The 57,671-nt window shown below is 33.9% G+C and carries 58 protein-coding genes (1 of these 58 running past the window's edge); 50 read left to right on the forward strand and 8 right to left on the reverse strand.

The genetic code is table 11. The features are described from left to right. The 28 genes from BHU68_RS05425 to fcl all read left to right on the forward strand — a co-directional run. Positions 1–284, forward strand: a 284-nt coding sequence (locus tag BHU68_RS05425) for a MarR family EPS-associated transcriptional regulator (RefSeq protein ID WP_069473696.1), incomplete at its 5' end; no start/stop codon positions are given. A 203-nt stretch (positions 285–487) separates the two neighbouring features. After that, positions 488–1,483 carry a UDP-N-acetylglucosamine 4,6-dehydratase (inverting) gene (gene pseB, locus BHU68_RS05430; protein ID WP_069473697.1) on the forward strand — a complete coding sequence of 332 codons (996 nt, stop codon included), beginning with the start codon at positions 488–490 and terminating at the stop codon, positions 1,481–1,483. After that, positions 1,480–2,601 carry a UDP-4-amino-4,6-dideoxy-N-acetyl-beta-L-altrosamine transaminase gene (gene pseC, locus BHU68_RS05435; RefSeq protein WP_069473698.1) on the forward strand — a complete coding sequence of 374 codons (1,122 nt, stop codon included), beginning with the start codon at positions 1,480–1,482 and terminating at the stop codon, positions 2,599–2,601. Before pseB ends, pseC begins: the two co-directional genes overlap by 4 nt. Next, entirely contained in the window at positions 2,598–3,296 is a 699-nt protein-coding gene (gene pseF, locus BHU68_RS05440) for a pseudaminic acid cytidylyltransferase (protein ID WP_069473699.1), read from the forward strand. Before pseC ends, pseF begins: the two co-directional genes overlap by 4 nt. A 166-nt stretch (positions 3,297–3,462) precedes the next feature. Continuing rightward, complete coding sequence (locus BHU68_RS16285) at positions 3,463–3,600, forward strand: hypothetical protein (protein WP_253182184.1); 138 nt, start codon at positions 3,463–3,465, stop codon at positions 3,598–3,600. Between the two features lie 225 nt (positions 3,601–3,825). Next, positions 3,826–4,110, forward strand: a complete 285-nt coding sequence (locus BHU68_RS05445) for a UPF0175 family protein (protein WP_069473700.1) — start codon at positions 3,826–3,828, stop codon at positions 4,108–4,110. Then, positions 4,107–4,586, forward strand: a complete 480-nt coding sequence (locus BHU68_RS05450) for a DUF3368 domain-containing protein (protein WP_069473701.1) — start codon at positions 4,107–4,109, stop codon at positions 4,584–4,586. The genes BHU68_RS05445 and BHU68_RS05450 overlap by 4 nt, the downstream gene beginning before the upstream one ends. A 5-nt stretch (positions 4,587–4,591) precedes the next feature. After that, positions 4,592–6,088: a UDP-2,4-diacetamido-2,4,6-trideoxy-beta-L-altropyranose hydrolase gene (pseG, locus tag BHU68_RS05455; protein WP_069473702.1), complete on the forward strand. Its 1,497-nt coding sequence runs from the start codon at positions 4,592–4,594 to the stop codon at positions 6,086–6,088. A gap of 17 nt (positions 6,089–6,105) precedes the next feature. Then, a complete protein-coding gene (locus BHU68_RS05460) occupies positions 6,106–6,690 on the forward strand; it encodes a formyltransferase family protein (RefSeq protein WP_083235042.1) in 585 nt (194 codons plus the stop codon). Positions 6,691–6,713: 23 nt separating this feature from the next. Further along, entirely contained in the window at positions 6,714–6,971 is a 258-nt protein-coding gene (locus BHU68_RS05465) for an acyl carrier protein (RefSeq protein ID WP_069473704.1), read from the forward strand. A gap of 5 nt (positions 6,972–6,976) precedes the next feature. Then, complete coding sequence (locus BHU68_RS05470) at positions 6,977–8,368, forward strand: AMP-binding protein (protein WP_069473705.1); 1,392 nt, start codon at positions 6,977–6,979, stop codon at positions 8,366–8,368. Positions 8,369–8,370: 2 nt separating this feature from the next. Continuing rightward, positions 8,371–9,108 (forward strand): SDR family NAD(P)-dependent oxidoreductase, encoded by a 738-nt coding sequence (locus BHU68_RS05475; protein WP_216115501.1) that lies wholly within the window; start codon positions 8,371–8,373, stop codon positions 9,106–9,108. A gap of 31 nt (positions 9,109–9,139) precedes the next feature. Beyond that, on the forward strand, positions 9,140–10,186 hold the full coding sequence (gene pseI / locus BHU68_RS05480) for a pseudaminic acid synthase (RefSeq protein ID WP_069473706.1): 1,047 nt from the start codon (positions 9,140–9,142) through the stop codon (positions 10,184–10,186). A 22-nt stretch (positions 10,187–10,208) separates the two neighbouring features. Then, positions 10,209–11,039: a GNAT family N-acetyltransferase gene (locus BHU68_RS05485; protein ID WP_069473707.1), complete on the forward strand. Its 831-nt coding sequence runs from the start codon at positions 10,209–10,211 to the stop codon at positions 11,037–11,039. A gap of 98 nt (positions 11,040–11,137) precedes the next feature. Further along, complete coding sequence (locus tag BHU68_RS05490) at positions 11,138–11,701, forward strand: hypothetical protein (RefSeq protein ID WP_216115502.1); 564 nt, start codon at positions 11,138–11,140, stop codon at positions 11,699–11,701. Between the two features lie 13 nt (positions 11,702–11,714). Further along, complete coding sequence (locus BHU68_RS05495) at positions 11,715–11,918, forward strand: type II toxin-antitoxin system VapB family antitoxin (RefSeq protein WP_069473709.1); 204 nt, start codon at positions 11,715–11,717, stop codon at positions 11,916–11,918. Next, positions 11,905–12,300, forward strand: coding sequence for a type II toxin-antitoxin system VapC family toxin (gene vapC, locus BHU68_RS05500; RefSeq protein ID WP_069473710.1), 396 nt, complete (start codon positions 11,905–11,907; stop codon positions 12,298–12,300). The genes BHU68_RS05495 and vapC overlap by 14 nt, the downstream gene beginning before the upstream one ends. 4 nt (positions 12,301–12,304) lie before the next feature. Beyond that, positions 12,305–12,994 carry a PIG-L deacetylase family protein gene (locus tag BHU68_RS05505; RefSeq protein ID WP_069473711.1) on the forward strand — a complete coding sequence of 230 codons (690 nt, stop codon included), beginning with the start codon at positions 12,305–12,307 and terminating at the stop codon, positions 12,992–12,994. Beyond that, entirely contained in the window at positions 12,991–14,034 is a 1,044-nt protein-coding gene (gene pseI, locus BHU68_RS05510) for a pseudaminic acid synthase (RefSeq protein WP_069473712.1), read from the forward strand. Before BHU68_RS05505 ends, pseI (BHU68_RS05510) begins: the two co-directional genes overlap by 4 nt. Beyond that, complete coding sequence (locus BHU68_RS05515) at positions 14,035–15,297, forward strand: lipid II flippase MurJ (protein WP_069473713.1); 1,263 nt, start codon at positions 14,035–14,037, stop codon at positions 15,295–15,297. After that, positions 15,284–16,678 (forward strand): capsular polysaccharide export protein, LipB/KpsS family, encoded by a 1,395-nt coding sequence (locus BHU68_RS05520; protein ID WP_069473714.1) that lies wholly within the window; start codon positions 15,284–15,286, stop codon positions 16,676–16,678. Before BHU68_RS05515 ends, BHU68_RS05520 begins: the two co-directional genes overlap by 14 nt. Before the next feature lie 6 nt (positions 16,679–16,684). Further along, the gene (locus tag BHU68_RS05525) at positions 16,685–17,959 is read left to right on the forward strand and encodes an O-antigen ligase family protein (RefSeq protein ID WP_069473715.1); all 1,275 of its coding nucleotides are present in this window, start codon (positions 16,685–16,687) and stop codon (positions 17,957–17,959) included. Next, positions 17,937–18,716 carry a class I SAM-dependent methyltransferase gene (locus tag BHU68_RS05530; protein WP_069473716.1) on the forward strand — a complete coding sequence of 260 codons (780 nt, stop codon included), beginning with the start codon at positions 17,937–17,939 and terminating at the stop codon, positions 18,714–18,716. The genes BHU68_RS05525 and BHU68_RS05530 overlap by 23 nt, the downstream gene beginning before the upstream one ends. Further along, positions 18,709–19,809 (forward strand): glycosyltransferase family 4 protein, encoded by a 1,101-nt coding sequence (locus BHU68_RS05535; protein WP_069473717.1) that lies wholly within the window; start codon positions 18,709–18,711, stop codon positions 19,807–19,809. The genes BHU68_RS05530 and BHU68_RS05535 overlap by 8 nt, the downstream gene beginning before the upstream one ends. Next, a complete protein-coding gene (locus BHU68_RS05540) occupies positions 19,806–20,510 on the forward strand; it encodes a methyltransferase domain-containing protein (protein ID WP_069473718.1) in 705 nt (234 codons plus the stop codon). Before BHU68_RS05535 ends, BHU68_RS05540 begins: the two co-directional genes overlap by 4 nt. A gap of 32 nt (positions 20,511–20,542) precedes the next feature. Beyond that, on the forward strand, positions 20,543–21,292 hold the full coding sequence (locus BHU68_RS05545; RefSeq protein WP_069470589.1) for a WecB/TagA/CpsF family glycosyltransferase: 750 nt from the start codon (positions 20,543–20,545) through the stop codon (positions 21,290–21,292). Beyond that, the gene (gene gmd / locus BHU68_RS05550; RefSeq protein WP_069470590.1) at positions 21,271–22,362 is read left to right on the forward strand and encodes a GDP-mannose 4,6-dehydratase; all 1,092 of its coding nucleotides are present in this window, start codon (positions 21,271–21,273) and stop codon (positions 22,360–22,362) included. The genes BHU68_RS05545 and gmd overlap by 22 nt, the downstream gene beginning before the upstream one ends. Continuing rightward, positions 22,355–23,293 (forward strand): GDP-L-fucose synthase, encoded by a 939-nt coding sequence (gene fcl / locus BHU68_RS05555; protein WP_069470591.1) that lies wholly within the window; start codon positions 22,355–22,357, stop codon positions 23,291–23,293. Before gmd ends, fcl begins: the two co-directional genes overlap by 8 nt. A 150-nt stretch (positions 23,294–23,443) precedes the next feature. On the opposite strand, the gene BHU68_RS05560 is transcribed toward fcl, so the two are convergent. Further along, a complete protein-coding gene (locus BHU68_RS05560; protein ID WP_141700012.1) occupies positions 23,444–23,920 on the reverse strand; it encodes a hypothetical protein in 477 nt (158 codons plus the stop codon). Positions 23,921–24,315: 395 nt separating this feature from the next. On the opposite strand from BHU68_RS05560, the gene BHU68_RS05565 reads away from it, so the two are divergent. Together BHU68_RS05565 and BHU68_RS05570 are read left to right on the forward strand one after the other, a co-directional pair. Further along, entirely contained in the window at positions 24,316–24,924 is a 609-nt protein-coding gene (locus tag BHU68_RS05565) for a hypothetical protein (RefSeq protein ID WP_069470593.1), read from the forward strand. Between the two features lie 9 nt (positions 24,925–24,933). Further along, positions 24,934–26,508: an AAA-like domain-containing protein gene (locus BHU68_RS05570; RefSeq protein WP_069470594.1), complete on the forward strand. Its 1,575-nt coding sequence runs from the start codon at positions 24,934–24,936 to the stop codon at positions 26,506–26,508. A gap of 213 nt (positions 26,509–26,721) precedes the next feature. Here the strand turns inward: BHU68_RS05570 and BHU68_RS05575 are convergent, their stop codons facing one another. Further along, entirely contained in the window at positions 26,722–28,365 is a 1,644-nt protein-coding gene (locus BHU68_RS05575) for a tetratricopeptide repeat protein (RefSeq protein WP_141698818.1), read from the reverse strand. A 55-nt stretch (positions 28,366–28,420) separates the two neighbouring features. Between BHU68_RS05575 and BHU68_RS17145 the strand changes: the two genes are divergently transcribed. The 5 genes from BHU68_RS17145 to BHU68_RS05595 all read left to right on the forward strand — a co-directional run bounded on the left by BHU68_RS17145 (position 28,421) and on the right by BHU68_RS05595 (position 33,393). After that, positions 28,421–28,576 (forward strand): hypothetical protein, encoded by a 156-nt coding sequence (locus tag BHU68_RS17145; RefSeq protein ID WP_171899488.1) that lies wholly within the window; start codon positions 28,421–28,423, stop codon positions 28,574–28,576. A gap of 21 nt (positions 28,577–28,597) precedes the next feature. Beyond that, a complete protein-coding gene (gene purD, locus BHU68_RS05580; protein ID WP_069472760.1) occupies positions 28,598–29,914 on the forward strand; it encodes a phosphoribosylamine--glycine ligase in 1,317 nt (438 codons plus the stop codon). A 47-nt stretch (positions 29,915–29,961) separates the two neighbouring features. After that, a complete protein-coding gene (odhB, locus tag BHU68_RS05585; protein ID WP_069470597.1) occupies positions 29,962–31,104 on the forward strand; it encodes a 2-oxoglutarate dehydrogenase complex dihydrolipoyllysine-residue succinyltransferase in 1,143 nt (380 codons plus the stop codon). A gap of 13 nt (positions 31,105–31,117) precedes the next feature. Beyond that, positions 31,118–32,491 (forward strand): dihydrolipoyl dehydrogenase, encoded by a 1,374-nt coding sequence (gene lpdA, locus BHU68_RS05590; protein WP_069470598.1) that lies wholly within the window; start codon positions 31,118–31,120, stop codon positions 32,489–32,491. Between the two features lie 125 nt (positions 32,492–32,616). Next, positions 32,617–33,393 (forward strand): hypothetical protein, encoded by a 777-nt coding sequence (locus BHU68_RS05595; RefSeq protein WP_069470599.1) that lies wholly within the window; start codon positions 32,617–32,619, stop codon positions 33,391–33,393. A gap of 29 nt (positions 33,394–33,422) precedes the next feature. Here BHU68_RS05595 and BHU68_RS05600 read toward each other — a convergent pair whose 3' ends face one another. The 3 genes from BHU68_RS05600 to BHU68_RS05610 are packed head-to-tail and all read right to left on the reverse strand — an operon-like array spanning position 33,423 to position 36,563. Then, positions 33,423–34,154: a hypothetical protein gene (locus BHU68_RS05600; RefSeq protein WP_069470600.1), complete on the reverse strand. Its 732-nt coding sequence runs from the start codon at positions 34,152–34,154 to the stop codon at positions 33,423–33,425. Next, positions 34,151–35,503 (reverse strand): cysteine--tRNA ligase, encoded by a 1,353-nt coding sequence (gene cysS, locus BHU68_RS05605; protein ID WP_069470667.1) that lies wholly within the window; start codon positions 35,501–35,503, stop codon positions 34,151–34,153. The genes BHU68_RS05600 and cysS overlap by 4 nt, the downstream gene beginning before the upstream one ends. Continuing rightward, positions 35,487–36,563 (reverse strand): ribonuclease E/G, encoded by a 1,077-nt coding sequence (locus tag BHU68_RS05610; RefSeq protein ID WP_069470601.1) that lies wholly within the window; start codon positions 36,561–36,563, stop codon positions 35,487–35,489. The genes cysS and BHU68_RS05610 overlap by 17 nt, the downstream gene beginning before the upstream one ends. Positions 36,564–36,692: 129 nt before the next feature. Here BHU68_RS05610 and BHU68_RS05615 point away from each other — a divergent pair, with 129 nt between their 5' ends. From BHU68_RS05615 to BHU68_RS05670, 12 genes are all read left to right on the forward strand, one after another. Further along, a complete protein-coding gene (locus BHU68_RS05615) occupies positions 36,693–37,700 on the forward strand; it encodes a polysaccharide biosynthesis/export family protein (protein ID WP_141698817.1) in 1,008 nt (335 codons plus the stop codon). Next, entirely contained in the window at positions 37,700–39,745 is a 2,046-nt protein-coding gene (locus BHU68_RS05620; protein WP_069470603.1) for a GumC family protein, read from the forward strand. The genes BHU68_RS05615 and BHU68_RS05620 overlap by 1 nt, the downstream gene beginning before the upstream one ends. Then, positions 39,745–40,713 carry a glycosyltransferase gene (locus tag BHU68_RS05625; protein WP_083234153.1) on the forward strand — a complete coding sequence of 323 codons (969 nt, stop codon included), beginning with the start codon at positions 39,745–39,747 and terminating at the stop codon, positions 40,711–40,713. Before BHU68_RS05620 ends, BHU68_RS05625 begins: the two co-directional genes overlap by 1 nt. 75 nt (positions 40,714–40,788) lie before the next feature. Then, a complete protein-coding gene (rpmB, locus tag BHU68_RS05630; RefSeq protein WP_069470604.1) occupies positions 40,789–41,025 on the forward strand; it encodes a 50S ribosomal protein L28 in 237 nt (78 codons plus the stop codon). A gap of 40 nt (positions 41,026–41,065) precedes the next feature. Continuing rightward, complete coding sequence (gene pcnB / locus BHU68_RS05635; RefSeq protein WP_069470605.1) at positions 41,066–42,319, forward strand: polynucleotide adenylyltransferase PcnB; 1,254 nt, start codon at positions 41,066–41,068, stop codon at positions 42,317–42,319. Beyond that, complete coding sequence (gene folK, locus BHU68_RS05640; RefSeq protein ID WP_069470606.1) at positions 42,316–42,792, forward strand: 2-amino-4-hydroxy-6-hydroxymethyldihydropteridine diphosphokinase; 477 nt, start codon at positions 42,316–42,318, stop codon at positions 42,790–42,792. Before pcnB ends, folK begins: the two co-directional genes overlap by 4 nt. Then, positions 42,755–43,546, forward strand: coding sequence for a 3-methyl-2-oxobutanoate hydroxymethyltransferase (gene panB / locus BHU68_RS05645; RefSeq protein ID WP_069470607.1), 792 nt, complete (start codon positions 42,755–42,757; stop codon positions 43,544–43,546). Before folK ends, panB begins: the two co-directional genes overlap by 38 nt. A gap of 6 nt (positions 43,547–43,552) precedes the next feature. Then, positions 43,553–44,509 (forward strand): P1 family peptidase, encoded by a 957-nt coding sequence (locus tag BHU68_RS05650; protein WP_069470608.1) that lies wholly within the window; start codon positions 43,553–43,555, stop codon positions 44,507–44,509. After that, entirely contained in the window at positions 44,506–45,621 is a 1,116-nt protein-coding gene (locus BHU68_RS05655) for an ATP-grasp domain-containing protein (RefSeq protein ID WP_069470609.1), read from the forward strand. Before BHU68_RS05650 ends, BHU68_RS05655 begins: the two co-directional genes overlap by 4 nt. A gap of 596 nt (positions 45,622–46,217) precedes the next feature. Beyond that, positions 46,218–46,463 (forward strand): hypothetical protein, encoded by a 246-nt coding sequence (locus BHU68_RS05660; RefSeq protein ID WP_069470610.1) that lies wholly within the window; start codon positions 46,218–46,220, stop codon positions 46,461–46,463. A 15-nt stretch (positions 46,464–46,478) separates the two neighbouring features. After that, the gene (locus BHU68_RS05665) at positions 46,479–48,314 is read left to right on the forward strand and encodes a hypothetical protein (RefSeq protein WP_069470611.1); all 1,836 of its coding nucleotides are present in this window, start codon (positions 46,479–46,481) and stop codon (positions 48,312–48,314) included. A gap of 23 nt (positions 48,315–48,337) precedes the next feature. Continuing rightward, positions 48,338–48,775, forward strand: a complete 438-nt coding sequence (locus tag BHU68_RS05670; RefSeq protein ID WP_069470612.1) for a DsrE family protein — start codon at positions 48,338–48,340, stop codon at positions 48,773–48,775. Between the two features lie 40 nt (positions 48,776–48,815). Here the strand turns inward: BHU68_RS05670 and BHU68_RS05675 are convergent, their stop codons facing one another. Continuing rightward, positions 48,816–49,364: a helix-turn-helix domain-containing protein gene (locus tag BHU68_RS05675; protein ID WP_216092868.1), complete on the reverse strand. Its 549-nt coding sequence runs from the start codon at positions 49,362–49,364 to the stop codon at positions 48,816–48,818. 695 nt (positions 49,365–50,059) lie between these two features. Between BHU68_RS05675 and BHU68_RS05680 the strand changes: the two genes are divergently transcribed. After that, a complete protein-coding gene (locus tag BHU68_RS05680) occupies positions 50,060–50,293 on the forward strand; it encodes a hypothetical protein (RefSeq protein ID WP_069470613.1) in 234 nt (77 codons plus the stop codon). A 1,031-nt stretch (positions 50,294–51,324) separates the two neighbouring features. On the opposite strand, the gene BHU68_RS17155 is transcribed toward BHU68_RS05680, so the two are convergent. Next, on the reverse strand, positions 51,325–51,474 hold the full coding sequence (locus BHU68_RS17155) for a hypothetical protein (protein ID WP_171899612.1): 150 nt from the start codon (positions 51,472–51,474) through the stop codon (positions 51,325–51,327). After that, the gene (locus tag BHU68_RS05685) at positions 51,474–51,959 is read right to left on the reverse strand and encodes a DUF262 domain-containing protein (RefSeq protein WP_320409024.1); all 486 of its coding nucleotides are present in this window, start codon (positions 51,957–51,959) and stop codon (positions 51,474–51,476) included. Before BHU68_RS05685 ends, BHU68_RS17155 begins: the two co-directional genes overlap by 1 nt. A gap of 716 nt (positions 51,960–52,675) precedes the next feature. Between BHU68_RS05685 and BHU68_RS05690 the strand changes: the two genes are divergently transcribed. Both BHU68_RS05690 and gltB read left to right on the forward strand, forming a co-directional pair. Beyond that, a complete protein-coding gene (locus tag BHU68_RS05690) occupies positions 52,676–53,794 on the forward strand; it encodes a helix-turn-helix domain-containing protein (RefSeq protein ID WP_069470615.1) in 1,119 nt (372 codons plus the stop codon). A 78-nt stretch (positions 53,795–53,872) separates the two neighbouring features. Beyond that, a protein-coding gene (gene gltB, locus BHU68_RS05695) for a glutamate synthase large subunit (protein WP_069470616.1) crosses the window boundary here: on the forward strand, positions 53,873–57,671 show its 5' portion. Its footprint extends 668 nt past the window's final position; only the first 3,799 of its 4,467 coding nucleotides appear in the window; it begins with the start codon at positions 53,873–53,875; its stop codon lies beyond the right edge, outside the window.

A 57,671-nucleotide genomic window follows, 5' to 3' on the forward strand; every position in this document is an offset into this window, starting at 1 on the left:
CCTCTGAGCTAGAAATCAGTTTAGGCAAAGCCAATTATTGTTTAAAAGCTTTGATTGATAAAGGTTATTTAAAAATTAAAAAATTTAATAGTAGTAAACGTAAGGCATTATATATTTATCATTTAACACCTAAAGGTATTCAAGCTAAAGCTAATCTTACTGTACAATTTTTAAAATCTAAAATGGTAGAATATGATCAAATTAAAAAGGATATTAAAGAATTAGATCAAGAAGTTCAGCGGTTGCAAGAATTGGGACAGTTAAGTACAACTAATGTTAAATAACAACATGTCATTCCGACGTAAGCAGGAACTGTCATTCCGACGTAAGGAGGAATCTTAATAGTATCCAAGATTCCTCCTTACGTCGGAATGACAAAATAAAAAAAGTCCAAGGCATGAACAAATATTGTGATACAATACCAACATTAAGTACAATAAATACTCAGGAGTTCAAAGCGAAGCTTTGTTATTAATCAAAATAACTAATGTTTAACAATAAATCAATCTTAATAACCGGTGGCACAGGCTCTTTCGGCAAAAACTTTATCGCCACCTTATTTAAAAAATATAAGCCTAAACGTGTTGCAGTCTATTCAAGAGATGAATTGAAGCAATTTGAAATGCAGCAAACTTTTAATGCTCCTGAAATGCGTTACTTTATTGGTGATGTTAGGGATGCTGAACGTTTAAAAATGGCTATGCGTAATGTGGATTATGTGATTCATGCTGCCGCACTTAAGCAAGTGCCTGCGGCTGAATATAATCCAATGGAGTGTATTAAAACCAATATTCATGGTGCAGAAAATGTCATTCAGGCTGCTTTAGCCAATGATGTCGAAAAAGTCATTGCCCTTTCTACTGACAAAGCCGCTAATCCTATTAATTTATATGGTGCTACTAAACTGGCTTCTGATAAATTATTTGTAGCCGCTAATAATATTGCTGGTGGACATAAAACCCGTTTTGCGGTAGTACGCTATGGTAATGTAGTCGGATCACGCGGTTCAGTGGTACCGTTTTTTAAAAAACTTATTGCTGATGGAGCTAATGAGTTACCCATTACTGATCCCAGAATGACTCGTTTTTGGATTACTTTGGAAGATGGTATAGAGTTTGTGCTGAAGGATTTTCAGCGGATGCAAGGAGGAGAAATATTTGTACCTAAAATTCCTTCTATGCGTATTACTGATTTAGCAGAATCATTAACACCTGACATGCCTACTAAAATTATCGGTATACGTCCGGGTGAAAAATTACACGAAATTATGTGTCCGGCTGATGATTCCCATCTAACTTTGGAATTTGATGATCATTATGTCATCAGACCATCTATCATTTTTTCTTATAAAGTTAATTATGAAATTAACCCATTAGGTGAAACCGGTGTTCCCGTCGAACAAGGTTTTGAATATAATTCTGGTAATAATCCGCATTTTTTAACTGTAGAAGAGCTAAAACCATTAAATCATCAAGAAGTATGATTCCTTACGGTCGTCAAGATATTTCCCAAACAGATATTGATGCTGTTGTTGAAGTACTCCGCTCAGATTGGATTACTCAAGGACCTACAATTGCCCGTTTTGAACAGGCAGTGGCAAATTATTGTGGTAGCCAATATGCTGTTGCTGTTTGTAATGCTACTGCTGCTTTACATTTAGCTTGTCGTGCTATTGGCTTAGGGGTTGGAGATAGGCTTTGGACTTCACCTAATACTTTTGTAGCTTCTGCCAATTGCGGCTTATATTGTGGTGCTGAAGTTGACTTTGTCGATATTGATCCACAAACCTATAATATCAGTATAGATGCCTTACGCGCTAAACTGGAACAGGCTGAAAAAGTTGGAAAATTACCCAAGGTTTTAATACCAGTTCATTTTGCTGGGCAATCCTGTGAAATGGCAACAATTGCTGAGTTGGCTAAACAATATGGCTTTTATGTGATAGAAGATGCTTCACATGCTATAGGTGGTGAATATAAAGGTAAAAAAATTGGTAATTGTAGCTATTCAGACATGACAGTGTTTAGTTTCCATCCTGTTAAAATCATTACTACGGGTGAGGGTGGAATGGTAGTTACCAATAATCCAGAACTGTTTGAAAAAGTATCTTTACTGCGTACTCATGGCATTACTCGTACACCAAGCCAAGGTGCATGGTATTATCAACAAGTTGAGTTAGGGTATAATTATCGGATAACAGACATTCAAGCGGCATTAGGCTTAAGCCAGATGCAGCGGCTTGATAGTTTTATTAATCAGCGGCATGAATTGGTTCAGACTTATAATGACAGCTTAAAAGATTTACCCTTACAATTACCTTGGCAACATCCTGATAGTTATTCAGCATGGCATCTTTATGTAATTCGTTTGAATAAACGTAGTCAAGTCTTTGATAGTTTAAGAGAAGCTGGGATTGGAGTTAATGTGCATTATATTCCAGTGCATACACAACCTTATTATCAAGAAATGGGTTTTAAGATTGGTGATTTTCCAGAAGCTGAGAAATATTATGATCAAGTCATAAGTCTTCCAATTTATCCGTTATTAACTGAAACAGAACAACAAAAAGTCATCACATTTTTAAAAAAGGCATTATTGTGAAATTAGCAATTATTCCAGCACGAGGTGGTAGTAAACGCATTCCACATAAAAATATTCGTCCATTTGCTGGCAAACCTATTATTGCTTATTCAATACAAGCGGCTTTAGAATGCAAGTTATTTGATAAAGTCATTGTTTCCACCGATGATGAAAAGATTGCCAATGTTGCCCGTCAGTTTGGTGCAGAAACGCCTTTTTTACGTCCAACTAATTTGGCTGATGATTATACAGGTACAAATGCCGTTGTTAAACATGCTATTTCTTGGTTTATAGAACAAGGCGAAGAAGTGCAGTATGCTTGCTGCATTTATGCAACCGCACCATTTTTACAAACGCGCTATTTACAGCAAGGTTTTGAAAAATTAAACCACTCAGATAAAGCCTTTGCTTTTTCGGTAACAACATTTGCTTTTCCGATACAACGCGCAATTAAAATTAAAACAGATGGCACTGTTGAAGCATTTTTTCCAGAAAATACTGAAAAGCGTTCTCAAGACTTGGAAGAAGGCTATCATGATGCTGGACAATTTTATTGGGGAAAAGCAGAGTCTTTTTTGCAAGACATTGAAATGTTTTCTGAATCATCATTACCAGTGGTATTACCACGCTATTTGGTACAAGATATAGATACTTTAGAAGATTGGACACGGGCAGAGTTAATGTATCAGGCTTATTTAAATGATGTTAGGTACTAGAACTTCAATAAATATCGTCATTTGTCATTTCGACGATAGGAGAAATCTTTAGCATGAATAAGATTTCTCCTGTCGTCGGGATGACAAACAAAAAGGAAAATTAAATCTTGCCGAATATTACAATCCTACTCCGGTAAGCATTCCTTATCGTGGGCATCAAGACAGGTTGTTTAAACGTGACTTTGCCGGTGAAATAATTGAGAAATATCCAGATTTACAGCTAGTAGATTATGGCTTTGTTTATCATGGTGATGCAAATTTTCCTCAAGATGATACTACATGGTTTTTGCTGGAAAAACGCTAATTACTTACTATTTTGTCATTTCGATCCCGACAATAGGAGGGAACTTGAGAAATCTTGATGCTACTAAGATTAAGATTTCTCGCGTTGTTCGGAATGACAAGTTGTTCGGAATGACAATAACACTAGTAACCCAACATTTATGATAGACTATGTCAGCTATAGAATTTGAAACAGTGTAAACAGCTGCAATTCTTTAACCAATTACCCTAAAATAATGGTGAAAAAATGACAACTGTAGTATTACCTAATATAGAGGTAGATCATTCAATATTATTGAGTTTAAAGGAAACAAAAGAAGCTTTTACTAAGGATATGAAGTTTTATACATCTGTGATGTTGTATAAAAAGAATAAACTATCTCTTGGGAAGGCAGCCAACTTAGCTGATATGGATAAACTTGATTTTATAAATAGGTTAAAAGAGGAAAAAATCGCAATCTTTGATTATAATGATGAACAGTTGCAAGATATTTTTAATGGAGCTGACAGGATATTAAAAATAATAAAATGATTGTTGTATCAAACACAACCCCTATAATATCTTTATCTTCAATTAATCAAATTGAATTGTTGAAAAAATTATTTGGGAACGTGTATATTCCCCAAGCAGTATATGATGAAATAAAAAGTAAAACTTCATTTGGTTATAATGAAATTGATCAAGATTTTTTTAAAGTAGAGAAAATAAAAGATAGGTTAGCTGTAAATATTTTGCTTAATGATTTAGATTTAGGTGAGGCTGAAACCATTGTATTATCTAAAGAATTAGAAGCATCTATTATTTTAATTGATGAAAATATTGGATATGAGATTGCTAAATCTCAAAATTTAAATGTAGAAAGAACTTTATCATTACTTATTGCTGCTAAACAAAAAGGTTATATTTTGCAGGTAAAACCATTACTTGATGAAATGATTAATAAAAACAGATGGATTAGTAAAAAAATATACCGCAAAGTGCTAATGTTTTGTGATGAATTAGATTAAAAAACATGGAAATTCTAATCCGAACCGACGCATCCGAACAAATAGGCAGTGGTCATGTCATGCGTTGCCTAAGCCTAGCCAATGAATTAAGGCAAAAAGCGCGTGTATCTTTTATTTGCCAAGAGTTACCGGGCAATATGTGCGATTATATAGAACAACAAGGCTATCCAGTTCATAGCAATGCCATTTTAGCCGCTGAGAATAAATTGATAGATTGGCTTATTGTTGATCATTATTCCATAGACGCGCAGTGGGAAACAACTATGCGTCCCTATGTTAGAAAAATCATGGTAATTGATGATATGGCTAATCGAAAACATGATTGTGATTTGCTACTTGATCAAAATCTTTATGTGGATATGGAAAGCCGCTATCATGATTTAGTGCCACAGCATTGTAAACAATTGCTCGGTCCAAAATACGCATTATTGAGACCTGAATTTTTATCAGCACGTCAAACATTAAGAAAACGAGATGGCAGTATCAAGCGGATATTGATATTTCTGGGTGGCAGTGATCCAACAAATGAAACCACGAAAGCATTAGACGCGATAAAATTATTAAATTACCCTGATATTGCAGTGGATGTTGTTGTTGGTGCAAGTAATCCTCATAAGGAACAGATTAAACAGTTATGTGCCTCTTTGCCTAATAGCAGTTATTATTGTCAAGTCTCTAATATGGCAGAATTAATGGTTAAAGCAGATTTAGCGATTGGGGCTGGAGGAAGTACCAATTGGGAACGCTGTTGTTTGGGTTTACCAAGTTTAGTGATAACAATTGCAGAAAATCAAGAAGAATTAACTCAGACATTACATGAACAAACTTATCTTTGTTGGCTAGGAACAAAGGAAAAGGTTTCTGCTGAAACTATTTGGCAAAATTTATCTGATATTTTGAATGAACCAGAACGAGTATTATCCTTTATTGAAAGGGGAAAACAATTGGTTGATGGAAATGGAACGAAAAGAGTCAGTTCAATAATTGAAGAAACTCATATTTCTGAAGAATATAGATTGCGTAAGGCAACAGCTGAAGACTTATTAACTTATTATCATTGGGCAAATGATGAAGCAGTACGAAAAAATTCGTTTTCTCCAGAACCTATTGATTTAGAAACCCACAAATGTTGGTTTCAACAAAAGCTAAATAATCCTGATACATTGTTATATATTTTAGAAAAAAATGAAAATCCAGTTGGACAAATTCGTTTTGATGTAGAAGAAAAAATTGCACATATTGATTATTCAATTGATTCAAAATTTCGCCGTTTGGGACTTGGTAAACAGATATTACAACTTGGGATTAAAAAAAAATTATTGGATGAGTCAAGAGAAGTTTATTTTCAAGCTGTAGTAAAAACTGAAAATTTTGTTTCTAATCAAATATTTCAAAAAATAGGTTTTAATAAAGTGGCGGCAAAACAAACAAACAAACAAAGCAAGAACCCAGCCACAACCACTTATCAATTGAAATTATCTCCGATAAACAAAGCTGGATAAACAATTATTTACCCTCAATGATCGCGCAATTAGTAGAACTGGGGCATAAAGTGGCATGGAAGCATGAAGTCAAAGAAATAGATTCTGGAGACTTGGCATTTTTTCTTAGTTGTGGACAAATAGCCACTCCGAAAATTTTAAAAAAACACCACCACAATCTGGTAGTACATGAAAGCAATTTACCAGAAGGAAAAGGTTGGTCTCCATTAACATGGCAGATATTAGAAGGAAAAAATGAAATACCAATCTGCTTATTTGAAGCACAAGAAACAGTTGATAGTGGAAAAATTTATATTAAAGACACTTTAAAATTTAAAGGAGCTGAATTGGTAGATGAATTACGTCATGTACAAGCCATGATGACTATTGAAATGTGTCTCAAGTTTGTTAGGGAATATCCCGAAATCGTATTAAAAGGACAAAAACAAGAAGGTAAATCAAGCTATTATAAAAGAAGAAAGCCGCAAGATAGTCAACTTGATATGGATAAAACTATACGTGAGCAATTTAATTTATTAAGGGTGGTGGATAATGAAAAGTATCCGGCTTTTTTTGAGGTTGATGGTGAAAGGTTTATTTTTAAAATAGAAAAAAAAGCATAATTATTTGTGGAGATATTAATTTAATGAAACTACGTAAAATTATTACTGACTTATTCATGGAAAGCCTAGAAGCAAGAAATCAAAACTTAAAGAAAGAATTAACGGATGAAACCGTACTTTTAGAAAGTGGTCTTGATTCTTTAGGTTTTGCCATATTAGTGGCGCAATTGGAAGACAAATTAAACTATGACCCTTTTACTTTAATGGAAGAACCTGTATATCCTCGCACATTTGGGGACTTTGTCGCTGTTTATGAAAAATATAAAGATCATGCACGTTAAAAAATATGTTAGCCAATACTATTTACTCACTTGAACCACAACACAAATTATGGCATATTTCTGCTTCACGTATTATTTGTGCTGGTGAACTGACAAACTTTTTATTTGATTCATATAGTTACATCATAAAGTATCAGTCACAAAAAATTGCATTGTCAGTAAAAGACATGAAAACCCTTGCTTTGTTACTTGTTATGTTTGATGGTGTCTGTGAACAAATACTTTTATTACCACAAGGATTGTCAGAAGATCAAATTAAAAGTTTCTTTAAATTATCAGGAACAAAAATTTTCTTTAGTGATCAAGAAATTACTTTTGATACAAATGATGTAGGCAGTGTGATTTTTAATCCAGATATTTTTGGTAGTAAAAAAGAATCTAAAAAAGATTCTTCTGTTTCTCCTTATATAAACTTTACTGCCCATGATACTAATTGGATTATTCCAACTTCAGGAACTACTGGCACTCCTAAATTGGTTTCTCATAATTTAAACTCATTAACTAAAACCATTAATAGGGATATTAATAAAGGCAAACTCTATAACTGGGGATTACTATATGACTTGACTCGTTTTGCTGGATTACAGGTATTTTTGCAAAGTTTAATGGGAGGCTCTTTATTAATATTTACAGAGCCACTTGAAACCCTAGAAAAACGAATTTCCGTACTAGTGAAAGCTAAATGTTCTGCTTTATCCGCAACACCAACAATGTGGCGTAAAATCTTAATGTCTGAAAATGCAAAACAACTTGCTCTTAAACAAATTACACTTGGTGGTGAAATTGCAGACAATCAAATTTTATTAGCCTTAAAAGCAACATATCCCAAAGCGCGTCTCATTCATATTTACGCTTCAACAGAAGCTGGTGTTGGTTTTGTAGTCAATGACGGATTTGAAGGTTTTCCAGTTTCTTATCTTAATAATCCACCCAAAGGTATTGAACTAGTTGTGAACCAGCAAGGTTTTTTATTACTTCGTTCTAAACAAACCACACAACAATATCTTGATAAAGATCAAATTTTAAAAGAGAACGATGGATTTATAAATACTGGAGATTTAGTTAAAAAAGTAGGAGAGCGTTTTATTTTCTTAGGACGTGCTAATGGTGCCATTAATGTGGGTGGTAATAAAGTACAGCCTGAAGAAGTTGAAGAAGTGATACGATCTTATGAAGGTGTTAAGTTCGTATCTATTGGTGCTCGCAAAAATCCCATCACTGGTTCATTAGTTGAAGCCAAAATTGTAATTGATAAGAATATTAAAGATTCAACTGACTTTAAAAAATCTCTTAGGGAACACTGCCGACAATATCTTGAGCCTTATAAAATTCCCGGTATTATTAAGATCGTTGATGATATAGAAATTAATGCTATGGGTAAATTGCAAAGAAAATAATTATGATGAATAAAAATGTACTAGTAACAGGGGCTACTCGTGGTTTGGGTTTAGCTATTACTCGTCGTTTACAAATTGAGGGGTATCATGTCATTGCAACGGGAAGGAAACAAACCTCAGAATTAAAAGAATTAATTTTAAATAATGACAATGTTTCTGGAAAGGTAATATTTCATCCATTTGATTTGTCTAAGCTAAATGAAATTCATGAGTTCGTGAAATTTATAACAAAAGAGAACGGAGGGTTTTATGGCTTAATCAACAATGCGGCTTTAGGTTATGATGGTGTTTTAGCAACTATGCATGACTCACAAATTGCTGAAATTGTTAATGTTAATACTTTATCAGTTATTTTATTGACTAAATATCTGTGTCGTTCAATGTTGATTAATGGAAAAGGACGCATTATCAATATATCCTCTATTATAGGCTCAACAGGCTTTAATGGTTTATCTGTTTATGGCGCAACTAAATCAGCATTATTAGGTTTTACTAAATCATTATCTAGGGAACTCGGTAAAGCGAATATAACAGTTAACTCAATTGCGCCGGGTTATATGGAAACTGACATGACAAATTTACTTCAGGGTGACAAGTTGCTTGCGATTAAACGCCGAAGTCCAATGGGTAAATTAGTTGGTGTGGATGATGTGGCTGGCAGTGTTGTTTTTTTATTAGGTAAGGATGCTGCTATGATTACAGGAACAACGATTACCGTTGATGGTGGTAGTACCGCTTAGATACGATTTGTGTATAACTATGATAGAATCTATGAAAAATATAAAAATTGCGGACAAATTAATTGGTGTAGATCATAAGCCTTTTATAATAGCTGAAATGTCAGCAAATCATAATCAATCTTTGGAACGGGCACTAAAAATAGTTGATGAGGCTGCAAAATGTGGTGTTGATGCTGTAAAAATACAAACAGCTACTCCTGACGGTTTAACGCTTAATATTAATGAAGGAGAATTTGTTGTCAATGACGGAGGATTATGGAATAAAAATTCTTTGTATGAACTATACACTAAAGCTCACACGCCTTGGGAATGGCATGAACCCATTTTTAAAAGATGTCAAGAACATGGGATTATAGGTTTCAGTTCACCATTTGAATTGGAAGCTGTTGACTTTTTAGAAAGCTTAGATGTACCTTTGTACAAAATCGCTTCCTTTGAAATGGTGGATTTTCATCTTATTCGTAAAGTGGCAGCTACTGGGAAGCCAATGATTATTTCCACCGGCATGGCAACGGCTGCAGAGATTGATGAGACTGTTCATATAGCTCATGATGCCGGATGCAAAAATATTATTCTCCTAAAGTGTACAAGTACTTATCCAGCCACACCTAAAGACAGTAATGTTATTACGATTTCTCATATGAGAGAAATGACCCAATGTCAAGTTGGTTTATCAGATCATACTATGGGAATAGGGGCGGCGGTTGCAGCGGTTGCCTTTGGAGCAACTGTGATTGAAAAACATTTTACCTTAAAACGTGCTGATGGTGGTGTTGATTCGGCGTTTTCTTTAGAACCTAATGAATTAAAATCACTTGTCATTGAAACTGAAAGGGCATTTCATGCACTTGGAAAAGTAACCTATGGTAGTGTTAAATCAGAACAAAAATCTAAGTTATTTCGACGTTCTTTATATATTGTTCAAGATATGAAGGTAGGAGATGTGCTAACAAAAGAAAATTTGCGAATTATTCGTCCCGGTTTTGGATTATATCCCAAATATTATGATGTTTTATTAGGTAAAAAAGTATCAAAAAATATAAAATGTGGAACTCCGACCAATTGGGATATGATATAACTTTCAGAGAAATTAAACAATAATGATTTCAACCAAAATAGCCCAACCAGAAGACGCACAAAACATAGTTTCCCTCTTTACAGAAGAAAATAATGATTATCAATGGAATATAAAAAAATGGGAACACTATTATAAGTCTTATACAGAAGGAACACCCATTTCAATAGTGGCAGAAAAAAATAACCAAATTATTGGTCATTATGGCATACTGCCTATACAAATAGCCGATTATAAAGCTATGTTAGGATTACATGCCTATGTATCTAAGGAATATAGAGGGTTTGAAGTTATTTCAAAATTAATGTCTTTCACTTATGACTATTGTCAACAAGATAATATTGATATTGTTTGTGCATTTGCAAATGAAAACATGACATTGATTCAGTCTAAATTATTTAAGTGGAATCATATCGGCAACTTAATATTTTCAGACACTGACACTTTTGATAACAGAATATTAAAAAACAGACCTTTTCAATTTAATTATTCTAATGAATGGTACAAATGGCGTTTTGGTGTTGATACTGATGTTTATTTAAGTGAATATTCCAGCTTTGATAATCCGATTATTCAACTACTCAAATCAAATCAGGATTATTTTCAAGCTAAAGATTTTGATTTATCAAAATTTCAATTTTGGGATCCAAATCAATACTCAAGCGGAGCAGAAACGAAATTATATCAACCATTTTCAATAAAAATTTTGAATTCTAAAGTATCCAATTCCATTTTAGATATTAATCATTGGAAAATAGATATGGGTGATTCTGACACTTTTGTTTATTCTCCCTATCAAACAAAAACTAGGTATAATAAGATGAACCCCAAGCAAGCAGCAAAAGACGCGCCATAATCGCCTCTAGTCGCAACTGGCACCCAAAATTACAAAAACAAGTAGCAAATCGTATTAAAAGTGATATAATCTTTATTGGAGATAAACAAGATTTAACTGTGGAAAATTTAGAAACAATCGGAGCAAAGACGATTTTTTTTCCACATTGGTCATACATTATCCCAGCAGAAATCTATGAAAACTATGAATGTGTTATATTTCACATGACAGACTTGCCATTTGGACGCGGAGGTAGCCCCTTACAAAATTTGATTGAACGCGGTATTTATGAAACTAAAATTTCGGCTTTACGTTGTGTCAAAGAACTGGATGCTGGACCTATTTATATGAAAAGACCATTATCTCTATATGGCACTGCTCAAGAAATTTACATGCGTGCCAATCAAATTATTGAAGATATGATAGTATCTATAATACTAGAACAACCGCAACCACAAGCTCAACAAGGTGAAGCAGTTATATTTAAGCGGCGTAAACAAAGTGAAAGTAATATAAAATCATTAAAAACATTAGGAAAAGTACATGACTATATTCGTATGTTAGACGCTGAAGGCTATCCAAAAGCCTTTATAGAAACAGAACATTTAAAATTTGAATTTAGCCGCGTGTCTCGAAAATTAGATCATTTATTGGCAGACGTGGTGATTAAAACATTAAATTAACTGGTGATAAATCATGAATGCTCAATTAATTTTAGAAGATAAATTAATAAATCAAGCCATGCGTATAACTGGTAAAAATACCCCTCAAGAAGTAGTAACTTTTGCCTTGAAAAAATTACTATTTCAAAAAGATAGTTTAAGTCAAGCTTTTGGTAAATATCCTTGGGAAGGTGATCTTGACGCTATGAGAAGTGATATAAAACATGTTAGTAGTTGATAGTTCAGTATGGATAGATTATTTTAATGGTAAAGAAACGCCTCAAACATTATTTTTACGGGATGACGCGCCACGAGATCAGATATTAGTTGGTGATCTAATCTTATGCGAAGTATTACAAGGATTTAAACATCAAAAACATTTTGAAAATGCGAAAAAATTACTTTTCAGTTTTGCTTATCAAGATATGGCGGGTAGTAAAATTGCCTTAAAATCGGCTGAAAATTATCGGCAATTACGTTCTCGTGGTGTTACCATACGTAAAACCATTGATGTTATCATTGCAACTTTTTGCATTCAAAATGAACATCAATTACTCCATTCAGATCGTGATTTTGATGCCATAGAAACCAATCTTCCATTACAAGTTTACCATCCTTGAATGAATGAAAAATAAAATAGCAATAATAGCCGCCCACCCCGATGACGAAATCCTCGGCTGCGGAGCCACAATGGCAAAACATATTCAGGCTGGAGACGAAGTTTCTGTCTTAATCATGGCAGAAGGCATTACCAGCCGTGATCAGCAACGTAATCGTAACGCTCGTTCAGAAGAACTGTCAGAACTAGCTGAAACAGCAATAGCGGCAAATAAAATTTTAGGCGTAACATCAGTAACATTAAAAAATTTTCCTGATAATCGCATGGACTCTATTGACAGATTAGATATTATAAAAACTATAGAAAACTTTATTGAAAAACAACAACCAGATATAATTTATACCCATTATAATAACGATTTAAATATAGATCATAGGCGTATTAATGAGGCAGTTGTTACCGCATGTCGTCCACAACCCGGTTCAACTGTTAAAAGCTTATTATTTTTTGAAGTAGCATCAAGTACTGAATGGCAAATACCCAATACTTTTTCACCCAATTGGTTTGTTGATGTATCAGAAACTTTAAACTTAAAACTAAAAGCCTTAGAAGCTTACCAATCTGAAATGCGCCCATACCCTCATGCGCGTTCTATTCAAGCTGTTGAACATTTGGCACGCTGGCGTGGTGCAAGTGTTGGCGTTGAAGCGGCAGAGGGATTTGTGTTGGGAAGGACATTAATTAACAAAATATGAAAAATACAACACTAAAAATAGGCAAACAGCACCCACCTTTCATAATAGCGGAAATGTCAGGCAATCATAATCAATCCTTAGAACGCGCTCTAAATATTGTAGAAGCAGCGGCTAAAGCGGGTGCCCATGCCTTAAAACTTCAAACATATACCGCAGATACCATGACATTAGACTTAGATGAAGGCGAATTTTTCATCTCAGATTCTGACAGTCTATGGCAAGGGCAATCACTGTATAAATTATATCAAGAAGCCTATACGCCTTGGGAATGGCATGAGCCAATTTTCAAACGTTGCCAAGAATTAGGTATGATTGGTTTTAGTAGCCCCTTTGATGAAACCGCAGTGGATTTTCTAGAAACATTAAATGTACCCTGTTACAAAATAGCCTCATTTGAAAACACAGATTTACCGCTAATACGTAAAGTTGCCGCTACTGGAAAACCCATGATTATTTCAACGGGTATGGCAACAGTGGCAGAATTAGATGAAACAGTACGTGAAGCAAAAAAAGCCGGATGTAAAGACTTAATTCTGTTAAAATGCACCAGCACATATCCAGCCACCCCTGAAAATACTAATATTTTAACCATACCGCATATGCGAGAACTATTTAAATGTGAAGTAGGCTTATCAGATCATACAATGGGTATTGGTGTAGGCGTTGCCAGTGTAGCATTAGGAGCAACTGTCATTGAAAAACATTTCACCTTAAGCCGTGCAGATGGCGGAGTAGATTCTGCATTCTCAATGGAACCAGAAGAAATGCAAGCACTTGTGGTAGAAACACAACGCGCATGGCAAGCTTTGGGAGAAATAAAATATGGAACTACAGAAGTAGAAACCAAATCAAAGGTATTTAGACGCTCACTTTATATTGGTGAAGATATGAAGGCAGGAGATGTGTTGACGGAAAAAAATCTTAGGATAATTCGTCCGGGGATGGGGTTGTCGCCTAAATATTATGATATTTTATTGGGGAAAAAGGTTAATCGGCATGTTAAGAAAGGTGTGCCAGTTTCTTGGGGATTGTTAGGGTAAATGTCTCAATCATCAAAACAAGTTCAACCAAAATACAACATAGGTGGTGTCTTTCTACGTTTAATCAGCATTGGTGGTAAGTTTTTACTGGTAATGTTCATTGCCAAGTACATGACACTTGAAGAACTGGGTATATATGGACTGTTTGTCGTTACCAGCAATCTTGTCATGTATGTGTTGGGATTTGAATTTTATGGATATGCGACTCGTGAACTAATTAAACATGACGCTTCGTCACGCTCTCAAATTGTATGGAATCAAGGGCTTTTTCATAGTGTTGCCTATCTCATTATCATGCCGCTTATTATCAGTGTCTTTTGGTTAAATGTGCTACCTTGGACTTTAGTTGTATGGTTTTATCTAGTATTAGTTGGTACGCACATTAGTCAAGAATTGACACGAATTTTAATAGCAGTGTCTCGCCCACTTGCAGCTTATGTTGTTGCAGCAGGAACACATGGTTTTTGGGTATTTCCAGTGGTTTTGTTAATGGTGATTGAACCCAATTTTAGAACATTGAATTTTATTTTAGGTACTTGGGCAATAGCTGGGTTATTGTCTTCAGTGGCAGGGATTTTTTATCTTAAAAAGATTGGATTGTTAGAATTTAAAGCGGTTAGTACAGATTGGTCGTGGGTTATTAAAGGATTGAAAATTTGTTGGATTTTTTTTATAATTTCTTTGTGTTATCAGGTTATTGCACTATCAGATAGATATTTCATTCAATTTTTTTTAGGGGAAGCCTCTGTAGGTGTTTATACTTTTTTTGTCAGTATTGCCCGTGTGCTACAAGATATTATTTCTACGGGTATTACAGCGGTACTTTTTCCATTGCTTGTTGCTAGTTATCACAACGCAGATGTTGAAAGTTGGCGTTTGCATATTAAGCAAATGACTCGTGATGTCACGATAGCAACGGTTTTATTATTTCCACTTTTTATTATTGGTATTTATATATTATTACCTCTATTAGGGAAAGAACAGTTTTATCAGGAATTAACAAGTTACATAATATTATTAGTTTCTTCTGCCATTTTAAACTTGGCATTAATTCCTCATTATATTCTTTATGCCAGAAGGGCAGATTTACCGCTTTTGTATGCAACATTAAGTGGTGCTATTTTAAATGTGATACTAAACTGTATATTAGTACCATTCTACGGTATCATGGGTGCTGCGATTGCTACTAGCATTTCGTTTGCTTTTATGGCAATGTTAAAATTAATTTATTCATTTAAATATAATCTTTATGAACTCAAGTAATTCATCAACATCTATCTTGTTTATTTTGCCTGATTGCCCCGGATTTTTTGTTGAATTAGCGTATAAAATAGCTAAACAGTTAAAACAAGAAGAAATAGAGTGTATATTTGCTGTAACAAGCCCTTATTACAAAAAGTTTAAAAAGGTTCCATTAGAACAAGTGGGTACAGTTCATTATTTTTCTGAGTTTTTGCAATCCTCTTTCAGTTCTGATGATTTAAAAAATGTAGAATTAGATTACTGGCTTGTTTATCCAACATTTGTTCGTCAACGCTATTTTTTGGGAAAACATGCTAATCAATGGGATACTTATCGTAAAACTGTGTTGTTTTATCGTTATTTATTTGAAAAGTATCGAACATTGAAATTAGTATGGAGTGAACCCCCATCTTGTGCTTTTATATGTGTTGGTTATTCCGAATCTAAAAAACGTCAATTGCCATTTTTGGGATATCAAGTTGCACGTGTTCCCGGATTTTTTAATATTGGAATTAATTTACAAATCACAAAAATGTTAAAAAATCCAACACCGCCAAGCTACATAGTAAAAGCTGAGGATACACCTGATTATCAAAAAGTTCCTCAAAGTTCGTTAGCCAAAACCTCTGCTTGGTATTTTTTTAAAGGAAGTGGGAAAAAACTATGGCAGGCTATTCAAAGTGATTTGTTTCAAACTTCTTTGGAAACAGGTACAAGTATTGCGAAATGGCAAATTAAAAGTTATTGGAAAATCTTTTCAAGAAAATTTTATTATGACTATCTGACTATATTTACCTCAGTTTTTAATCACCTTCACACACCATTATCTGAGGATATTAATTTCTTATTTCCACTTCATTATCGCCCTGAAGCTTCAACTTCTGTTCTAGCTCCTTTTTATGAAGATGATTTAGAAACTATTAAGAATATTGCTTTTTCTTTACCTCATGGAGCTTATCTTTATGTGAAGGAACATTCAGGGGCAGTTGGCAATAGAAGTCTTTCGTTTTATAAAGAAATTTTAACTTATCCTAATGTGCGATTAATGGATATTGATTTTCCAGTTAAAGAAAATTGGCATCTTTTGAATGGCATAGTTACATTAACGAGTACGATGGGATTTGAGGCAAGTCAGCAAGGTGTTCCAGTTTTACTATTAGGTAGAGTTTTTTATGAAAATTATCCCGGAGTAAGACGAATACAAAGTTGGGAACAACTCCGTCAAGAATTAGCATCAGTTGCTAAATTAGAACGCGGAAAACCAACAAATGAGCCTATGGAACGTTATTTAGAAGTTTGTTTTCAAGGGAGTTTTAATTATATGGCTGATGAGGTACTTGAGGTTGATAATATTGAAAAGCTTATTCTGCCGATTAAAGCTCAATTAAATCATCAAAATTAAGTCATTATGTTAAGTATTTCAAAAGAAAAACTTGCCGAAATTTTACTTTTTATATTACTACTTCTGGTGTTTATTGATGTAGAACCTTTTCATATCTATAAATACTCAATGATGGAAAGTAGTGAAGGTAATATTAAAAGGCAAATTGCATATTTGTTAGTTTGTTTACCATCCATATTAATTGCTTTTATATATTCCAATCGTTTTAGATTGCAATTTAAAAAAGAACTAATCATTTTATTTTTATTATTATGGTGTTTTCTTAGTATAGCATGGTCTGATGCTCCATCTATTTCTTTTAGAAGATTAGTTGCAACAATATTAATTGTTTACGCAATAATGTCGTTATTGGCTATGGTAACAAACCAAGAAAATTTATTGAAAATACTTTTATTGACATCTGGAATAACTATTTTTATAAACTGCATTGGAATTATTTTTTTACCGAAGTTGTCTATTATTCAAAGCGGTTCCCAAAGTGGATTATGGAAAGGTCTTCATGAGGGAAAAAATATAGCAGGAAATGTTAGTGCAATATTTACGATTATGTGGTTTTGGGCTGGCTTAATTTTCCCTAAATGGAAAAAATATTTTTGGCTTATTAGCTTATTATGTGTTGTATTTTTATTTAATACTGCATCAAAAACACCTATTATCGTTTTATTTTTATCATTCATTATTACTTATTCTTTGTGGAAGGGAGTAAGAAATATAATCAATTTTTCTTTTTTATTGTGGTTTGTCGCAACAATTTCGATTATTGGTATAGCTATCCTTTCTTTTGTATCATTTGATGAAATTATTTTATTTGTTTTTAACGATCCAAGATATGTAGGATTTACTGGTAGAACAGATGTATGGGCATACTTGATAGAGAATATTATACAACATCCACTCTTGGGAGTAGGTTATGAAGCATTTTGGACAGTTGGAGAAAATTCACGTTCTCTCGGAATTAGTGTTGCTTGGGCACAAGAAACAATTCATGGTCATCAAGGTTATTTAGATATATTAACAACAATAGGCATACCCGGATTTATTTTACTTATTTTATTTATGTTTTCAGCATTTAATAAAATTTTTGTTTTTAGAAAAGCAAAAATTTTACCCGTATTTATGTTTTATAATATCTTGATTTTCGGCTTAATATATAATTTAACCGAAAGTACCCTATTACATAAATACCATTTTATGTGGGTACTCATGTTAATAAGTATTTTTCAACTACGTATAAATTACATACAAAGAAAAACACCCTATGAACACCCCAACCCAAGCTAACCTAGATTATTACAACAACTTATATGGCCATCGCAACCCCTTACTACACTGGTTTCATGGTCGTATTTCTTTTGATCAACAATCTAAAACCAAGCTGAATCGTATGCTATTAATACCAATTATAAAAAAACTGATAAAAAATCAAGATAGTGTTCGAGTACTGGATTATGGCTGTGGTTGGGGTACATTTCTTTTAAGTTTACCACGTAAAAATATTCAGGCTTACGGTTTTGATATAGTTGAAAACACAATTAAGACGCTTGAAAAAACAATGCGAATGCGTGGGCGAAAATTACATCGTATTGAATTAAATAAAGGTAATGAAATTAATCCTCAAGGATTTGATGTAATTTTGTGTTCTCATGTATTGGAACATGTGGAATCTGATTTAGCATTATTACAATCTTTTAAAGCGGCATTGCGTTCTGGAGGTTATTTACTGATTAATGTACCGATTAATGAAGTTTGGGACGATCCAAAACATGTAAGACATTATGATGCAAAAATATTAGCTGAAAAAATGAATCAAATTGGAATGAATGTAATAACAAGTACAGAAGAAGATCGTTGGACAGGTTTTCTGTTGCAACATGAAACAACTGGCAATTTAGGACGTTTAACTGCGATTAGTTTGAGAGCTTTTCGTGCCTTACTTGCCGTTATGCCTTTATTTTTAGTTCGGTGGAGTGAAAAGCTGTTGTTAAAGTCAACTCCGACTCAACAATTATTGATGTTGGCAAGTAAAGCAGATGATTAAAGTTTTAGTCGTTGGACAAACACCACCACCCGTTCATGGTCAAGCAGTAATGATTCAAAAATTGCTTGAAGGACAATTCAAATATATCAAGCTATATCATGTTAACATGGCTTTTTCTGCTGATATAGATGAAGTTGGACGTTTTAGTTTTGGTAAAATATTTCACTTGTTATCTGTGATTATCCGTATTATTTGGATGCGGTTTCGTCATGGCATTGATGTGCTTTATTATCCGCCTGCTGGGCCAAATAAAGTGCCTATGTATCGGGATTTTGCTATTTTAATTTTAACCCGCTGGCTTTTTTCGCGTACAGTTTTTCACTTTCATGCGGGTGGATTATCGGAGTTAGTTGCAACATTATCGTTGCCAGAACGCTGGTTAGCGCGTTTAGCTTATTATCATGCCGATTGTGCAATTCGTCTAGCTACCTTAAATCCAGAAGATGGCAAACAATTGCAAGCTAAGCAAGATATTGTTATTCCTTATGGTTTAGAGGATAATTATATTACGGGTCATCATAAACAAAACCAAATACCAAAAATTCTTTTTGTTGCAGTACTTTCCCCGTCAAAAGGGGTCAATATTTTATTGGATGCTTGTAAACTATTAAAAGATGATGGTTTCCAGTTTACATTAGAATTAATGGGGCGGTTTCATTCAGTAGAATTTGAGAAATCTGTGAAGAAAAAAGTTGTATCATTTGGGTTATCTTCATACGTCACATTCTTGGGCGTTAAAACTGGGAATGATAAGTGGCAAGCTTTTAGTAAAACAGATATATTCTGTTTTCCGTCATTTTATGAAGCAGAAACATTTGGTTTAGTGGTACTTGAAGCTATGCAATTTGAATTACCAGTAGTGACAACGTGCTGGAGAGGCATTCCATCCTTAGTACATGATGGTGAAACGGGCTATTTAGTTGCTATTAAAGACGCTGAAGCCGTTGCTGCTAAATTACGCTTATTACTGGAAAATGAAAATAAAAGAAAGATGATGGGTAAACGAGGACGGGAAATTTATTTACAAGAATTCACCCTTGAAGAATGGTATAAACGAATGGAACAAGCATTTTTAGATGTGACAAAAAAATGAAAAAAAACCTAGCCCAACGAATACACAACTACGACAACCCCCGCTCTATCGGCTCAAGATTTAGAGCTAAACGCATCGCGCCACTCCGAGAAATGATTAACAAAGCCTATCAACAACATGGCAAAGTTTCAATCATTGACGTTGGCGGCACAAAAACCTATTGGAATTTGATTGGCGATAAAATTTTATCTGAAAAAAATGTCACAATCACTGTAATAAATTTAGCTGGCACACTTTATGAAGGGGGGGGTGAAAACAATGATAAATCATTTACTTATATTGAAGCAGATGGTTGTGACTTATCTCAGTTTGAAGATAAAAGTTTTCATATAGTCCATTCAAATTCAGTAATAGAACATGTTGGTTCTTGGGAACGAATGGTGACATTTGCTGAAGAAATTCGCCGAGTTGGACAAAATTATTTTGTACAAGCCCCTTATTTTTGGTTTCCGATTGAGCCACATTTTATGGTGCCGTTTATTCATTGGTTTTCTGAACAAATACGAGTTAGTTTAGTGATGAAATACTCAATGGGTGAATACAAAAAAACTGAGAATTTAGATGAAGCGGTGAATTTAGTGAAACATATTCATTTGCCAGATAAAAAAATGTTTAGTCGCCTTTTCTCTGATGCAGAAATAAAACAGGAAAAAGTCTTTTTGTTTACTAAATCGTTGATTGCAATAAAAGATAGGCTGTAAATGTCATATCTAAATTAAATTTATAAATAAATATGTATATTCTTGGAATGCGCGTTGATGCAACCAATTACAACAAAGCAACTAATCAAGTTATCCAATGGATTAAAAACAATGAAAGTCGTTATGTATGTATAGCCAATGTGCATATGACGATGGAAGCCTATGATAAGCCTGAATTTCAAAAAATAGTTAATAGTGCAGATCTGGTCACACCAGATGGTATGCCATTAGTTTGGACTTTGCGACGTTTAGGTATAAAAATTGATGATCGTGTTTATGGTCCAACTCTAATGCTACATGTCTGTGAAGCTGCGGAAAAACATGGAATACCTATAGGTTTATATGGAGGAAGTTCTGAGACACTTGAAGCTCTAAAAAAAAATCTAAAAAATAAATATACTAAAATTAAAATAGTCTATTCATATTCTCCTCCTTTCAGATCACTTACTCCAGAAGAAGATGAGCAAGTTGTAACTAATATAAATGCCTTGGGTGTTAAGATTCTTTTGGTTGGTTTAGGTTGTCCCAAGCAAGAAATTTGGATGAATAACCATAAAGATCGCCTTAAAGTTGTTATGTTAGGTGTTGGAGCAGCTTTTGACTTTCATGCTGGTAAAATTAAACAAGCACCAAGATGGATGCAAAATATTGGTATTGAATGGCTATTTCGATTAATAATGGAACCAAAGCGATTATGGAAACGTTATTTAAAACATAATCCTCGATTTGTTGTCCTCATAATATTACAATTAATTAAAACATGGAAAAGAAAAAAGCATTAATAACCGGCATAACAGGACAAGACGGTGCCTACCTAGCCGAATTTTTACTAGAAAAAAACTACGAAGTACACGGCATCAAACGCCGTGCCTCTTCATTCAATACCAATCGAATTGATCATCTTTATCAAGATCCTCATGAAAAAAACCGCAATTTTATCTTGCACTATGGTGATTTAACCGATTCCAGTAATTTAATTCGTATTATTCAGCAAGTACAGCCCGATGAAATTTATAATCTAGCGGCACAAAGTCATGTCGCGGTTTCTTTTGAATCACCAGAATATACCGCTAACTCAGATGCTTTAGGTACATTACGAATTTTAGAAGCTATTCGCATTCTTGGTTTAGAAAAGAAAACCCGTTTTTATCAAGCCTCAACCTCTGAACTATTTGGTGAAGTGCAAGAAACTCCGCAAACAGAAACCACACCTTTTTATCCGCGCTCACCTTATGCAGTGGCTAAAATGTATGCCTATTGGATAACGGTGAATTATCGGGAAGCTTATGGTTTATTTTCATGCAATGGCATTTTATTTAACCATGAAAGTAAACTCAGAGGAGAAACTTTTGTTACTCGAAAAATAACCCGCGCTTTAGCCAGAATTAAATTAGGATTGCAGGAACAGCTTTATCTAGGTAATCTTAATGCAAAACGAGATTGGGGACATGCGCGTGACTATGTAGAAATGCAATGGTTGATGCTACAACAAGACCAACCAGATGACTTTGTGATTGCAACCGGAGAACAACATTCAGTACGTGAATTTGTCAGCATAGCGGCACAACAACTAGATATAACCATACGTTGGCAAGGAGAAGGGCTGGAAGAAAAGGGTTATGATGCAAAATCAGATAAATTATTAGTGGCAGTTGACCCACGATATTTCCGTCCAACCGAAGTAGAAACCTTATTAGGTGATCCAACTAAAGCCAAACAACAATTGGGCTGGACACCAAAAATATCATTTATGGAACTGGTAAAAGAAATGGTAGCGGCAGACATGCAAGATGCTGAACGCGATGCTTTGATTAAAAAAGAAGGGTTTAAAACTTTTAATTATCATGAATAAAAATGCTGTTATTTATATAGCTGGACATCAAGGTTTAGTAGGTTCAGCGATTCTAACAAAATTAAAATTAGCAGGCTATCAAAATTTATTATTACGAACCCATAGTGAATTAGATTTGACTAATCAAGCCGCAGTTGCGGCTTTTTTTCGTTCTGAAAAACCCGATTATGTGATATTAGCAGCGGCAAAAGTAGGTGGAATTTATGCAAATAATACCTATCCTGCTGATTTTATTTATAGCAACTTAATCATAGAATGTAACATAATCCATGCTGCTTATGAACAACAAGTATCAGGATTATTATTTCTAGGAAGTTCATGTATATATCCAAAATTTGCTGAACAACCCATGCGAGAAGAGGCATTGCTAACTGGAGAATTAGAATCGACTAATGAACCTTATGCCATAGCCAAAATTGCCGGAATCAAACTATGCGAATCATATAATAGACAACATGGCATGGACTTTCGCTCCGTAATGCCAACCAACCTATATGGACCAAATGACAACTTTCACCCTAAAAATAGTCATGTGATTCCAGCATTATTACGTCGTTTTCACGAAGCTAAACTAAATGGTGAAGATAGTGTAACAATATGGGGAACTGGCAATGCTAAACGAGAGTTTCTACATGTAGATGACTTAGCAGACGCTTGCCTCTTTATCATGCAATTAGCCCAACCGATATTATCTCATATAAATATAGGCACCGGCACCGAAGTTACCATTCGAGAATTAGCCGAAACCATTAAACAAGTGACAGGATTTCAAGGACAATTGCGATTTGATAGCAATCAGCCGGATGGTACTCCGCGTAAATTGTTGGACGTATCGAAACTAAATGCACTGGGGTGGCAGGCTAAAATTGGATTGTTGGAAGGATTGCGTGAGACTTATCAGTGGTTTATCAACTCTAAATCCCGATTCTAACCAGACCTGACAGGTTTTAAAAACCTGTCAGGTCTAAATCCCTGTAGTTATTAGTATCGCTTTGAACTCCTGATATTAGCAACTACATGTAGTTATAAACGATATTCTTCCAATTGATCGTATGGTTTAGTCCATTCAGGTTCAGTATCGTTATCTTCTAGCATTGATTTTTGCTGGTTGTTCACCAGCACGTTTTTTACGGGCATATTCAATTGCTGAATCAACCATATTTAATTGTTTTTGTAGTTTTTGTGTTTTAGATTGTTTTTTAGCTATAAATTCAAGCCAACGATTCAATAAATGACCACTATCATTCCAAAAATATTGCAATTCTTTAATGCGACTTTCAATTACAATTGTTTCCAATTCTTGATTGACTATCACATAATCCGTAAACACTGAGTGAGCCAATACCACAAACACAGTATAACTCCGAGTGGCTTTTTCCGAAACGTACACCATCTTATTTTGGCTATCAAACCAAACATTATCAAAATAAACACGGATTCCCGTTGTAGCACCAGCTACCACATCACCCACATGATAATATCCTAAGCGATTATCAAATAATTTGGTTTGTAATTCAATTTTAGTTTCATCAATCTCAATCATTAATGAGTCAAACATTCCCATTGTATTTGTCCTATATCGTTTCTTTTCTAAAATGTTACTTTAAAAATTATTCTAAGTCAAGCTATGTAAATGAAGCTGACCATAATCAAGCCAATTGAATCTGATAAAAAATATAGAGAATTATTTTAGATGAATATTTTAGTTGATAAAGAAGCACTGCTAACCGTACAAGAAAGCAACTAGCTTATCGAACCAAAATATCTTTTGGAAAACCTCAAATATGAATCCTTTATCTTGGACCTTCCAAACTAAAGTTTGGATTCCTACATCAAGTCTAAATCCCGATTCTAGCTAGACCTGACAGGTTTTAAAAACCTGTCAGGTCTAATTCTCTGTAGTATTTGAAATCGTGTTATAATTTACCTTTATAAAATTAGAAGGTTAATATAATGGCTTATGGGAATTTTAATAATTACGAAGATGTTGCAGAAAAATTTGATATTTCTTTTGTAGAAACTTCTTTTTTACAAGAAAAATCAATTTCTATTCATCCTGAAATAATAAAGATGATTACAGATAATTTGGCAACACGCAGAAATTATGTTAGTGAAAGCAGTATTTGTGAAACCATCATCTCTCCGATATTAACCACTGTTGCAAAGCAACATCAGTTACCAGTTTGGTCTCATATTCGTTTTGATGTCTCTGAATCTGAAGGTTTATGTGGTATTCCTGATTATTTAATTGCCCCTTCTTCTAGTATTGGCACACGCTTTACTCAGCCTATTATTTGTATTGCTGAAGCTAAAAAGGAAAATTTTAATGAAGGTTGGGCGCAGGTTTTAACTGAGATGATTGCGGCACAACGCTTTAATCAGGATGAACAATTACAAATTGATGGTATTGTGACTACAGGTAATTTTTGGCAATTTGCCAAATTAAAAGGTAAAATATTCACCATGGAAACGGTCGATTATTCTGCATTAGAAAATATTAATAAATTATTGAATATTTTAAATTGGATTTTTTTTAACGCTAAAAATAGAATTTCATTGTAAACAGAAAATATGCGCAATTTTTCATCCTACGGTTCACCAGATAAAAACACCGATTACTACGTACCCAGAGAAGCATTAATCAGCAATGCGATCAAACAATTAAATAGTGGACATTATATAACGGTATGGGCACCACGTCAAACGGGCAAAACTTGGATAATGCAAGAGGCTATATCAAGAATTGAGCAAGAGGGTCAATTTGATGTGGTTTTGCTAAGTTTGCAATTTCTTTATGAAGAAAAGGATGCTGATATAGTGGCTCAACTCTTGGCTCAGGAATTGATCAAGCAGTTAAACTTGGATAAATTATCCATAAATTCGTTAAAGGATTTACATCATTTATTCAAACAAGGCATTCTCACTAAGCCTTTGATCTTGGTTTTGGATGAATTTGATGCTCTTGATCCAGAGGTAATTGCTAAATTAGTGGCTGTTTTTCGTCATATTTATATGACTCGTCGCAATAAAACCACAGCCGAAAAAGATTATTTATTACATGGTCTAGCCTTAATAGGAGTGCGTGCAGCATTAGGAGTAGAAAATGTCAAAGGTTCGCCATTCAATGTACAACGTAGCCTACATATTCCTAATTTAACTCATGATGAAGTAATTGATTTATTTGATAGTTATCAACAAGAACGGCAACAAGTAATTGAACCAGAAGTTGTCGAACGAATCTGGTATGAATTCAAAGGGCAACCGGGCTTAACTTGCTGGTTTGGGGAATTGTTGACGGAAACTTATAATCAAGCCACTGATCAAGCGATTAAAATGACATTGTTTGAGGGAGTTTATGCGGATGCTTTAAATTTGTTGCCTAATAACAATATTCTAAACATCATCAGTAAAGCTAAAATTGAGCCTTATAAATCCTTAGTATTGGAATTATTCCAAACCCAAGATAAGATAAAATTTACTTACCGTGATCCTCTGATCAATTTTCTCTATATGAATGGAGTAGTGACGGTTGATCAAGTAAGCTTAGGAGTGACGTATGTTAAATTTCCTTGCCCATACATACAAAAGCAATTGTTCGACTATTTTGCGAGAGAATTGTATCAGGGAATGAACAGATTATATGATCCATTTGAAGATTTATCAGATACAATTTCTACCAATGGTATAGATATACGTCGTTTATTACAACGATATGAGCAATATTTACAAGCCAATCGAGAAATGGTACTAAAAGATGCGCCACGTCGTAGTAAAGATTTACGTGTCTTTGAGGCAGTATTTCAATTTCATCTTTATCTCTATTTGGTTAGTTTTTTTAATGGTTATGAAGTACAAGTGGTACCAGAATTTCCAACGGGTAATGGTGCGATTGATTTATTGATGCGTTATGCGGGGCAATTATTTGGCTTGGAATTGAAAAGCTTTGCTAATCAACCGGGCTATCGTAATGCCCTCAAACAAGCGGCTAAATATGCTAAAAACTTAGATGTAACTGAGATTTGGTTGGTATTATTTGTAGAGGTGGTGGATGATCAGAATCGGCAACGGTTTGAAATGGATTATACAGATCAGCATGGAGTGGTTGTACATCCGGTGTTTGTGCAGACGGGGAGTTTGGTTGAATAGGGGCAAATCCCTTGTGGTTGCCCTTGCATCATATTTTCGAGATAAACAGTATTTATATTTCTTATTATCCTAAGATTTAGCTCTTAATTTTCTTAATGTTATTCGTAAAGCTATACCATAAAACAAACCATAATCGAGAATATTGACTACCTTCTTTCAACAAAAATAATAATAAAGCAGTGCTTAAAAATAACATGATATATTTTTTTATAATTATTTCAAAACACGCCAAACTTCTTGCACTTTACCATCAAAGCTTAATGCTGCCCAGTCGTTGCAAGACCATAAAATACCATTTATTAAGCGTCTGTGCTGTAATGTTTGTTTGCAATATCTTGGCAGTTTGTGACTTTTAGGTAAATTTTTGCCTTTTAATACTTGCATTTGTATAAAATCGTCTAGCTCTAATATTTCTAGTTTTCCATCTGGGCGTTTGTAAATTTTACCTTTTAATTTGGCTTTTTGCCAATTAAAATATGTTGGTCTGCCCCAACTGTATAATTTTTTTACTAATTTTCTTTGTTGTGAGATTCGTTGCCAGTTCAATGCTATTGAGGATTGCCACTTTAATGATTGTTTGGTTTTAGTTTTTAACTGCATATCAATAAGATGGTTCCAATAATATTCAGCTTGTGCTGGACGTGGGCGTATTTGTAGCAAACGCGCTAAGTTATAAGTTATCATTGCAGGTGCATTGGGTTTTGTTATTAGTCTTTCTAACTTACTCACCGCTAATGACCATAAATTCATACCTATTTCACTTTGTTCATACATGGTTAATGCTAATAATCCTTGAATTTCTAAGTTGTTGGGAGCTAAGCGGCGTAATTCTTCAATGATGCCACGTGCTTTATATGGTTTGCCAAGGTATAAATATGTTATTACTAGATTAATACGCGCTGGAATATAATTTTTATCTGAAGCGGCAGCTTTTTTAAGATAAATTATTGCTTCTTCTAAATATGGCTTGCTTCTTTTTCCAACATAGTCTTTTAAATATCTTTTACTTCCTGCCCGCACTATTGATGTAGCTAGACTTTGTATATCCAACATTGCTGGCATCCAATAAAAATAGGCATGTTCTCGCTTCATTTTTTGACGCGCTTGTTGTAAATAACAAAAACCCAGATTATTTAATACTTCTCGTGCAGGAAATATGCGTTGAAATTCTCGAAAAAAATATTCAGCGTCATCACAACGCTCAAAGTGACTTAAACGTACTCCATATTCAAACAACCTATATTTGTGTTTAATTTTATCTAAGTATGTTTCTAAAATAGCTAAACGTTTCTTAATAGATGGATAAGCAGAGTTTTTTGGAGGTTTAACTTTTTGTAACCAATTAGTGAAAAAGGATTTTTTTAATAGATGTACTTTATAGCCAGCCAGTGCTGCATAGGCATAACCTTCTGCATCTGCCGCTAATTCTTTTTTCATACGCGCTTGTGTAAATAAGCGATTTCTGCGAAAAAATTTATAATCAAGTTTAAGATGCCAATAATCATCATTGGCTAAATGCCCTAATTCATGCCCAAGTATAAAAGCTAAACGGGCTTCAAATTCATCTTTTGAGCTGCTATAACTAGCATCAATAGCAGAACGCCATAGAACGATATTGCCATCACGTAAAGCGCGTGCCCAAGGATTTCTGCCCCTATTATTAAGAACCCTTAACTTAGGGTTTAAAAATTTATGGTTTTTATTAGCGACTTGTTTTAAACGTTGAAAAACTTTATGCGCGGTAGCAGCTTTATAATCTATGCCATACCAATTGACATAATAGTCAATATAATCACGTGGGCTGGCGGCAAAGCAAGTGGTGTTTATGAGTAGTAAGCTTATTATATATTTTGACATAAAATAAATTATATCATAATATGCTATATTTTTAGTTTTTAAGGGGTGAATTTCAATGAACTTTTCGGTTAATAAAATTATATACAATGATGGCAGTTTTTCAATTGCTTGGGGGCAATGGAAAGATCAAACTATGAGTGTTCTTGAGTTAAAGCCATCTCATTCTGAAGAAAATGACTTCAAATTATGCTATAATATATACATACAATAATTAGTAAATTATATCATGATTATGAAACGATTTTTAATAGTTGGTTCTGGCGGCAGGGAAAGTGCCTTTGCTATTAAATTAATAGAAGACTGCATATTATTTTCGGTTATATCTAATAAAAATCCAACAATAATAGACTGTATAAAGCAATCTGGTGGCAAGTATTTAATTGGTGATGTTAGCAATCCTCAACTTGTAACTAAGTTTGCTATCGAAAATAATATTGATTATGTATTTGTAAGTGCCGATGATCCATTAGCAAATGGTGTAATCGATGAATTATTGAAAAATAATATTAAAGCTATTGGTGGAACCAAAGAAGCTACTCGGATTGAATGGGATAAAATTTATTCCATTAAATTAATGCAAGAGATTTGCCCCGAATTTACACCTTTTTTTAAGGTTGTATCCAAACCAGAAGAATTAGCAAATTATATTGAAGAATTTAAACATAAAAAAATTGAGGTAGTAGTAAAACCTCAAGGTTTAACCGGCGGTAAGGGCGTAAAAGTAATGCCTGAGCATCTTAAAACATATCAAGATTGTATTGAATATGCTACGCAATTATTCTATGATAGACCTAATGAAAAAGTGCTTTTAGTTGAAAAACTCAATGGTATTGAATTTACTATTATGGGTTTAACCGATGGCAAGAATCTGGTTTTATCACCAGCAAGTTATGATTATCCATTTAGATATGAAAATGATTTGGGAGCTGGAACTGGTGGCATGGGGTGTTTTACTAATTTTGAAAAGAAACTTCCCTTTATGACTGATAAAGATTTAAGTGATTGTCAGCATATTATGCAAAAAGTTATTGATAAAATGACAGATGATGGATTATTTTTTAATGGAGTGCTTAACGGAGGATTTTTTAAAACTTCTAAAGGCATAATGTTTATGGAATTTAACGGTCGTTTTGGTGATCCAGAAGGTTTAAATGTTTTAACTATTTTAGAAAGCTCTTTTTCTCAATTATTACAAGATATTTGGCATAAAAAATTAAGCGAAAATAGTGTTAAATTTATCAAAAAAGCTAGTGTGATAAAATATTTGGTTGCTAAGGAATACCCAGAACCAAGTAATGAGGAAATCCCTTTTACACTAGACACTGAACAAATTAAATCAATGGGTATAAATATATTTTTTGCAGCAGCAGAAAGTACAGGAGACAATCAATATAAAACCCTTAAAAAATCCAGAGTGTTGGCTTTTGGTGCGGTTGCAGACAAAATAGAAAAAGCATCAACTTTAGTAAACCAAGCGATTGATAATCATTTTCAAGGAAAACTTGAATATAGACGAGACATTGGGCAAAATCTGGATAAATTGATTTAATTCTTCATGGTATAATTCCTTATTATTTATCAATAAGGATTTATATCATGTCTATTGAAGAAGTTAAAGTACCCGAATTAGCAGAATCTGTATCTGAAGCCACTATATTAAAATGGCATAAACAGCAGGGTGATGTTGTAAATGAAGATGAGAAGTTAGTTGATATTGAAACTGATAAAATCATTTTAGAAGTTACTGCCCCTAAAGCTGGTACTTTAATCAAAATTATAAAAAATGCTGATGAGTATGTAGAAAGTTCTGAAGATATTGCTTTAATAGAAACTAATCCTGCATATTTAAATGATCATGCTAAAACTAGCCCTGCTGTTAGAAAAATTGCCGCTGAGCAGGGGGTTGATCCTGATGCGGTGCCACATGAAGGTGATCGCGTTACTAAAAGCGATTTAGTCAAACCAGCGTCTAAAGCAGTTAGACGTTCTGCCAAAACATTAGTAGCTACTAATAATTCCCCATCAACTATTACAAATAGCCGCTCAGAAAAACGGGTGCCAATGAATAGTTTCAGAAAGCGAGTTGCTGAACGTTTGGTAGCTGTTCAACATGAAAGTGCTATCCTTACTACTTTTAATGAAATTAATATGAAGGCGGTTAAGGATTTACGTGGTAAATATAAGGCTAATTTTGAAGCAAAATATGATGTAAAATTAGGTTTTATGTCTTTTTTTACTAAGGCTGTAGTTTCAGCTTTACAGCAATTCCCTATTGTTAATGCCTCAATAGATGGTGAAGAAATTGTGTATCATAATTATAATGATATTGGTATTGCAGTTAGTTCGCCGCGCGGTTTAGTAGTGCCAATTTTACGCGATGTTGAAAAAATGTCTTTTGCTGAGATTGAGCAAAATATTAGTCAAGTGGCTAAACGCGCTAATAATGGTGAATTAACAATGGATGAGTTAAGCGGCGGAACTTTTAGTATTACTAATGGTGGAATTTTTGGTTCAATGTTATCAACACCAATTTTAAATCCACCACAAAGTGCTATTTTAGGTATGCACAATATTGTTGAACGCCCTGTCGCGGAAAATGGCGAAGTAGTAATTCGTCCAATTATGTATGTCGCATTATCTTATGATCATCGTCTCATTGATGGGCGTGATGCGGTACAATTTTTAGTTGCTATAAAAAATGCAATAGAAGATCCTAGTCGGTTATTATTAGATATTTAACTAAGGAAAAAACATGGCAGATTATAATGTTATTGTAATAGGAGCTGGTCCAGCGGGCTATGTGGCGGCTATTCGTTGCGCACAATTAGGTATGAAAACGGCTTGTGTTGATAAGTGGGATAGTTTAGGCGGAACTTGTCTAAATGTCGGTTGTATTCCTTCTAAAGCTTTATTGGATTCTTCTCATCATTATTATTTCATGCAGAAGGAAGCTAAACAGCATGGCATTAAGTCTGAGGGCTTGAGTATTGACATTGCAGCGATGCAAGCGCGGAAAAATAAAATTGTCAAGATGCTAACTGGCGGTATTGGCGGTTTATTTAAGAAAAATAAAGTAGTTAGCTTAAAAGGTGCAGCTCGTTTAATTAGCAATACAGAAGTTGAAGTTAATACACAGATTATTAGTGCTGATAATATCATTATTGCAAGCGGCTCAGTGCCAACTCAAATCCCAGTTACACCTATTGATAATGAGTTTATTGTAGATTCAACAGGAGCTTTAGCTTTTGATGCAGTGCCACAGCGGCTTGGTGTTATAGGAGCTGGCGCAATTGGTTTAGAATTAGGCAGTGTATGGAGTCGCTTAGGTAGTAAAGTTACTGTTTTTGAAGCATTAGATGATTTTTTAAGTGTAGCAGATCGTAAGATTGCTAATGCTGCTCTAAAAGAATTAAAAAAACAAGGTTTAGATATTAAATTAGCGACTCAAGTAACTGCTGCTACAGTTGCTAATAATGAAGTTACTATAAATTATCAGGGCGATCAACAGCTAGTGGTGGATAAACTCATAGTAGCTGTTGGGCGCAAACCACATACTGATAAATTAGGTGTTGCTGATATTGGTATCGAAATAGATGAACGCGGTTTCATAAAAGTAGATGCAAATCGTCAAACCAATGTAGCGAATATTTATGCTGTAGGTGACGTAATAGGTGGACCAATGCTGGCTCATAAAGGTTCTGAAGAAGGTGTTATGGTAGCTGAACGCTTAGCTGGGCAAAAAACTGAAATGCACTATGATACAGTACCTTGGGTGATTTACACTCATCCTGAAATTGCATGGGTTGGTAAAACCGAAGAACAACTAAAAGCAGAAAATATTGAATATAAAGTAGGTCAATTTCCATTTATGGCTAGTGGCAGAGCTAGGGCACATGGCAATACTAGCGGCATGATTCGTATAATGGCTGATAGCCAAACTGACCGTATTTTAGGTGTACATATATTTGGTATTTCAGCCTCAGAACTAATTGCCGAAGCAGTAGTAGCAATGGAATTTGAAGCGAGTTCTGAAGATTTAGCTAGAACCATCCACGCCCACCCAACCCTATCAGAAGCCATGCACGAAGCGGCACTTGATGTTGATGGGCGAGTTATTCATAGTTGACAGAAATGACATTATAATGTCAGGTTTTAAACCTGACAGGTTTGAAAAACCTGTCAGGTTTTGACTCTTTGTATGGAATATAAATTGCCCAAGGATATTAATCCTTCAATTAATAAATAATCATCATGACATATAAAACAACAATTATATTAATCATAATGGCGTGGGCAAATATTGTTAGCGCAGAATGCTGTCTCAACTCTCACCCCGGAGCTAAACCCAACATAGTTAAACCTATAACACAAGCAAATCAATCAACTGTTATTTCTAATCAAGCTTTAATTGAGAAATTCAAAAACACTAATAATGTACGTATTCTGGTTAAATTAAATATTGCTGTTCAGTTTGAATCTAAAGGTGATAAACCAAAAAATAAGAAAACTGCTGTGACTTTTTTACAAGAAGCCATATTAGAAAGAATGCGAGATACAAAGACTGGGTTAGTAATACAATATGAAAATAATCCATATTTAGTATTAGATGTAGATTCAGATGCTTTATCTATTCTAGCTAGATTACCAGTAATTAGCGCGATCACAGAATATGTTCCAACAGCAGTATCACTTTCATCAAGTTTAGATTTAAAATTACAATATCTTGATATTGGTGGTAATAAATTTAATGGGTATTTAAAATATTATCAATATCCTGCTGATACGAAAGGTCTTTATTGGAAATTAGAAAATTATTGCGCAACTACACAAGCACCAAATTGTTTAACTGATCTTAATAACACTCCACCGAAAATTTCTGTAGCCATTATATTAACTAATACTGATATAAAATTACAAGGAGTAGAAGTGTCAGGCAAATCTTATTTTGCCTATTTGAAACTCTTTAGAAATCCTTTAGATCCTGAAGGCATGTATTGGAAAGCTGATAGTTATCGTGTTTTGAAATAGTAATGAACCCCCTCGGGGGGGGGTTTTATTCAAGCAATAAACCCATCTTGATTCTTTGGTTTGTCTTCTCCCTTTAATTCATAATACAATAACAATAAAACCGCATAGAAAAATGGACTAACGAATTTATCAACGGTTAATGATGCAAATTGCATCAATTGCATAAGTTCTTCTGGGCTTAAACTGCTACTAAAGACAATTTGAATAATCCCGCTGGCTAACATACTAGCTGACATCACAATGAAGAGCGATATGCTTAAAATACTAGCAACAGCCCACCAACTTTTCCAAATCATTTGATGGCTTCTTTTTAATGCCTCAAATGCACTAGCATTTTCCACTATAATTAGCGGCGTAAATAATGCCAATGAAACCAGCAAAATTACACCGGGAATTATCACCATAAATCCAATAAATATTAGAATAAAATATATAACAGTAGCTAATATTATAGCGAATAGTTTTTTTAATCCCTCTTGTAAAGCTGTCAAAGTATTTATATCAGACTTATTATGGATTGCACTAATCCGATAAAAAATCGTGCTATATAATATGAACGTTATCAGCATATATAACATAAAAGATACTGCATTCTCATTTATTATATTTAATAAATCTTCTGGTGTTGCTGCATGTAAAGGAATAAATATATTAATTAAAATTGCTAATATTGCATCCATTAATACTAATGGCAATATATAAGCAAAACTACGCTTATATAATTGAAATCCATTGTCTAAAATTTTTGTTATTGATGTCATATTTTCCGCCAAATTGTTCCTTGCGCTCCATCTTCGAGCGAAATTCCTTGTTCCTCTAATTGATCACGAATACGATCAGCCGTTGCCCAATCACGATTATCTCGTGCCGCATTACGTTCGGCAATTTGCTTTTCAATTGCTGCCGCTTCTATTGTATTACCATGTAAATAGTCTTCAGGTACCGCTTGTAATAAACCTAAAATACTCGCCAATTGACCTAATTGCCCTGCTAATTCTGCGGATTGGGTTTTATTAACTTCTTTAGCTAAATCAAATAATACCGCTATAGCTTCTGGAGTATTGAAATCATCTTTCATAGCAGCATGAAAACGTTGATTGTATTCATTATCCAATTCACTACTGCTAACATTGAAACCACGCAATGCAGTATAAAGGCGCGTTAAAGCCTGTTTAGCAGCATCTAACTCTTGATCAGAATAATTTAATGGGCTGCGATAATGACTAGTCAACATAAAATAACGCACTACTTCAGGCTGATAGCGTTCTAATATTTCTCGTACAGTAAAAAAATTGCCTAAAGATTTTGACATTTTTTCATCATTAATACGAACAAAACCATTGTGCATCCAAACATTAACAAACTGTTCACCAGTAGCGGCTTCAGATTGAGCGATTTCATTTTCATGATGTGGAAATTGTAAATCCATACCACCACCATGTATATCAAAATGATTGCCTAAACAATGAGTTGACATAGCAGAACACTCAATATGCCAACCCGGGCGACCATTTCCCCAAGGTGATTCCCAACTAGGTTCTTCTGGTTTAGCCTGTTTCCATAATACAAAATCTAAAGGGTCTCTTTTCGATTGATCTACTTTGACTCGTTCACCAGCGCGTAAATCTTCTAACCGCTTACCAGAAAGTTTACCGTAATCTGTAAACTCTTTAATTGCATAACAAATATCACCACTATCGGCAATATAAGCATGATCTTTATCTAATAAACTTTGAACCATTGCAATAATATCAGCAATAGACTCACTAGCACGTGGCTCTTGATCTGGTGCTAATACACCTAAAGCTTCACTATCTTCGTGCATAGCCTGAATAAACCTAGCAGTTAATTCATGAAAATCTTCACCATTCTCATTAGCGCGTTGAATTATTTTATCATCAATATCAGTGATATTACGTACATAAGTCACTGAAAAACCTACCGAACGTAAATAACGTACTACCATATCAAATACAACCATAACCCTTGCATGACCAAGGTGACAATAGTCATATACAGTCATACCGCAGACATATAAACCAATTTTGCCCGGCTCAATTGGAGTAAAAACTTCTTTTTGTTTAGTTAGAGAATTATATATTGTAATCATTGTTTTTCCTAATTGATCCATTGCCTCCACAAGTTGGGCATGTTTCACATAATACATCTTTCAAACTTTCCCTAGTACGTTTACGTGTCATTTGCACTAAGCCTAATGAAGAAATATCACTGATATAAGTTTTAACAGAATCACCTGCTAAACCTTGTTTCAGTATTTTTAAGACTTGAGAATCTATTAAATCAATAAAATCTATTATAATAATACCAGCTAAATTTCTTAGCCTTAATTGTCGAGGAATTGCCTCTGCTGCCTCTAAATTTGTCTGTTCTAAATTTAAAGCACTTCCAGTATTAACATCAATTGTAGTCATAGCTTCAGTTTGATCAATAACTAAATAACCACCTGATTTTAACTCAACTTTTCGTTCTAAGGCTTTATTGATTTCATTCTCAATACTATCATTGTCATTATCATATTTTATAGAACTACCAGCAAAATCGCGCAAAATACGCTCTTCTAAAGATAAATCTTTATAAATTAAAGAATAAACTGGTGCAGAATTATATTCAATTTGATCCCATAGCTGACATAAAAAATCTATATCAGCACATAAAACATCACTTGAAATTCCCTCAGCAGCAGTACGAACAATAAAACTACTATGTTGATTATTCAGCATAGTAGCTAATTTTTCAGAAACGATTTGCTTTAAACGCTGACGCTCTGCTTGCGATTTGATACGATTAGAAATTCCAATATGATTAGGATAATTTACTAAATATATGATATAAGGTGCAGCAATTGACAATTGCGTACTAACACGCGCACCCTTACTAGCAAAAGGGTCTTTAATAACTTGTACCAATAAAACTTGCCCCTGATACAAATCTATATCAGCAGTATCTAAAAACGCAGTACGCTTCAATCCAATTTCCACAAAAGCAGCTTGCATTTTCGGCAACACACGACACACTTGCCCCTTATAAATATTACCAACTAAACTAGTTTTGGTGTTAGGTTCAATTATAATATCCTGCACCACACCATTTTCTAAGATAGCAACGCGAGTATCATCTGATCTGATCTTAATTAAAACTTCTTTATTCATTTAATTATTAATTAGGAATAATCATTGCATTATCAACAATCATAACTAAAATTAACAACAATAGGTATAATCGTGTTTGGTTGGTATTCAAATTCAAATTCAAATTTAAAATTAAAATTATATATATTAATGAGCTTACTAATGACCAGTTGCGCTCAAGTTGAGGATGTTCCAATAGATCCAATACTACAAGCCCCCGCTCCACGAGAGGAAGTTGCTAAAACTCCTCCAGAGTATTTAAATTATTTTCATAATACAGTAACTAATAATTCTCAAAATTATCGTCTTGGTAATGGAGATAAAGTATCAGTTGATGTTTGGGGTTATCCCAAATTAAGTGGTCAACATATCGTAGGACCTGATGGCAAAATCAGTTTACCATTAGCAGGAGATATTACATTAACAGGTTTAACTAGGCAACAAGCCGTGCAAACTATTAGTAATAGATTAGCTAATTTTTATGAAAAATTATCCATTGCCTTAAAAGTAGATCAATATACAGCTAATAAAGTCTTTATATTAGGTAGAGTTAAACAAGCTGGTGAAATAGATTTCGGAATGAATACGCCTACCTTATTAGGTGTATTAGCCAAATCTGGTGGTTTTACAGGTAAAAATAGCTTACCTTTTACTCGTTGCACTATTTTTAGAGGGCGTAATCAATTAGTTAATGTTGATTTAGAGCCATTATTAACAGGTAAAAATTTATCTCTAAATGTTAATTTGGAACGTAATGATGTAATATATATTCCTGATCTTGAAGAAAAATTAGTATATGTATTAGGTGAAGTAAAACAACCGGGCGCATATAATTTAGGTACAAGAACTTCATTTATAGAAATACTTTCTAAAGCTGGTGGTTTTACAATCAATAGTAATAGCGAACAAGTTAATTTAATTCGTCCAAGCGAAGGATTAAATCAACCATTAGCATTAAAAAAATTATTAGATGTTAATCAAAATATGAATATCGCGCTTGCAGAAGGTGATATTATTTATGTTCCTAAAAGTACTATTGCTAAGATTGAATATAATTTACGTTTTCTATCACCGATTACTAGTTTGTTAGGTGTTTATAGTAGTATAGATGCTATTCGTGTTAATGCAGAGTTACGTAAACAAGTAGGAAATCAATAGTGTCAGAAGAACAAGTTATTCCTACTGGGCGATTTAAACCCCTAGTAAGTTTATTAAACCATAAGTTTTTACTTGTATTTATCATAAGTACTATGATAACTCTAGGCGTATTACTTTCAAAAAAAGTTAAACCTAGTTACACAACTACAGCTACTGTATTAGTATCACCCAGTTTTGTTCCAAATTTAAACTCAGAGAAAAATCTGGATTTCACACAATATCAGTTGTATATTGCACAGCAAACTAAATTGATTACTCGCGATGATGTTTTACGTTCAGCAATGCAAACTGTAGAGTTTAAAAAATATTGGTTAGATTCAGATTTAAACAATTTAAAAGAAGCACTTAGTACCGATAATGAAGAAGGTAGTCCATTTATTTCTGTTACTATCACTTCAAACAAACCTGACGGACTTGATATTGTATTAAATATCATTATAAAAGCTTATTTAAAACAATCACAAGCAGAAAATATTTATAATAGTAGTGGACGTATTGAAGTATTAAAAGTGCGTCAACAAGAATTAGAAAATTCTATTAATAAGTTACAAGGTAAGCGCGGTGATATTTCCGAACAATTAGGAGTTACAACTTTTCAGCAAGACAGTTTAAATCCTTATGATCAAGTTTTAATTGAGAGTCTCAAAACTTATAACTCTGCTCATAGCAAAAGTCTTGAGCTTGAAACTTATTTCATAGCTTTGACTGGAAAAGTTAAGCAAGGAAAAAATTTATTATCACTGCTTGCAACTGAAAAATTAAATGAAGATAACTCATTAAAAGCAATTAAAAGGCAACTTATACAACAACGTATTAACTTATTAACTAAAATAATCGGCTTAACATCTAGACATCCTACTAGACTTAAAGCAGAACGAAAAATAGCCAATATTGATCAAATTATTAAGCAAGCAGAAACTAAAAAATTAAATGAAATTCGTTTACATTTATTAGAAAAAAGTCGCGCTGAAATATTCAAAGCTCAACAATTGGAAGATAGCTTCGCACAACAATTAAAAGCACAACGTGCCACTGCTAGTAATTATTCAATTCTCTACAATGAAGCTTTAATAGTTAATAAAGAAATAGCCCGTAATTATGAGCAATTAAATACTATTAGTGATCGCATTGACTTTTTAACTATTGAATCAACTGCGCCCGGTTTTGTGCGTATTGATTCACTGGCTAGCCCCTCGCTATTGCCAGTTAATAATAGCACAAAAGTTTTATTGATATTTATAATTGCCGGTATTGGCTTAGGCACTATAGTGCCAATTGGTATTGACTTATTGGATAAACGCATACGTACACCGGGTGAAGTACAGAAAATTTTGGGCTTTTCACCACTAGCATGGATTTTAGAACGTAATAATATTTATGCTGAACAAGTTGCAACCGATTCACTACGTCGCATGGCATTAGCACTAAATCGTGATTGGCGTAGTCATGATACAACTGGCTTTGTCTTAACCTCAGTTAAACCCCGTGGTGGTACTACCAGTGTTACCTTAGAATTAGCGCGTCTTTTAACAGGTTTAGGAATTCGTACTGTAGCGGTAGAATTGAATGCATTTCAACCCGATGATCGTTATACTAACAGTATTGGTTTTTCTGATGGATTAACTAGTTTATTTACACCTGAAGATGTTGAGACTATATCTCCAGAATTATTGATAATTCCCGGTAATAATGAGCTGCCAGATCGTTTGCCAGTAGGCGAAACTTCAACAAGTCATCTAATCACACATGGTAAATTACCTCAGATATTAGAGAAACTAAATGATCATTATGACTTAGTACTTTTAGATACACCACCAATTTTATTATCATCTGATGCCGAATTATTAGGTGAAATTGCGAGTGGCGTTTTATTAGTAATTGAAGCAGGTAATACAACTCCCGGCGAACTAAAACGCGCTGCTAAATTATTAGAACGCTTAAATCCACCAGTATTGGGTGCAGTATTAAATCGAGTTAAAGTATTTCGAGGTGGCGGTTATTTTGCAGAGATATTAAAAGAATATAAAAATATCTCAAAAAAATAATGAATATTCCACAATTATCGGTAGTAATAATAGGGCGCAATGAAGGGGAACGTTTAGAGCATTGTATTCGTTCTGTACAAGCTATAGATTATCCACAGTCTAACATAGAAACTATTTATGTAGATTCCAATTCTACTGATGGCAGTACAGAACGTGCAAAAGCATTAGGCGTACAACAAGTATTATCTGTAAAACCAGAACGCCCAACAGCAGCAATTGGGCGTAATGCTGGATGGCGTGCCGCTAGTGCGCCGCTAATTTTATTCTTAGATGGCGACACTATTTTAGATCCTGACTTTGTAAAAGTTGCTGTAGAAAGTTTTAATGACTCAAAAATTGCTATTGTTTCTGGGCATGTACGTGAACGTTATCCACAAGCCTCAATCTATCAACAAGTCTTAAATTTAGATTGGATTGCTCAGGCAGGTATTTCAGAAACTTGTGGCGGTATTGCTTTAATGCGTCGTGATATATTAGAACAAGTGAATGGCTTTAATTCTGAATTAATTGCAGGAGAAGAACCTGAAATGTGTCAACGTATTCGTGCCAAAGGATCTAAGATTCTTCATATCGATCAAGACATGGTATTGCATGATTTAGCAATGACACATTGGTCACAATATTGGCGACGTTCAGTGCGTACAGGGCACGCTTATGCTGAAGTATCTAATTTACTAAAATCAAATTCAATTAATTTTTGGCAACGAGAATCACGTCAAAATTTTGTACGAGTTAGTTTTTTTATTAGTATTTTTATACTTGGTTTTATTATGAACATATTATGGTTTAGCGGATTAGTTTTTCTAGCTCTGAGTCTGCGTAGTGGTTGGAAATCGCGTTGGAAATCAACTCGATTAATGACTTTATTCTGGTATGGATTACACTCACAATTTCAACAAATACCGATTATGATAGGACAATTATCATACTATTATGGTAAAAAACAACAATTAATAGAATATAAGTAGGGTTGTTATTTTTCTCATTTTTTGTTAAAAGAAAGGGTTTAATTACATTTTTTTATCTAAAAAGAGCGAAACATAATGTCTAAAGTTTGTCAAATAACTGGTAAACGCCCTATGAGTGGTAATAACGTATCTCATGCCCATAATAAAACTAAGCGTCGCTTTTTACCTAATCTACATATACATCGTATTTGGGTAGCAAGTGAAAATCGTTGGATTAAATTGCGTATCAGCCATAAAGGTTTACGTATTATTGATAAGCTCGGTATTGATAAAGTACTAGCTGATATGCGTCAACGAGGCGTTAAAATATAATCAAGGAAGTGAAAAGTGTATAACTTTTCACTATTCATTTGTGACTTTTATTAAGAACTTATTATCTTACCTTAGCTTGCCAGTACAACAATCTATAAATAACAAACCTGTTTATATTCCACGTGATAAACATATGTTATCACGTAAAAATATTAGTCCAGAGGCTTTACAAGTTCTTTATAAACTACATAAATCTGGCTATAAAGCACTTTTAGTAGGCGGGGGTGTACGTGATAGTTTATTAAAACGTACTCCTAAAGATTTTGATATTGTAACTAATGCCCATCCTGAACAAGTAACAAGCTTGTTTCGTCGTTGTCGTTTAATTGGACGACGTTTTGTATTAGCCCATGTATATATAAGTAAAGAAATTATTGAGGTAGCAACTTTTCGCGCATCTCATAAAAACAATAATGCTGGCATTATACAAGATGGACGTATTATTCGTGATAATGTATATGGAAAAACCGTAGATGAAGATGCTGTGCGTCGAGATTTTACCATAAATGCTATTTATTATGATATAAGTAATCTTTCATTATTCGATTATGCTAATGGTATGGAAGATTTAAACAATGGTGTAATACGTTTAATTGGTGATCCAATCCAACGCTATAAAGAAGATCCAGTACGAATGTTACGAGCAATACGATTTGTAGCAAAACTAGATTTTACTATGGCACCAGAAACAGCGGCTCCAATAACAGATTTAGCGAATTTATTAAAAAATATTCCAGCGGCACGTTTATTTGAAGAAGTACAAAAGCTATTTCTAAGTGGACATGCAGTAAAATCCTTGCAACAAATGCGAGAATATAATTTATTTGCACAACTATTTCCATTAACCGAATCTTGCTTAAATGACCCAATAGCCGCTAGATTAATTCAAGAAGTATTAGAAAATACAGACGCAAGACAACAGAATAACCAAACTATAACAGCAGGTTTTTTATTTGCTGCTTTATTATGGCCGCCTTTATCAAATTTATTACCTAAAGAACAAGCTAAAGGTGTGAATCAACAAGAAGTATTATTTGAAGCAATTGAATATCTGTTAAAACAACAACAAAAACATGTTGCTATACCAAGACGGATAGCCATATTAATGCAAGAAATTTGGTTATTGCAATTGCGCTTAACTCGACCACGTCGAGGTAAAAAGAAGAACTTTAAGCTTTTACAACATCCTCGCTTTCGAGCAGGTTATGACTTCTTAGTATTACGTGTTAAAGCCGGAGAGCAAGAAGTCGCCTCAGAAGCTGCTTGGTGGACGAAATTTCAGCAGCGTAAATGAATAATAACCATAGTGCATATATAGGAATAGGTTCTAATCTGAATGAACCGATTCAACAAGTTGAACTAGCATTCATAGAATTGCAAAATTTAACTAATAGTAGTTTAGTTAAACGGTCAACATTATATCGTAGCTTCCCATTAGGATCAGCTAATCAACCCAATTACATTAATGCAGTTGCACGATTAAGCACCGATTTATCAGCAATAGAATTACTAGATAAATTACAAGCCATTGAAAATAAACAAGGTCGTGTGCGTACTGAAAAATGGGGAGCTAGAACTTTAGATTTAGACATCTTATTATATGATAATCAACAAATAGAAACAGCAAGACTATCTATACCACATTCCGGTATATATGAACGAGCGTTTGTCTTGTATCCACTCTATGAATGCGTACCTGATTTAGTATTACCAAATGGACAAAAGATTTATGAATTGCTTAAACAATTTACGTCAACTAAAAGCTAAAGGCGAAAAAATAACTTGTTTAACTGCTTATGATGCCAGTTTTGCTCAACTACTAGATAATGCTGGTATTGACATAATATTAGTTGGTGACTCATTAGGCATGGTAATTCAGGGTAATGAAACTACTTTGCCAGTTACTGTGGATGATATGATTTATCATTCTCAACAAGTTCATCGTGGTTTAAAACGCGCATTATTAATGGTTGATATGCCATTTATGAGTTATACTAACCCAAAAATGGCTCTTGAAACAGCAGCTCGCTTAATGCGTGAAGCTAATGCTCAAGTAGTTAAACTTGAAGGCGGAGTTTGGTTGGTAGATACCATAAAACAATTAGCAACTTATGGTATTCCAGTATGCGCCCATTTAGGTTTGACTCCACAATTTATACATAAATTAAGTGGTTATAGAATACAAGGTCGTAGTGAGATAGAAGCAGAACGTATATATGAAGACGCTTTAGCATTACAAGCGGCTGGAGCCGAATTACTATTACTAGAATGTGTTCCAAGTAAATTAGCAGAAAAGATAACTGCAAACTTAGAAATACCAGTAATAGGCATAGGAGCTGGCTCCACATGTGATGCACAAGTGTTAGTATTATATGATATTTTAGGAATTACACCGGGAAAAGCACCATCATTTTCTAAAAATTTTTTAGCAGAAAATGGATCCATATCTGCCGCTATTACAGCATTTATTGAAGCAGTAAAAAATGGTACATTTCCCGGAACTGAACATAGTTTTAAATAATCATAAATGAGCAATGCCACAATAACAGATATACCCGGAATTCGCGTTGGTCATTTTACTCAACATGAATATGCAACAGGTTGTACTGTAATTCTCTGTGATAATGCAGCAAGTTGTGCTGTCGATATCCAAGGAGACGCACCGGGTACAAGAGAAACAGATTTACTTACACCTAATAGTTTAGTAGATAAAGTTAATGCAATATTATTAACAGGCGGTAGCGCATTTGGTTTAGCTGCCGCTGATGGTGTAATGAAATACTGTCAAGAAAAAGGCTATGGATTTACAATGGGTCATAAAAAAATACCCATTGTACCATCAGCAGTAATCTATGATTTTAACCTTGGTTCACAACATTATGCACCAACAGCACAAGATGGTTATCAAGCCTGCTTAAATGCGACAACTGAAGAAATTGAAACAGGTAATGTTGGAGCAGGCACTGGTGCTTTAGTTGGAAAAGTATGTGGAATTGAACAATCCATGCGTGGTGGATTAGGAGTAGCAGGAATTAAATTTCCGAGTGGATTAATTATCAGTGTTCTAGTTGTTGTCAATACATTTGGAGACGTGAGAAATTCTCAAAACGGCATTATAGCTGGTGCTAGAAAGATGGATAATAGCTTTATAGACGCTACCAAATACCTGATGGATGAAAAGAACACCGCCATCAACAATGGTTCCAATACACTAATTGGTGTTGTAGCAACCAATGCAAAACTAAATAACCATGATCTCCAAAAAATGGCAAAACGGGCACAAATTGGTGTAACACAAATTATAACACCAGCTCACACCAAATATGATGGCGACACCTTTTTTGCTTTAGCAACTGGTGAAATTGAAACAGATATGACTTTAGTAAGTGTTACCGTAACAGAATTAGTAAAAAAAGCTTGTTTTGAAGCCATATTAAAATCAGTTGGTAGAGAAGGAATACCAGCTTATTCAGAATTAATATGACCAATCTGTTTATACACACAATTCATCTAAAAACTGGAAATCACTTAAAACTTCAGCAATACCCAGAACGAGCATTACTGCTCGCTGAAGAACAAGATATTATAATTCTCAACAATTACCCCGATACCGATTATCTTAATTACTTACTAAGCATTGGTATTGGAACCAGCAACATACTTATACCTAATGTCAAAGGCAATCAGTCATTATCAGAAAAAATACTTAAAGATCAACAACTATTAAAGTATTTGAACAAGCAAAAGCCACTAATATTACAACCTTATATTAGCACTGCCGCAGAAGCCAAAATAGCCAAACTGATAAACGCCACTTTGAATGCTGCCCCTCCAGATTTAACAGAACAAATCAACAACAAACACTATTTACTATCCATATCACCAACACTGAAATATAAAACAGCTAATTCAGCCACAGTGATAGCAATTGCCAAACAACAAATAAAAAAACACCAACAAATAGTAATTAGCGGCGTTCAAAGCTATGGAGGAATAGAAATATCGCCAATAAACAATACAAATGACCTGATAAAATTTGAAAACAGAAACGAACAATACCTAATAACAAAAAAATATAAAACCTCAAACTCACCAAACATTCAATACCAGATTAACCCAAACCAGATACAAGAACTAGGCATAACAGATCAAATACTAGACGACAAACTAAAATACCAAGGCAACATATATCCCTCAAAAAGCCAACAACTAAAAAAAATCAGACAAGACTCATATAATCTCTGCCAAAAATTACAAGCGGCAGGATATAGAGGAATACTAGGAATAGACTTTATAGAAACAATAGACAATGAACTATTCATAGTTGACATAAATGCACGAACCAACACTTCATCTTTTGGCTTATATGTACTAAAAAAACTATTCCCTAACTCATATCAACACAAATATCTAAAAATAATACCTAATATTAATATTGGTAAAGCAATGACATTTAAAGAATTAACAGGAACAATTGGACCACTTTTTAATAAAGAAACTGGGCGAGGTATGATTCCGTATAATGTGGGAGGATTGAAATGGGGAGAATATAGTGGTATTTTGATTACGGATTTTGAACATGATTTAAAGGATTAAAGGATTAACATGATTGTAAATTAGCTTTTTCTAATTTATGTTTATATGTTAGTACAACTAATTATGAAATAAACGAATTGATAAGCTGGTCAAACTATATGTTTTAATTAGTTTAATTCTCAATTAGTTGTACTAACAAAAAAGGATAGTGCCACAAATTTTATATGATTAGACAATTTATTCGCAACTAATAACTACCCTTACTTCTTCACCAACTCAATTATCTCCTGAAGATAAGCAATTTCCTTATCCTTTTGCTCAATAATGAAATTAGCTTTTTCTAATTCGTGTTGGCATCTTGTTTGATCAATAGTATTATGGAAAGATTGTTCATTATGAAATGATGAAGTAAAATTAATACTAGCAGTGGCTGTTTTCTTTATGAATTATCGTTTATATTATGCGGTAATGCAAATTTATATATGTAATTAAATTTTATACTGTAATAATTATTAACAATTTTATATATTTGAGGAAATAACCATGAAATTTTTTCTTCGCCCAAAAGAAAGAAACGTCTAGTTTCTTGGGTAAAATATTCAATTAGTGCTATTGCACTTATTATTATTTCAAACAATATCCATGCTCAAGCTGATGTGGCTTCTATTGACTTTACAACTAAAACAGCATATCTACCTGCTGTTAAGGTGCAAACACTTGGAACCTTCAATCTCAAACTTGATTTATTGAACGAAGCTCCAATAGAATTTGTTATTAAGGAAGTGACTCCAGCACCAAACGCCACTAATCCTTTAGCTACATTCAATTTTCGCACTGGCATTCTGCATATTCCTTTTGTAAAAGTAATTGTTGACAAGAATACTGGTGCAGAAGATTATTAGGAGTCAGAAGCAGACATGAATGTTGTTGTTGATTCTCAAACATTTCCACCTATCGACTCTGAAGTAGGACATATCTTAGAAGTTTCCTTTAGTCAAGACAGTAAATTTCTGAACCTTGGATTACAATATGGTATTGTTTTGCCTTGGAAAATTGCCGCCTATACTGATGGAAATACCATCAAAGTGATTGCTGGTGTTCCACAAGCTTTGCTACGTAGTTATTTTAAAGATGATAAAAATATCAAACAACTACTCAGTCTAGCTAGTCAGTATCAAAGCAAAATTGAAAAAGTAGTGGCATCAGCCTTACAATCTTTAAACTTCAAAACTAATATTAATAGCATTATAAAAAACACCCAACTGGGTGAAAGTGAAATTACAGCAATTGAAACTGCGCATGGAAATAAACTAACACACGATTTTGCCACTCCTTCAATTACGATAACAGATAATTCTATTGATGCAAAAACTGTTATTAATGCTATAACAAAAGCATTTTTAGCTGATCAAAATGGAGATCATGCCATATTGCCGAATGCTGTCAATAATTATCTTACAGGATCAATGAGTTTTGAAGATTTTTTTAAACTTATTGAACAGGGAAAAGATATTTGGGCTAAAGGTGACGCATTTCAGAATTGGAACTTATTGAGAACAATGGAATTTTATGATGAAAAAGGCAGCACCTATCAGAGAATCGAAGTTTCTCAACAATTCTATGCGAGTATGGGATTGGGTTTTGGACTGCATCACATGCCAGCACTGCCTTGTTCTATTGGCGTGTGGAAAGATTCAACAGGTGTACACATAAACCTAACTAATCCGCGTTTTTTATTAGATAAAGTATATGCTATTACCCGGGGTTCTAATTGGATTGATGTTTATGATGTTCGCTTGACAAAATATTTGTATAATATTCCTCTTCAGCATGGTCCACGTTCAGCCGAAGCCTACAATACTGCTTTGGGGCTTATATTGGTCACTGGTTCAGATAAAGCAATGGCTAGTCTGATTGATCCAAAAACAGATACTGTGGTAGCAGTTGCTGGTAACGACACTAAAACTAATCCAAAGGATTATGGCGGCTCGCTTTCTTCTGGTCATCCTTTCTGGTTGACTGAACGCCTGTTTGTCATCATTGACAGAGCCAACAGAAAAATTCAGATGTACCGCCTCAATGGGCAGATGGGCAACTGGCAAACTGAACTAGTGAATGAAGTAACCACACCAACATCAGTTCACTACATTATTCCTCGTGATAATAATACTTCTAACACATACTACGCTATTGCAGAAGGCAGTGTAGAACAGCCACCCTTGCTGCTGGAACTCCAACTAAACAATGAAAAACTATTGTTGAATCAGCAAGTAGCAATCAAGACAATGGGAATTACCGGAAAAGGCTCTCATCATGGAGACTTTCATCCTGATGGAAAACACATCTACATTGGTACTGATGAAGGACATTGTTTTGTGGTTAATCGGGACAACATGAAAGTGGTGACAGTGATAGAAACTGGCAAAGGACATGGTCATACCACTTTTGTGCCTAAAAGAAATATTGCCATTAGCATAAACCATAAAGATACTTATATAAGTATCATAGACACAACAAAGCATAGTAAAATCACTGACATTACAGTAAGCGGCAAGCAACAGAATAATCAAAAGTTGCAATCGCACACCTACTACCTAAGTCCAGATAATAGATACTATTATGCTTTTGCAAGTGATAACGGCATTTTTTATGAATTAGATCTTGAAAAACTAAAAATAACACAAACTATTAAAACAGGAGGCACACCAATACAAGGAGTGTTTATTGATCGCTCTGAATGGATGGGTCACTAACTTTATCTTTTAGGAAAAAACTTATGAAAAAACTACTTATCAACATTTTGTTAATGTTCTCTATTGCCTCTTTAAGCCCTATGGTTTTAGCAGGACCTTTGGATGGTAAAAAACTGGTTATGATTATCAAATCAGCTGACTCTAGTGAAGCAGGTATGGGTTTATCTCTAGCATATAGCGCGGTTAAAAAGGGCGCACAAGTCACAGTAGTTCTGGGAGCTAATGCTGCTTTATATCCAGCTAAAAAGGGAGCGCAGCGAATTTTTGCAGCCAAAAATAAAATTCCACGTGACATGCTCAAAGACATTATTACCAAAGGAGGCACTGTTTACCTTTGTGGATTGTGCGCCAAATGGCAAAAATTACAACAAAGTGACTTGATTGATGGAGTTGAAATAGTGACATCCATCAAAATATGGAACAAACTTTATGAAGATGGTGCTAAAAGCTTGACATTCTAACGTAGGTTGGGCTGACGAAAGGAAGCCCAACATTTGGGTGCTATCCTTGCTTCTTTAGCAACTCAATTATATCCTTAAGATAAGCATTTTCCTTATCTTTTTGTTCAATCATTAACTTATTTTGTTCAATAATTAAATTAGCTTTTTCTAATTCATGTTGGCATTTTCTTTGGTCAATTGCATTATAGTGAGATTGCTGATAAAAAATAGAATCAGGCTGAAAATTTTCTATAAAATTAAACACATTTTTATCATTTAAGCCCACCAATTTTTCCAACTCCACACCAAAAATTTCTGAAATTTTCTTTAATCGAGAAAGATTAATATCCACCTTACCCTGCTCAATCTTAGCATAGCCATTAAGACTCATCTCTAATTTTTCCGCCATTTGTTCTTGAGAAAAACTTTTGAATTGACGAATAAATTTAATATTTTCATGCACCTCCATAAATATATCCTCACAGTTGGTAAAATTAATATTTATTAAATCTATCTGGTGGAATGATGATTGGTATTTGCTGTTTATTATACTTTCGATAAATATAAAAGTCATTCTCCAAAGCCTTTGAAATAATCTTATCTTTTCCATCTTCACGTAACCCTTCTAAATGAAATTCAATAACTTCAGCTATTAATTACTTGATTGATTGACTGCGCAATATAATGAAAAGAAAGAAATTGTTTCAAATAATAATTAAGAAATAAACGAAACAAAGTAACGATACGAAGTCAGCGAAGCTAAGTAATTAGTTGATTTCTGAATTCGTTGTACTAACAAAAGTATTATTTATTAAGGGACAAGTCTAATATATAACAAATATTTTATGTATATTTCAAACAAAAAAATATACACGGTTAAAAAAATGCAAGCGTTTTTATAATTTGCATTAAAAGCTTACATTAATAATTTGGATAATTTTCAATTACATATACTTTTAACCAAAGAAGATGATGTAATTGTAGCAAGATGTCTGGATTTTTCTGTATCCAGCCACGGTGATAATGAGAAAGAAGCTCTTGATTCTCTCACAGATAGTATCAAATAGAATTTCATTCTAATACAGGTGGAAAACATAGTGGTAAATTTATAAGAGATAATCAATCATTTCCAGTCAAAACTCATGGTAAGAAAACCATGATTTTGCCTTAGATTCATCCCAAATTCCAACTATTTTTGATTTATCAGTATATTTATTGATATTTTCTACATCTGTGTTACCTGAGAAAAATATATGGATTATATTTTTGTCTTTAAATTAATTTAAATATCTAAGGAATATTTTTATGAAAAAATATTTATTTTCCATATTAGTATTATTACTAACTGATGTTACGCAGAGACGACAACTGATGAAAGGAAATGGGGCTTTAGCCCCGTTCATTACTGGTGAATTGCAGCTTCCACTTCCTAAAAAAGCACAACAGCGGCAACATTACGGGTTGCAAATAAAGTTGTTAAATTGTAGGGGTAAACCTTTATGGTTGCCCTTTTTGTGTAAGTATTTGTTGCTTTTTTAAAAGTGATGAAATAAAAGAAAGATTATGGAATAATACTATTTCAGTAGGCGCAAACGCTGATAGTAAACGCGCTGTCGAATAAGTTTAGCAGTTACTTTGGTTTTAAAAACAACCTAGGCAACCTAACACAAATCACCTATATTGTAGGTGATTTATGATGAGTAATACTCTAACATACCCATAGTATAAGAACTATAAATATAGTTGATTTCATTTTTAATTACAAAACCAATAATTTTATTATGTATTTAATGTAATTAAAAAAAACCTTGAATACAACAATAGTTTATCACTTGAGCAAAAAACTGAAATATTTAACAAATATCGCAGACAAAAAATTAATGATTGCCCTTATTGCGATACTACTGAAAAAATTGAGCGTTTACCTAGAAGAGCTGTAAAAATTTTAACTGCTAAACCGGGTTATGAGCAACCGGGTACCCAAGGTTTAACTCATATCAGTGAATTGAATGTTATAAATTCACTTCGAGAGAAGTTTTCTGAAAAGTTCGGTGATGAGCAATGTGATTTTGAGACTCCATTTTAATTTAAACACCCATGACACAACCACACAACTAGAATATAATAAAAGACTTTTTCACCCACTTTTTTTGGAGGTTAGATGATGAGTCACAGTGCTTTGCCATTCCAGCAGCTTTGAAAGCTAATAATTGATTTTATTAGTTTTTAGATAATTATCTATATATTCAGTTACTTTTCTTTCTGTTAATTGATGACTTACATCGTCATGTATAATATCGTGTCTTCTTCTTAGAATTTCATTCAATTTGTTTTTATCATGTATTAAATTTAAATTTTTTGTTTATCTTTGCCTCATCTACACAAATCTGATAAAACTTATGAAGTTCAGATTTTACTTGTTGCATAATCTGTTGATTATATTTTTGTGGATGTTCTAACTTATTAGGCAATATATCTGAGTTATTTAAAAGGTATTTAAGTGAAGATAAACGTAAATGTAAAGATAAATTTTGGTAATTTTTATTAGAGATTTGAATTTTATATAGAAATTATTCTAAACTAACCACGCTTAAATTCAAAAACAAATCATGGTGTTGAATTTTACCTTCATTATTTTCTGTTCTTGCAAAGTCGATTAATATATTGACATCGTCAATAGTTTTAAAAAAATTATCAGTTGCATCAAGAAAATAAGACATTATTGATTTAATCGCTTTACCATATTAGAAATAATATTAGGATTGCTATTACGTCTAATTAAAACAATGTGCATTACACTTAAATTTATTAAACGTTTAGCTTGTGGTGGTAAGTCTTGAAATCGCATTGATTCAAATTCTGTGATAATTTCAAGATTAGTTAGTTCATATTTATTTTTATAAAAGTTAAAAATCGCTAATATTCTTTGAATACCATCAACTACTAACCATTTACCATCTTGTTGTTCTTTTAAATACAATAGCGGTATTGGAAAATTCATTAGAATAGATTTAATTAGTTTTGAAGCTTTTTCTGTTGTCCATAATTTATTTGGAATTTCTAAGATAATCTGCTTTTCTTCAGTTAAACTTAGAATATACTCGATATTATAATCATAAGAACAAGTTTTTAAATTAAATTGTGGTTTTGATATGTGTTGAGTTTCTGTTGCAATTGCTTTTAAAATATCATTGTTTTGAGGTATATTATAGTTAGTTTGCGATTATTTTGTTGATAAATTCACTCATGAGTACAAAATTGAATTTTTTACCTATAAGGTCGATTTTAAAAAATTATTTCACAAACCATAATAAAATCAATGCTGGCTCCATTAAATTATGTCCTTTATCCGATAAAAAGCATTAATTTTAACATAAATGAATTAACAAGCAGTTGATGTATTTGTTGCTACAAAATGATATAAAAAAAGCAGTGATCTGGATTGGTGCTTTTTTAAAAGTGATGAAATAAAAGAAGGATTATGAAATAATACTATTTCAGTAGGCGCAAACGCTGATAGTAAACGCGCTGTCGAATAAGTTTAGCAGTTACTTTGGTTTTAAAAACAACCAAGGCAACCTAACACAAATCACCTAAAAAGTTTTCAAGACCAGGTGATTTATGATGAGTAATACTCTAACATACCCATAGTATAAGAACTATAAATATAGTTGATTTCATTTTTAATTACAAAACCAATAATTTGATTATGTATTTAATGTAATTAAAAATACTCACAATTGTTTTAGGCAATAAAAAACCCGCTTTATAACAGCGGGCTTTTTTAAATCCTTTTACAATTTTTTTTAAACCTACGAGGCATCCATGTGAAAAATCACTTTATTTCAATTAATTCAAATTGAATTATATCAAAAAGTGGTCAACATGTCTATGCCTCATTTCAATTAATTCAATTTTGATATGAGTATTAAGACCAACCAAAAAAAATTTTGGGCATATAATGATATTTTTGATGTTTTTGGTAGTGAGCTGAAGGCTTATAACCTTATAGTTTACCTATGTTTAATCCGACACGCTGACAGTAAAGGGCAATGTTACCCTTCATACAATTTGATTGCAAAAAAATGTGGAGTATCTCGCAGAACAGTTATAAATGCAATTAATAAGTTAATTGAATTAGATTTCATTAGTTTATCAAAACGCAAGGTTAATAATGGTAGTTACACCTCCAATCTCTATACCATTAAAGAATTACCACATCATACTAATACAACTAAAGATGCTGTATCAGCACTTCAAGATCAGCATAACCCTAGTGCAGCAGATACACCACCCCTAGTGCAGGAGATGCACCACCCTAGTGCAGCAGATGCACCACCCCTAGTGCAGGAAATGCACCACCCTAGTGCAGGAGATGCACCCGAAGGACGGAAAACAGAAGGACAACTAAATTATAAGGACGACGAAACGAAGGACGGGCAAGCCCTAAATAACAAGGTTGATTTATCTGAATTAAAATCCCCAATATTTTTAAGTGAACAAACTCTAAAAGCTCTACATAAATTACCTGATAATAATAAAAAGCAAGAAGTACTTGATGTATTAGCCGCTTCTATGAAAAAAGGCACGATAAGAAAACCAGAAGCATATTTGCAAACACTTATACAACGCTCTTTAGATGGTGACTTAACACCCCTTAATAATTCCATTCCTGAAAAAATTGATAGTAACTTTATTAAAAACCTTGAATACAACAATAGTTTATCACTTGAGCAAAAAACTGAAATATTTAACAAATATCGCAGACAAAAAATTAATGATTGCCCTTATTGCGATACTACTGGTTATATAAGGTTTTTAGAGGAAAATGGTGATATGCATGGTAAAGTCTGTACCCATGAAAAAATTGAGCGTTTACCTAGAAGAGTTGTAAAAATTTTAACTGCTAAACCGGGTTATGAGCAACCGGGTACCCAAGGTTTAACTCATATCAGTGAATTGAATGTTATAAATTCACTTCGAGAGAAGTTTTCTGAAAAGTTCGGTGATGAGCAATGTGATTTTGAGGCTCCATTTTAATTTAAACACCCATGACACAACCACACAACTAGAATATAATAAAAGACTTTTTCACCCACTTTTTTTGGAGGTTAGATGATGAGTCACAGTGCTTTGCCACCTAAGCAGGGTCTCTATGATCCTTGTTATGAACATGATGCTTGTGGTGTTGGCTTTATTGCTCATATCAAAGGTCATAAAAATCATAATATTATAATTCAGGGTTTGGAAATTCTTAAAAACATTACTCATCGTGGGGCTGTGGGGGCTGATCCTCTTGCTGGTGATGGTGCTGGTATCCTTATTCAAACGCCTGATGCCTTTTTACGTGCTAATCTTGATATTAGTCTGCCGTCAGTAGGTGATTATGCGGTTGGTATGATCTTTTTGCCTCGTGATGAGCAAAAACGTGCCGCTTGTGAGGCTTTAATTGCTGATGTCATAGCCGCTGAAGGTCAAAAATTATTGGTTTGGCGTGATGTTCCTACTAATAATGATGTTATTGGTGAAAGTGTTAAAGTGATTGAGCCTGTTATTAAGCAGGTTTTTATCGCTAACGCTTGTGCTGATCAAGATGCTTTTGAACGCAAATTGTTTGTGATTCGTAAGGTCATTGAACATAAAGTACGTAATGAGTTAGAATTGGATTATAGTCATTTTTATATTCCGTCTTTTTCTTCACGTACTTTATTGTATAAAGGAATGTTATTGGCTGATCAAGTTGGAGCTTATTTTCCTGACTTGTTAGATGAGCGCATGGTAACTTCCCTAGCATTAGTACATCAACGTTTTTCTACTAATACCTTTCCAACTTGGGATTTAGCTCAGCCTTTCCGCATGATTGCCCATAATGGTGAAATTAACACTGTACGCGGTAATATTAATTGGATGGCAGCTCGTCGTCATTCTATGGCTTCCGAGTTATTGGGAGATGACTTAGATAAATTATGGCCTTTAATTGCAGAAGGTCAATCAGATTCTGCCTGTTTTGATAATGCCTTAGAATTATTGCTTGCCGGTGGCTATTCTCTAGGGCAGGCAATGATGATATTGATTCCTGAAGCATGGGCTGGTAATCCTTTAATGGATGAAAAACGCCGCGCTTTTTATGAATATCATGCCGCTTTAATGGAACCGTGGGATGGTCCAGCCGCTGTTGCATTTACCGATGGTCGTCAAATTGGGGCTACTTTAGATCGAAATGGCTTACGTCCAGCGCGTTATTTAATAACCAGTGATGATATTGTGGTTATGGCATCAGAAATGGGCGTTTTAGACATTCCTGAAGATAAAATCATTAAAAAATGGCGTTTGCAGCCCGGTAAAATGTTCTTAATCGACACTGAAGAAGGGCGTATTATTGATGATGCAGAATTAAAAGGACAATTGTCAAATAGTCTGCCTTATCAACAGTGGTTAGATGAAACTCAGATTATTTTAGAAAATCTACCATCTGAAGTTGCCGCAATGCCACCTAATAAGCAAACCTTATTAGATCGTCAACAAGCCTTTGGTTATACTCAAGAAGATTTAAAATGCTTTTTAATTCCAATGGTTGTAAGTGGGATAGATCCTTTAGGCTCTATGGGAATAGATTCGCCGATAGCGGTTTTATCAGATCGCCCACGTTTATTGTTTGATTATTTTAAACAAAGTTTTGCCCAAGTTACTAATCCACCAATTGATCCAATTAGAGAAGAATTGGTGATGTCATTAGTATCTTTAATTGGTCCACGTCCAAATTTATTGGGTTTAAATAAAGGTGACTTTTTACAAAAGCGGCTAGAAGTTGCTCAGCCGATATTAACTAATGTTGATTTGGAAAAAGTACGAGGTATTGAAACACGTACTAGCGGCGCATTTCGTACTAAAACTTTAAGCATGTGTTATGGTTCTGACAACATGGAATCAGCAGTTAACACCTTGTGCCAACAAGCTGAACGGGCTGTATTAGCTGGTAATAATATCTTAATATTGTCTGATCGTGGAGTAAATCGCGATTATATTCCAATACCTTCATTATTGGCTACTTCAGCGGTTCATCTTCACTTAATCAAACAAGGTTTGCGCACCGAATCTGGTTTAGTAGTTGAAACTGGTGAAACTCGTGAAGTTCAGCATTTTTGCCTATTAGCGGCTTATGGTGCAGAAGCGATTAATCCTTATTTAGCATTTGACAGCTTATTAGCAATTAGAAAGACTCTGCAATTAACTGAAGCTGAAATTCAACAACGCTACATTAAAGCAGTTAATAAAGGCATGTTAAAAGTCATGTCAAAAATGGGTATTTCTACTTATCAATCATATTGTGGTGCCCAAATATTTGATGCAGTTGGACTTTCTGATGAATTCTTAGATCAATATTTCACTGGTACTAATTGTAAAACTTCAGGGATAGGCTTAGCAGAAGTCGCTGAAGAAACTGTACGTAAACATAGTTTAGCTTTTGGTGATAATCCTATATATCGCAATGCCTTAGATGTTGGTGGTGAATATGCCTATCGTCTGCGTGGTGAAGAACATGTTTGGACACCTGAAACTATTGCTAAATTGCAACATGCAACTCGTAGCAATGATAGAAAACTATATGATGAATTTGCTAAAGAGATCAATGATAAAGCCTTAAATTTACGCAGCTTCTTTGATTTTAAATTCGCTGAAGCAGTGCCATTAAACGAAGTAGAACCAGCCTCAGAAATTGTAAAACGCTTTGCAACTGGTGCCATGTCATTTGGTTCGATTTCTGAAGAAGCGCATACTACTTTAGCAATTGCTATGAATCGCCTTGGTGGTAAATCCAATACTGGTGAAGGTGGTGAAGAAGTTGAACGCTTTACCCCATTAGAAAATGGAGATTCAAAACGTTCTGCGATTAAACAAGTAGCATCTGGGCGTTTTGGTGTCACCGCTGAATATCTAGTAAATGCTGATGATATTCAAATTAAAATATCTCAAGGCGCAAAACCGGGCGAAGGTGGACAATTACCCGGACATAAAGTCAATGAAATCATTGCCAAAGTACGTCATTCAACTCCCGGCGTAGGATTGATTTCACCACCACCACATCATGATATTTATTCAATTGAAGACTTAGCGCAATTGATTCATGACTTAAAAAATGTTAATCCAAAAGCTAGAATTAGTGTCAAACTAGTATCAGAATTAGGAGTAGGTACAGTAGCGGCAGGCGTAGCCAAAGCTCATGCTGATCATATTACCATTTCTGGTTATGATGGTGGTACAGGTGCTAGCCCAGTTACTTCAATTAAACATGCTGGTTCACCTTGGGAAATTGGCTTATCAGAAACCCATCAAACCTTAATATTAAATAAATTACGTGGACGTACCGCAGTACAAACCGATGGTGGAATACGTACTGGACGCGACGTTATAATCGCAGCATTATTAGGTGCAGATGAAATTGGTTTTGCAACCATAGCCTTAATTGTCGAAGGTTGCTTGATGATGCGTAAATGTCATCTTAATACTTGCCCCGTTGGTATTGCGACTCAAAGAGCAGAATTACGCAAACTATTTACTGGTAAACCAGAACATATAGTCAACTACTTCATGTTTGTAGCTGAAGATGTACGCGAATTAATGGCAAAACTAGGTTTCCGCACCTTCAATGAAATGATTGGACGTTCTGATAAACTAAATATGAATCGCGCTATTTCACATTGGAAAGCGAAAGGGCTTGATTTATCACGTATTTTATATCGTCCAAAAGTTGATGATGATGTAGCTGTATATAATACTGAAACTCAAGATCATGGCTTAGAAAAAGCTAAAGATCAAGAATTAATCAAACAAGCACAAGCGGCACTAGAAAATCGTACTCCAGTAAAAATTGAAACCGATATTCACAATTATAATCGTAGCTTTGGAGCTATGTTAT

Origin of the sequence: Candidatus Marithrix sp. Canyon 246 (assembly GCF_001723685.1) — a bacterium.
In the GTDB taxonomy this organism is placed as follows: domain Bacteria; phylum Pseudomonadota; class Gammaproteobacteria; order Beggiatoales; family Beggiatoaceae; genus Marithrix.

What these genes read in the sequence shown, in the direction of transcription:
- BHU68_RS05560 (WP_141700012.1), bottom strand. Translation starts at nt 23,920, where the DNA reads ATGTTTGACTCATTAATGATTGAGATTGATGAAACTAAAATTGAATTA.
- BHU68_RS05475 (WP_216115501.1), top strand. Translation starts at nt 8,371, where the DNA reads ATGATGAATAAAAATGTACTAGTAACAGGGGCTACTCGTGGTTTGGGT.
- gmd (WP_069470590.1), top strand. Translation starts at nt 21,271, where the DNA reads ATGGAAAAGAAAAAAGCATTAATAACCGGCATAACAGGACAAGACGGT.
- pseI (WP_069473706.1), top strand. Translation starts at nt 9,140, where the DNA reads ATGAAAAATATAAAAATTGCGGACAAATTAATTGGTGTAGATCATAAG.
- BHU68_RS05540 (WP_069473718.1), top strand. Translation starts at nt 19,806, where the DNA reads ATGAAAAAAAACCTAGCCCAACGAATACACAACTACGACAACCCCCGC.
- BHU68_RS05615 (WP_141698817.1), top strand. Translation starts at nt 36,693, where the DNA reads ATGAGCTTACTAATGACCAGTTGCGCTCAAGTTGAGGATGTTCCAATA.
- pseG (WP_069473702.1), top strand. Translation starts at nt 4,592, where the DNA reads ATGGAAATTCTAATCCGAACCGACGCATCCGAACAAATAGGCAGTGGT.
- BHU68_RS05595 (WP_069470599.1), top strand. Translation starts at nt 32,617, where the DNA reads ATGACATATAAAACAACAATTATATTAATCATAATGGCGTGGGCAAAT.
- BHU68_RS05545 (WP_069470589.1), top strand. Translation starts at nt 20,543, where the DNA reads ATGTATATTCTTGGAATGCGCGTTGATGCAACCAATTACAACAAAGCA.
- panB (WP_069470607.1), top strand. Translation starts at nt 42,755, where the DNA reads ATGAATTGCTTAAACAATTTACGTCAACTAAAAGCTAAAGGCGAAAAA.
- rpmB (WP_069470604.1), top strand. Translation starts at nt 40,789, where the DNA reads ATGTCTAAAGTTTGTCAAATAACTGGTAAACGCCCTATGAGTGGTAAT.
- lpdA (WP_069470598.1), top strand. Translation starts at nt 31,118, where the DNA reads ATGGCAGATTATAATGTTATTGTAATAGGAGCTGGTCCAGCGGGCTAT.
- BHU68_RS05520 (WP_069473714.1), top strand. Translation starts at nt 15,284, where the DNA reads ATGAACTCAAGTAATTCATCAACATCTATCTTGTTTATTTTGCCTGAT.
- pseI (WP_069473712.1), top strand. Translation starts at nt 12,991, where the DNA reads ATGAAAAATACAACACTAAAAATAGGCAAACAGCACCCACCTTTCATA.
- odhB (WP_069470597.1), top strand. Translation starts at nt 29,962, where the DNA reads ATGTCTATTGAAGAAGTTAAAGTACCCGAATTAGCAGAATCTGTATCT.
- fcl (WP_069470591.1), top strand. Translation starts at nt 22,355, where the DNA reads ATGAATAAAAATGCTGTTATTTATATAGCTGGACATCAAGGTTTAGTA.
- purD (WP_069472760.1), top strand. Translation starts at nt 28,598, where the DNA reads ATGAAACGATTTTTAATAGTTGGTTCTGGCGGCAGGGAAAGTGCCTTT.
- BHU68_RS05515 (WP_069473713.1), top strand. Translation starts at nt 14,035, where the DNA reads ATGTCTCAATCATCAAAACAAGTTCAACCAAAATACAACATAGGTGGT.
- BHU68_RS05485 (WP_069473707.1), top strand. Translation starts at nt 10,209, where the DNA reads ATGATTTCAACCAAAATAGCCCAACCAGAAGACGCACAAAACATAGTT.
- BHU68_RS05530 (WP_069473716.1), top strand. Translation starts at nt 17,937, where the DNA reads ATGAACACCCCAACCCAAGCTAACCTAGATTATTACAACAACTTATAT.
- BHU68_RS05600 (WP_069470600.1), bottom strand. Translation starts at nt 34,154, where the DNA reads ATGACATCAATAACAAAAATTTTAGACAATGGATTTCAATTATATAAG.
- folK (WP_069470606.1), top strand. Translation starts at nt 42,316, where the DNA reads ATGAATAATAACCATAGTGCATATATAGGAATAGGTTCTAATCTGAAT.
- BHU68_RS05495 (WP_069473709.1), top strand. Translation starts at nt 11,715, where the DNA reads ATGAATGCTCAATTAATTTTAGAAGATAAATTAATAAATCAAGCCATG.
- BHU68_RS05610 (WP_069470601.1), bottom strand. Translation starts at nt 36,563, where the DNA reads ATGAATAAAGAAGTTTTAATTAAGATCAGATCAGATGATACTCGCGTT.
- vapC (WP_069473710.1), top strand. Translation starts at nt 11,905, where the DNA reads ATGTTAGTAGTTGATAGTTCAGTATGGATAGATTATTTTAATGGTAAA.
- BHU68_RS05445 (WP_069473700.1), top strand. Translation starts at nt 3,826, where the DNA reads ATGACAACTGTAGTATTACCTAATATAGAGGTAGATCATTCAATATTA.
- BHU68_RS05570 (WP_069470594.1), top strand. Translation starts at nt 24,934, where the DNA reads ATGCGCAATTTTTCATCCTACGGTTCACCAGATAAAAACACCGATTAC.
- pseB (WP_069473697.1), top strand. Translation starts at nt 488, where the DNA reads ATGTTTAACAATAAATCAATCTTAATAACCGGTGGCACAGGCTCTTTC.
- BHU68_RS05690 (WP_069470615.1), top strand. Translation starts at nt 52,676, where the DNA reads ATGAGTATTAAGACCAACCAAAAAAAATTTTGGGCATATAATGATATT.
- BHU68_RS17145 (WP_171899488.1), top strand. Translation starts at nt 28,421, where the DNA reads ATGAACTTTTCGGTTAATAAAATTATATACAATGATGGCAGTTTTTCA.
- BHU68_RS05460 (WP_083235042.1), top strand. Translation starts at nt 6,106, where the DNA reads ATGATCGCGCAATTAGTAGAACTGGGGCATAAAGTGGCATGGAAGCAT.
- BHU68_RS05665 (WP_069470611.1), top strand. Translation starts at nt 46,479, where the DNA reads ATGAATGTTGTTGTTGATTCTCAAACATTTCCACCTATCGACTCTGAA.
- BHU68_RS05535 (WP_069473717.1), top strand. Translation starts at nt 18,709, where the DNA reads ATGATTAAAGTTTTAGTCGTTGGACAAACACCACCACCCGTTCATGGT.
- BHU68_RS05625 (WP_083234153.1), top strand. Translation starts at nt 39,745, where the DNA reads ATGAATATTCCACAATTATCGGTAGTAATAATAGGGCGCAATGAAGGG.
- BHU68_RS05505 (WP_069473711.1), top strand. Translation starts at nt 12,305, where the DNA reads ATGAAAAATAAAATAGCAATAATAGCCGCCCACCCCGATGACGAAATC.
- BHU68_RS05575 (WP_141698818.1), bottom strand. Translation starts at nt 28,365, where the DNA reads ATGTCAAAATATATAATAAGCTTACTACTCATAAACACCACTTGCTTT.
- BHU68_RS05680 (WP_069470613.1), top strand. Translation starts at nt 50,060, where the DNA reads ATGAAAAAATATTTATTTTCCATATTAGTATTATTACTAACTGATGTT.
- BHU68_RS05565 (WP_069470593.1), top strand. Translation starts at nt 24,316, where the DNA reads ATGGCTTATGGGAATTTTAATAATTACGAAGATGTTGCAGAAAAATTT.
- BHU68_RS05470 (WP_069473705.1), top strand. Translation starts at nt 6,977, where the DNA reads ATGTTAGCCAATACTATTTACTCACTTGAACCACAACACAAATTATGG.
- BHU68_RS05650 (WP_069470608.1), top strand. Translation starts at nt 43,553, where the DNA reads ATGAGCAATGCCACAATAACAGATATACCCGGAATTCGCGTTGGTCAT.
- pseC (WP_069473698.1), top strand. Translation starts at nt 1,480, where the DNA reads ATGATTCCTTACGGTCGTCAAGATATTTCCCAAACAGATATTGATGCT.
- cysS (WP_069470667.1), bottom strand. Translation starts at nt 35,503, where the DNA reads ATGATTACAATATATAATTCTCTAACTAAACAAAAAGAAGTTTTTACT.
- BHU68_RS05525 (WP_069473715.1), top strand. Translation starts at nt 16,685, where the DNA reads ATGTTAAGTATTTCAAAAGAAAAACTTGCCGAAATTTTACTTTTTATA.
- BHU68_RS05450 (WP_069473701.1), top strand. Translation starts at nt 4,107, where the DNA reads ATGATTGTTGTATCAAACACAACCCCTATAATATCTTTATCTTCAATT.
- BHU68_RS05670 (WP_069470612.1), top strand. Translation starts at nt 48,338, where the DNA reads ATGAAAAAACTACTTATCAACATTTTGTTAATGTTCTCTATTGCCTCT.
- BHU68_RS05675 (WP_216092868.1), bottom strand. Translation starts at nt 49,364, where the DNA reads ATGGAAAAGATAAGATTATTTCAAAGGCTTTGGAGAATGACTTTTATA.
- BHU68_RS05655 (WP_069470609.1), top strand. Translation starts at nt 44,506, where the DNA reads ATGACCAATCTGTTTATACACACAATTCATCTAAAAACTGGAAATCAC.
- BHU68_RS17155 (WP_171899612.1), bottom strand. Translation starts at nt 51,474, where the DNA reads ATGTCTTATTTTCTTGATGCAACTGATAATTTTTTTAAAACTATTGAC.
- BHU68_RS05465 (WP_069473704.1), top strand. Translation starts at nt 6,714, where the DNA reads ATGAAACTACGTAAAATTATTACTGACTTATTCATGGAAAGCCTAGAA.